Source organism: Lacinutrix sp. WUR7 (genome assembly GCF_016864015.1).
GTDB lineage: Bacteria > Bacteroidota > Bacteroidia > Flavobacteriales > Flavobacteriaceae > Oceanihabitans.
In genome coordinates this window covers 2814386-2872056 of the sequence record NZ_CP045067.1, presented here as the reverse complement: position 1 = coordinate 2872056, position 57671 = coordinate 2814386, and the positions used below count along the sequence as shown (strand labels likewise).

The 57671-nt window shown below is 32.1% G+C and carries 48 protein-coding genes, 1 tRNA gene and 1 other RNA gene (2 of these 50 running past the window's edge); 35 read left to right on the top strand and 15 right to left on the bottom strand.

Annotation, left to right across the window (positions count from 1 at the left end; all coding sequences use genetic code 11):
- Positions 1-1148, top strand: the 3' portion of a protein-coding gene (gene recG, locus FG167_RS12580) for an ATP-dependent DNA helicase RecG (protein WP_203458590.1). Its footprint begins 955 nt before the window's first position; 1148 of the gene's 2103 nt are visible here — the last part of the coding sequence; its start codon lies beyond the left edge, outside the window; it ends in the stop codon at positions 1146-1148.
- 89 nt (positions 1149-1237) lie between these two features.
- Complete coding sequence (locus FG167_RS12575) at positions 1238-1828, top strand: hypothetical protein (RefSeq protein WP_203458589.1); 591 nt, start codon at positions 1238-1240, stop codon at positions 1826-1828.
- A 108-nt stretch (positions 1829-1936) separates the two neighbouring features.
- Here the strand turns inward: FG167_RS12575 and FG167_RS12570 are convergent, their stop codons facing one another.
- Complete coding sequence (locus tag FG167_RS12570) at positions 1937-2251, bottom strand: winged helix-turn-helix transcriptional regulator (protein WP_203458588.1); 315 nt, start codon at positions 2249-2251, stop codon at positions 1937-1939.
- 162 nt (positions 2252-2413) lie between these two features.
- On the opposite strand from FG167_RS12570, the gene FG167_RS12565 reads away from it, so the two are divergent.
- Entirely contained in the window at positions 2414-4255 is a 1842-nt protein-coding gene (locus FG167_RS12565) for a PLP-dependent transferase (protein ID WP_203458587.1), read from the top strand.
- Between the two features lie 66 nt (positions 4256-4321).
- Here FG167_RS12565 and FG167_RS12560 read toward each other — a convergent pair whose 3' ends face one another.
- A complete protein-coding gene (locus FG167_RS12560; RefSeq protein ID WP_203458586.1) occupies positions 4322-5086 on the bottom strand; it encodes a hypothetical protein in 765 nt (254 codons plus the stop codon).
- Between the two features lie 222 nt (positions 5087-5308).
- Between FG167_RS12560 and pheT the strand changes: the two genes are divergently transcribed.
- Together pheT and FG167_RS12550 are read left to right on the top strand one after the other, a co-directional pair.
- Positions 5309-7735: a phenylalanine--tRNA ligase subunit beta gene (gene pheT / locus FG167_RS12555; RefSeq protein ID WP_203458585.1), complete on the top strand. Its 2427-nt coding sequence runs from the start codon at positions 5309-5311 to the stop codon at positions 7733-7735.
- A 9-nt stretch (positions 7736-7744) separates the two neighbouring features.
- Positions 7745-7933, top strand: coding sequence for a hypothetical protein (locus FG167_RS12550; RefSeq protein WP_203458584.1), 189 nt, complete (start codon positions 7745-7747; stop codon positions 7931-7933).
- A 107-nt stretch (positions 7934-8040) separates the two neighbouring features.
- Here FG167_RS12550 and FG167_RS12545 read toward each other — a convergent pair whose 3' ends face one another.
- A complete protein-coding gene (locus FG167_RS12545; RefSeq protein WP_055442230.1) occupies positions 8041-8235 on the bottom strand; it encodes a cold-shock protein in 195 nt (64 codons plus the stop codon).
- 208 nt (positions 8236-8443) lie between these two features.
- Here FG167_RS12545 and FG167_RS12540 point away from each other — a divergent pair, with 208 nt between their 5' ends.
- Positions 8444-8680, top strand: coding sequence for a DUF2007 domain-containing protein (locus FG167_RS12540; protein WP_203458583.1), 237 nt, complete (start codon positions 8444-8446; stop codon positions 8678-8680).
- A gap of 75 nt (positions 8681-8755) precedes the next feature.
- On the opposite strand, the gene FG167_RS12535 is transcribed toward FG167_RS12540, so the two are convergent.
- The gene (locus FG167_RS12535) at positions 8756-10375 is read right to left on the bottom strand and encodes an ABC-F family ATP-binding cassette domain-containing protein (protein WP_203458582.1); all 1620 of its coding nucleotides are present in this window, start codon (positions 10373-10375) and stop codon (positions 8756-8758) included.
- Positions 10376-10599: 224 nt separating this feature from the next.
- Here FG167_RS12535 and FG167_RS12530 point away from each other — a divergent pair, with 224 nt between their 5' ends.
- A complete protein-coding gene (locus tag FG167_RS12530; protein WP_203458581.1) occupies positions 10600-12033 on the top strand; it encodes a hypothetical protein in 1434 nt (477 codons plus the stop codon).
- A gap of 34 nt (positions 12034-12067) precedes the next feature.
- Here the strand turns inward: FG167_RS12530 and FG167_RS12525 are convergent, their stop codons facing one another.
- The 4 genes from FG167_RS12525 to ffs form a co-directional block, all read right to left on the bottom strand.
- Positions 12068-12499, bottom strand: coding sequence for a hypothetical protein (locus FG167_RS12525; protein ID WP_203458580.1), 432 nt, complete (start codon positions 12497-12499; stop codon positions 12068-12070).
- Between the two features lie 50 nt (positions 12500-12549).
- The gene (locus FG167_RS12520; RefSeq protein WP_203458579.1) at positions 12550-16500 is read right to left on the bottom strand and encodes a T9SS type B sorting domain-containing protein; all 3951 of its coding nucleotides are present in this window, start codon (positions 16498-16500) and stop codon (positions 12550-12552) included.
- A gap of 70 nt (positions 16501-16570) precedes the next feature.
- Positions 16571-17374: an SDR family oxidoreductase gene (locus tag FG167_RS12515; RefSeq protein WP_203458578.1), complete on the bottom strand. Its 804-nt coding sequence runs from the start codon at positions 17372-17374 to the stop codon at positions 16571-16573.
- Between the two features lie 123 nt (positions 17375-17497).
- Positions 17498-17595: signal recognition particle sRNA small type (gene ffs / locus FG167_RS12510), an RNA gene on the bottom strand.
- Positions 17596-17683: 88 nt separating this feature from the next.
- On the opposite strand from ffs, the gene FG167_RS12505 reads away from it, so the two are divergent.
- The 5 genes from FG167_RS12505 (at position 17684) to FG167_RS12485 (ending at position 22812) form a co-directional block, all read left to right on the top strand.
- Positions 17684-18718: a glutaminyl-peptide cyclotransferase gene (locus tag FG167_RS12505; protein ID WP_203458577.1), complete on the top strand. Its 1035-nt coding sequence runs from the start codon at positions 17684-17686 to the stop codon at positions 18716-18718.
- 1 nt (position 18719) lies between these two features.
- Positions 18720-19109 (top strand): thioesterase family protein, encoded by a 390-nt coding sequence (locus tag FG167_RS12500; RefSeq protein ID WP_203458576.1) that lies wholly within the window; start codon positions 18720-18722, stop codon positions 19107-19109.
- Positions 19110-19309: 200 nt separating this feature from the next.
- A complete protein-coding gene (locus FG167_RS12495) occupies positions 19310-19708 on the top strand; it encodes a thioesterase family protein (protein ID WP_203458575.1) in 399 nt (132 codons plus the stop codon).
- A gap of 97 nt (positions 19709-19805) precedes the next feature.
- Positions 19806-21377 carry a hypothetical protein gene (locus FG167_RS12490; RefSeq protein WP_203458574.1) on the top strand — a complete coding sequence of 524 codons (1572 nt, stop codon included), beginning with the start codon at positions 19806-19808 and terminating at the stop codon, positions 21375-21377.
- A gap of 808 nt (positions 21378-22185) precedes the next feature.
- Positions 22186-22812: a hypothetical protein gene (locus FG167_RS12485; RefSeq protein ID WP_203458573.1), complete on the top strand. Its 627-nt coding sequence runs from the start codon at positions 22186-22188 to the stop codon at positions 22810-22812.
- 66 nt (positions 22813-22878) lie between these two features.
- Here the strand turns inward: FG167_RS12485 and glyA are convergent, their stop codons facing one another.
- Positions 22879-24153, bottom strand: a complete 1275-nt coding sequence (gene glyA / locus FG167_RS12480; RefSeq protein WP_203458572.1) for a serine hydroxymethyltransferase — start codon at positions 24151-24153, stop codon at positions 22879-22881.
- Between the two features lie 230 nt (positions 24154-24383).
- Here glyA and fahA point away from each other — a divergent pair, with 230 nt between their 5' ends.
- On the top strand, positions 24384-25676 hold the full coding sequence (gene fahA / locus FG167_RS12475; RefSeq protein ID WP_203458571.1) for a fumarylacetoacetase: 1293 nt from the start codon (positions 24384-24386) through the stop codon (positions 25674-25676).
- A gap of 64 nt (positions 25677-25740) precedes the next feature.
- Here the strand turns inward: fahA and FG167_RS12470 are convergent, their stop codons facing one another.
- Positions 25741-26586: a DUF2911 domain-containing protein gene (locus tag FG167_RS12470; protein ID WP_203458570.1), complete on the bottom strand. Its 846-nt coding sequence runs from the start codon at positions 26584-26586 to the stop codon at positions 25741-25743.
- 311 nt (positions 26587-26897) lie between these two features.
- On the opposite strand from FG167_RS12470, the gene FG167_RS12465 reads away from it, so the two are divergent.
- The 12 genes from FG167_RS12465 (at position 26898) to FG167_RS12410 (ending at position 34942) form a co-directional block, all read left to right on the top strand.
- Positions 26898-28208: an AarF/ABC1/UbiB kinase family protein gene (locus tag FG167_RS12465; RefSeq protein ID WP_203458569.1), complete on the top strand. Its 1311-nt coding sequence runs from the start codon at positions 26898-26900 to the stop codon at positions 28206-28208.
- 3 nt (positions 28209-28211) lie between these two features.
- Positions 28212-29636, top strand: a complete 1425-nt coding sequence (locus tag FG167_RS12460) for an SDR family oxidoreductase (RefSeq protein ID WP_203458568.1) — start codon at positions 28212-28214, stop codon at positions 29634-29636.
- Complete coding sequence (locus FG167_RS12455) at positions 29633-29905, top strand: TIGR03643 family protein (RefSeq protein ID WP_203458567.1); 273 nt, start codon at positions 29633-29635, stop codon at positions 29903-29905. The genes FG167_RS12460 and FG167_RS12455 overlap by 4 nt, the downstream gene beginning before the upstream one ends.
- 53 nt (positions 29906-29958) lie before the next feature.
- The gene (gene folE, locus FG167_RS12450; RefSeq protein WP_203458566.1) at positions 29959-30645 is read left to right on the top strand and encodes a GTP cyclohydrolase I FolE; all 687 of its coding nucleotides are present in this window, start codon (positions 29959-29961) and stop codon (positions 30643-30645) included.
- Positions 30646-30648: 3 nt separating this feature from the next.
- Positions 30649-30873, top strand: a complete 225-nt coding sequence (locus FG167_RS12445; RefSeq protein ID WP_203458565.1) for a hypothetical protein — start codon at positions 30649-30651, stop codon at positions 30871-30873.
- A gap of 1 nt (position 30874) precedes the next feature.
- A complete protein-coding gene (locus FG167_RS12440) occupies positions 30875-31558 on the top strand; it encodes an SDR family NAD(P)-dependent oxidoreductase (protein WP_203458564.1) in 684 nt (227 codons plus the stop codon).
- A gap of 29 nt (positions 31559-31587) precedes the next feature.
- Positions 31588-32106, top strand: coding sequence for a glutathione peroxidase (locus FG167_RS12435; RefSeq protein ID WP_203458563.1), 519 nt, complete (start codon positions 31588-31590; stop codon positions 32104-32106).
- Between the two features lie 4 nt (positions 32107-32110).
- Positions 32111-32281, top strand: a complete 171-nt coding sequence (locus FG167_RS12430; protein WP_055442253.1) for a Lacal_2735 family protein — start codon at positions 32111-32113, stop codon at positions 32279-32281.
- A gap of 1 nt (position 32282) precedes the next feature.
- Positions 32283-32738, top strand: a complete 456-nt coding sequence (locus tag FG167_RS12425; RefSeq protein ID WP_203458562.1) for a TspO/MBR family protein — start codon at positions 32283-32285, stop codon at positions 32736-32738.
- Positions 32738-33202 carry an SRPBCC family protein gene (locus FG167_RS12420; protein WP_203458561.1) on the top strand — a complete coding sequence of 155 codons (465 nt, stop codon included), beginning with the start codon at positions 32738-32740 and terminating at the stop codon, positions 33200-33202. The genes FG167_RS12425 and FG167_RS12420 overlap by 1 nt, the downstream gene beginning before the upstream one ends.
- On the top strand, positions 33202-34512 hold the full coding sequence (locus tag FG167_RS12415) for a deoxyribodipyrimidine photo-lyase (RefSeq protein ID WP_203458560.1): 1311 nt from the start codon (positions 33202-33204) through the stop codon (positions 34510-34512). The genes FG167_RS12420 and FG167_RS12415 overlap by 1 nt, the downstream gene beginning before the upstream one ends.
- Before the next feature lie 67 nt (positions 34513-34579).
- Positions 34580-34942: a SnoaL-like domain-containing protein gene (locus FG167_RS12410; protein ID WP_203458559.1), complete on the top strand. Its 363-nt coding sequence runs from the start codon at positions 34580-34582 to the stop codon at positions 34940-34942.
- A 72-nt stretch (positions 34943-35014) separates the two neighbouring features.
- Here the strand turns inward: FG167_RS12410 and murA are convergent, their stop codons facing one another.
- The 3 genes from murA to FG167_RS12395 form a co-directional block, all read right to left on the bottom strand.
- Positions 35015-36331 (bottom strand): UDP-N-acetylglucosamine 1-carboxyvinyltransferase, encoded by a 1317-nt coding sequence (gene murA / locus FG167_RS12405; protein ID WP_203458558.1) that lies wholly within the window; start codon positions 36329-36331, stop codon positions 35015-35017.
- 6 nt (positions 36332-36337) lie between these two features.
- Positions 36338-36994 carry a DUF4290 domain-containing protein gene (locus tag FG167_RS12400; RefSeq protein WP_203458557.1) on the bottom strand — a complete coding sequence of 219 codons (657 nt, stop codon included), beginning with the start codon at positions 36992-36994 and terminating at the stop codon, positions 36338-36340.
- Positions 36995-37059: 65 nt separating this feature from the next.
- Entirely contained in the window at positions 37060-37353 is a 294-nt protein-coding gene (locus FG167_RS12395) for a DUF493 family protein (protein WP_203458556.1), read from the bottom strand.
- A gap of 91 nt (positions 37354-37444) precedes the next feature.
- Between FG167_RS12395 and FG167_RS12390 the strand changes: the two genes are divergently transcribed.
- From FG167_RS12390 to FG167_RS12370, 5 genes are all read left to right on the top strand, one after another.
- Positions 37445-37987, top strand: coding sequence for an AAA family ATPase (locus tag FG167_RS12390; RefSeq protein ID WP_203458555.1), 543 nt, complete (start codon positions 37445-37447; stop codon positions 37985-37987).
- Entirely contained in the window at positions 37987-39888 is a 1902-nt protein-coding gene (locus FG167_RS12385; RefSeq protein ID WP_203458554.1) for an ATP-dependent DNA helicase RecQ, read from the top strand. Before FG167_RS12390 ends, FG167_RS12385 begins: the two co-directional genes overlap by 1 nt.
- A complete protein-coding gene (gene fmt, locus FG167_RS12380) occupies positions 39888-40835 on the top strand; it encodes a methionyl-tRNA formyltransferase (protein WP_203458553.1) in 948 nt (315 codons plus the stop codon). The genes FG167_RS12385 and fmt overlap by 1 nt, the downstream gene beginning before the upstream one ends.
- A 190-nt stretch (positions 40836-41025) precedes the next feature.
- Positions 41026-41298, top strand: a complete 273-nt coding sequence (locus FG167_RS12375; protein ID WP_203458552.1) for an HU family DNA-binding protein — start codon at positions 41026-41028, stop codon at positions 41296-41298.
- A 123-nt stretch (positions 41299-41421) separates the two neighbouring features.
- Complete coding sequence (locus FG167_RS12370) at positions 41422-41982, top strand: YqgE/AlgH family protein (protein ID WP_203458551.1); 561 nt, start codon at positions 41422-41424, stop codon at positions 41980-41982.
- Here the strand turns inward: FG167_RS12370 and FG167_RS12365 are convergent.
- Together FG167_RS12365 and FG167_RS12360 are read right to left on the bottom strand one after the other, a co-directional pair.
- The gene (locus tag FG167_RS12365) at positions 41975-42820 is read right to left on the bottom strand and encodes an aminotransferase class IV (protein ID WP_203458550.1); all 846 of its coding nucleotides are present in this window, start codon (positions 42818-42820) and stop codon (positions 41975-41977) included. The two genes, FG167_RS12370 and FG167_RS12365, sit on opposite strands and share 8 nt — an antisense overlap.
- Before the next feature lie 58 nt (positions 42821-42878).
- Positions 42879-43265: an START-like domain-containing protein gene (locus FG167_RS12360; RefSeq protein WP_055442267.1), complete on the bottom strand. Its 387-nt coding sequence runs from the start codon at positions 43263-43265 to the stop codon at positions 42879-42881.
- Between the two features lie 126 nt (positions 43266-43391).
- Between FG167_RS12360 and FG167_RS12355 the strand changes: the two genes are divergently transcribed.
- From FG167_RS12355 to FG167_RS12335, 5 genes are all read left to right on the top strand, one after another.
- A tRNA-Met gene (locus FG167_RS12355) sits at positions 43392-43465 on the top strand.
- A 168-nt stretch (positions 43466-43633) separates the two neighbouring features.
- Positions 43634-45610, top strand: a complete 1977-nt coding sequence (locus FG167_RS12350) for a T9SS type A sorting domain-containing protein (RefSeq protein ID WP_239004387.1) — start codon at positions 43634-43636, stop codon at positions 45608-45610.
- Positions 45611-45982: 372 nt separating this feature from the next.
- Positions 45983-49351, top strand: coding sequence for a M14 family zinc carboxypeptidase (locus FG167_RS12345; RefSeq protein ID WP_203458549.1), 3369 nt, complete (start codon positions 45983-45985; stop codon positions 49349-49351).
- Positions 49352-49535: 184 nt separating this feature from the next.
- Positions 49536-56990 (top strand): choice-of-anchor D domain-containing protein, encoded by a 7455-nt coding sequence (locus FG167_RS12340; protein ID WP_203458548.1) that lies wholly within the window; start codon positions 49536-49538, stop codon positions 56988-56990.
- 357 nt (positions 56991-57347) lie between these two features.
- Positions 57348-57671, top strand: partial view of a T9SS type A sorting domain-containing protein gene (locus FG167_RS12335; protein ID WP_203458547.1) — the 5' end (the start) only. 519 nt of this gene lie beyond the right edge of the window; only the first 324 of its 843 coding nucleotides appear in the window; it begins with the start codon at positions 57348-57350; its stop codon lies off the right edge, out of view.

The window sequence follows — 57671 nt, the reverse complement described above, 5'->3', positions numbered from 1 at the left end:
TTCAAGCTTGCTTAATGGCGCCTACTGCTATTTTGTCAGTACAGCACTATAACGGATTAACTGAGTCGTGTAAAGAACTGAATATCAGCATTAAACTATTAACAGGTTCAAGTAATACTTCAGAAAGAAAGAAAATCCACGAGGAGCTAGAAAATGGCGAATTACAGATCTTAATAGGTACACATGCGCTGTTGGAAGACAAAGTAAAATTCAAGAATTTAGGACTTGCAATCATCGATGAGCAGCATCGATTTGGGGTTGCACAAAGAAGTAAATTATGGAAGAAAAACACCTCTCCTCCGCACATTTTGGTAATGACCGCAACACCAATTCCTAGAACATTAGCCATGTCTGTTTATGGTGATTTAGACATCTCTTTAATTGATGAATTACCAGCAGGAAGAAAGGCTATAAAAACGGTCCACAGATACGATGGAAATCGGCTAAAAGTTTTCCGTTTTATTCGTGATGAAATTGCAAAAGGAAGACAAGTTTATATCGTCTATCCTTTAATTCAAGAAAGCGAAAAAATGGACTATAAAGATTTAATGGATGGCTATGAAAGTATCTCTAGAGATTTCCCAATGCCAGAATATCAAATCTCTATTGTACATGGAAAAATGAAACCTGCAGACAAAGATTTTGAAATGCAACGTTTTATTAAAGGTGAAACGCAAATCATGGTTGCCACTACAGTAATTGAAGTTGGTGTTAATGTACCAAATGCATCTGTTATGATTGTAGAAAGTGCAGAACGCTTCGGTTTAGCACAATTACACCAATTACGTGGTCGTGTTGGTCGTGGTGCAGAACAAAGTTACTGTATACTTATGACCAGCCATAAACTCTCCGAAAACAGCAAAAAAAGAATACAAACCATGGTTAGAACCAGTGATGGTTTCGAGATTGCCGAAGTAGATTTACAACTACGTGGTCCTGGAGATATCATGGGAACGCAGCAAAGTGGTATTTTAAACCTTAAAATTGCCGATATTGTTAAAGATAACGACATATTACAATTGGCGCGCTTTCATGCCAAACAAGTGCTTAGTAAAGACCCTTCTTTAGCATCCACACTAAACCAAAGTATTTTAAATACCTACAGACAAATGAGTAAGTATCGAAATATTTGGAATTACATATCCTAAACTACTGTACAAACTGTTAATAAATCGTAAATTCATATTGGTTATTCTATACTGTTTGCAGACTGCCAATAAATTTGTAAATTACAACTATGAAACAATTCACTATACTTTTCGTTTTCCTAGTATGCACTGCGACAAGTTTTTCGCAAATTAGACATATTGAACCTCCTAAAAAAGTAATTAAAAGTCCTGCGACTGAATCTAGACCTGATTACAGTATAGACGAAGCGAAATTAGAAATTGGCAAATGCCCTTTGTTTTCTGATGAATCAAATTTGCGATTTATAAAAGTTTTTAAACACAAAACAAATGCTTTTAATCCAAAATTCGCAAAAGTATATTTATACAAATACGAACCATGGAAAATAGGAAATGGAGCAATAAGCGGAGTTAATTCTTTAAATAGTTTTTATGTTTACAGTTACAAAATTCAGTTTGATAATGATTTAATAAAATTAATTTTGATTGGCGAAGAAGATTATGATATAGTGCAAGCTACTTTAAATAGAGAATATTCATTGCGTTTAGAAAATCAGATACATATTGATATTAAAAGTTTAGAGCAATTAAAACTTATAGAATCTATATTAAATAAAGAAAAACAAGCGGACTTGCTTTTTAATAAAAACTATAAGCTTATTGAGTATTTTCCCGATGAGCTACCTATAATTTGGGATTAGTCTTTTGTAAAAAGGAACAATAAGAACACGACCGCATATATCTTGATTTTAATGCAAAACAATTTACTAACGCTTCACATTCTCTAAACCCAAGCAAGCACCTAAACCTCATAACACGCTTTCCAAAGATTCACCAGGAGTACTTAGCGTGTACTCTAGTTTAAGAGAAACTACGGGATATACTTTTCTAGGAATCAAACTGTCTTTCTCTAATTCTCCAACAGTTTGCGTGAACATCTTATTCGAAACACCTATAATCGCTTCAAATAAACGTGTATCGATGTTTTTGGAAACGACCGTAAAACATTTCAAATCAAATTTGTACTGACTTTCGATGGCATAGCTATGAGCTAACCTATTCTTCTGTTGTCTATGCCAAATAATTAGCGTTTTTATTATACCATTATTAAAATACAGAAGCATTTACAATCATCTTTCTGTACTTTTTTCATATAATCAAGCATCTTACCATTATTGAATTCTCAAGCTCATAAACATTAAGTTAAATATCTTAAAACTATCTTATAACGCTTCATAAAAAAAACTAATTACTGTACCTTGCAGACCTATTTAAAAGCAAACATTATGAAAGCAAATACAATGCTAAACTATATAAAGAACGTAATAGAAAACATGCCAACAGACTGGCTAAACCTAACAACGCATCGATTAGATATTTATGATGAAAAGTTAGCGAAAGTTCAGTTTACAGAACAGTTGGAAAACTTATTTAACAAGAATGATTTCACTCCTTCCGCATTAAAGGAATTACCAACTGCTTATGATTATATTCGATTAGGCCATCCTTTATCTTGCGTACTAGAATGGACACTTGCAAACTTGCAGGATCAAAAATCAGAAAATGTAATCAGTTTTTCCTCGAAGACTATGCCTGTTTTGGCTATTCTAAGAAAAAACTTATTAGAAAATAAAAACACACAAATCGCTTATACAGGAGAATTACCGGCATGTTTTGATGCAGAAACACTGAGAAACATTTATGGCTATACCTTCGAATTAAAGCAAGTTGAAAAGATAGCAGATATTCCTAAATGTAACGGAACTAGTATTTTCCTTTCTCAAGAGGATAAAATCAACGCTATAGATAGTAATCCTAATGTGGATTTTTTCATTCATTTACATGGACATTTAGGAAGTGTGCTAATAGTTAACGGCACGCAAAATGAAAATTATGTTTCCGATATTCAACATGTACGTCGTAGAGAATCCATCGCAATGACGCCTGCTAATTGTCTTACTGCTTTAAAAGCATTAATAGAGCAATCTTCTATCACAAACAAGCAAAGAGACACTGCAAGTAAAACAAGTGTCTTAGAATCTGTTACAGCAATTACAGCGACACAAACAAAACCTTTAGTGGCTTCTAGCGGATTATCTATTCAGTATGCCATTTTAATGGGATTAATTCACGATGCCTTAGAAAATCACAAAGGAAAAGCGATTAAAATTGTAGTTCCTCCAAATTGTTATGGTGGTACCAATGACCAAGCGAGACGTGTTGCTGCCTGTATGGATAATGTAGAAATAGTAGATCTTCTAGTAGACGGTGATAATGATATGGTGCAAAGTATTGATAGCGTTTTAACCGAAATTGCAAATCAAGATGCGATACCTTATATCATTGCCGAAATACCAACAAACCCAAGAGTAGAAGTTCCTGATCTTATTCAATTAAAAGAAGTTTTAAGTAGAGAACGTAAAACGGCGACTGGTGCAATTGCTATCGACCCTGTTTTTATTTTAGACCAAACATTTTGTCCGAATGTACACTTTTTAGGAAAAGAGGATATTCTATCAAGCGTTAGAACCATTTCTTTTGCTAGTGGCTCTAAATTCCCAAGTGGCGGGAAATGTACAGCTGGTTATTGCGTAGGAAATCAAAAAACCATTGCTTTAATGGAAAAAATTGAAATGCATTTAGCTCTTTGTGATAACGAAGCTACCAATCTTCAATATGAAATATTAGCAAAGCAACTGCCTTCTATGAATCAGAGAATTATAGACGCATATACCAATACTCGTGAATTTGTAAACTTTATTCAGGATACTTTACCAGGAGCAAAAATCAATTTTGTATCGGAAGAGTTAGCAGAACAAGGCTTCACCCCTTCTGTGTTCTCTTTAGACCTTCCAACAAAAGGAAATACAGATGCAGAAAGAGAAACATACAAAAGAGCACTTAATCTTAAATTAATTCATTTAATGATTACAGAAATTCCTAATGAGAGTAAGTTTTGTGTGAGTTACGGACAATTAAAAGGTTGTTACTGGACCATTCCAGCAACGTCAACACAAGGAACTACTAAAGAAGGCGATAAAGATTATATTGTTCGCGCTTCCCTTTCGCCAAATCTAGACTTAGAGCTTCACAAAAAAGTGTTTAAGCAATTTGTAGCAAGTATATAAAAAAGCCATATACCTGCTAAAAAGCAACAAGGTATTAAAATAACTTATCGGAATATTTTCGGTAAGTTATTTTATATACTTCGTAAGTATTTTTCTAAGAAGCGCGATATCACTATCTTTTTTACGACTTAAATTCTTTTTATTATCACATTCAAATAAAGAATAATCAATTTCAATCAAATTGATTTCCTTTTTTTGCAATACCAGCTTTCTTCTTTTGTTGTATTTTTTTATTTGTTCATTTCTAGTAATACCACTAACAGTCATCGCATCTAATTTTTCTAGATCCGCCTCTGTTTTGTTTTGTTTTTCTAAAAACTCAATAACTAAGTTTGCATCTTTATAAAAGGCTGCCAAAGGTAATTTTGTTCTTGTTTTTCCTTTTTTATGCATATCACCTAATAAAAAAGAAAAGGTATGTTTACGGGAAGCTTTTTCTTTAAGTAATTCGTCACAAAGATCTAAAATATAGAATTCGTCGCTATTCTCTCTTTTGCTTTTTACTTTTTCCTTTTTAGACGCAGCGGTTTCCGTTTCATCAGGAACAAACGTAGCTCCTTCTCTTACCAAGTACCAATATACAGCAGTTTCCGTACGTTGTGCATGTACAGAAGGAATTGTATTTAGTAAATCTTGCTTATCTAAATCTCGTAAAACTTTTCGAAGAGGCAATCCCTTTTTAGTATCTTTATTAAAAACACCTGCTTGTATTAAATCTTGCATGATGTCTTTTGCAGGAATCCAATCTTTATCTGTATTAGTGTTAAAGTAATTTTCTATTACTTTATTTATCTGTGTTACTTTGTCTTCCTTGTTGCGATTGTTTTCCATGATATACCTTTTTACATTACTTATATTGACTACAAATAAAGGAGCGCAAGATAAGTTAATATTATCACGAAATAATTATACAATCTGTATTAATTGCGTATTAAATATTACACTTTTATTCTTCATATTTAATTTACCAAAAACTCATGCTACAAAACTTATAACAATGCTTGAATGCTAGCTGCATTATTTTATCTTTGCATTTCAATTTAAAGAAGGGCAATGAAAATATCATACAACTGGTTAAAACAGTTTATAAAAACCGATTGGACAGCAGAACAAACCGAAGAACTACTTACAGACTTAGGTTTAGAAGTAGAAGGAATTAATGCATACGAGTCTGTTAAAGGAGGATTAAAAGGTATTGTGGTTGGTGAAGTGCTAACATGTATACAACACCCAAATGCAGACAGATTAAAAATAACCACAGTGAATATTGGCGCCGAAACTCCTGTTCAAATAGTTTGTGGCGCACCTAATGTTGCTGCAGGACAAAAAGTACCTGTTGCTACTATTGGAAGTACTTTATATACCGAAGAAGGTGAAGCTTGGACGATTAAGAAAGGAAAGATTCGTGGCGAAGAAAGCCATGGAATGATTTGCGCAGAAGATGAACTAGGTTTAGGAAAATCGCACGATGGCATTATGGTTTTAGCCGAGGATACTGTTGTTGGTACGCTTGCTTCTGCTCTATTTAATATTGAAAACGATCAGGTTTTTGAAATCGGACTTACACCAAACCGAGCAGATGCCATGAGTCATTATGGAACTGCAAGAGATTTAAAAGCTGGCTTTTTACAAAAAGATATTAATGTAGAGTTAATTACGCCATCCGTTAGTGCTTTTCACGTAGATAACAGAACGCTAAAGATTGACGTAGATGTACAAAACAAAGAATTAGCACCAAGATACTGCGGAGTTACTATTTCTGGTATAAAAGTTTCAGAATCACCAGATTGGTTAAAACACCGATTAAAATCTATTGGTTTAACTCCGAAAAACAATGTTGTAGATGTTACCAATTATGTTTTACATGAACTTGGTCAACCACTTCACGCTTTTGATGCTGCCAAAATTATAGGAAATAAAATTGAAGTAAAAACCGTTGCTGCTGGAACAAAATTTACAACGCTTGACGAGGTAGAAAGAGAATTACACGAAGACGATTTAATGATTTGTGATGCAGAAAAGCCAATGTGTATTGCTGGTGTTTTTGGCGGAATTGCTTCTGGAGTTACAGAACACACCACAAGTATCTTTTTAGAAAGTGCATATTTTAATCCGATTAGTATTAGAAAAACGGCAAAACGTCACGCATTAAACACCGATGCTTCTTTTAGATTCGAAAGAGGTATTGATCCAAACATTACAGAATACGCCTTAAAACGTGCTGCTTTATTAATTATAGAGCTTGCTGGAGGAGAAATAACTAGTGATATTATTGATGCATACCCTAATAAAATAGAAGACTTCCAAGTCCGTTTAAGTTTTGATAATGCGGAAAAACTAATTGGTCAAGAAATACCAAAAGAAACTATTAAACGTATTTTAAGTTCTTTAGATATAAAAATAAATAATGTAACCGAAACGGGATTAGGTTTAACCGTTCCTGCATACCGAAATGATGTGCAACGCGAAGCAGATATCATCGAAGAAATTTTACGTGTTTATGGTTATAATAATATTGGTTTTACAAATAAGTTAAACGCCTCTATTTCTAACTCTTCAAAATTTGAAGATCATAAATTGCAAAATATTATTGGTAACCAATTAGCGTCCCAAGGTTTTTATGAAATGCTTGCTAACTCGCTAACTACTCCTGAATATATTAAATTAGACGAGCAGCTAAAAGAAGAACATAATATTGTAATGCTAAATCCTTTAAGTAACGATTTGTCGGTAATGAGACAATCGCTTTTATTTTCTGGCTTAGAAGCACTTTCTTATAATATTAATAGAAAACGTAGTAATGTTAAGTTTTTTGAATTCGGAAAGACCTACCATAACTTTGGCGAAAATCGTGAAGAACATAAGCATCTTACACTTTTAGTAACTGGAAATAGAACTGCTGAAGCCTGGAATGGTTTAAACAAACCTAGTGACTTCTTTTACTTTAAAGGAACAATCACAAGTATATTAGAACGTTTAGGTATTTCTAGATTTAAAGAAACACCAACTAAAGATGCTATTTTTAGCGAAGGATTAACTTTAGGTTTAGGAAAAAACAAACTAGTGAGCTTTGGTTTAGTAAAGAAAAATATTTTAAAGCATTTTGGAATTAACCAAGAAGTATTATTCGCAGATTTTAATTGGGATAATATTATTGAAGTTGCAAAACACAATAAAATTAAATTTAAAGAAATTCCGAAATACCCAGAAGTACGTAGAGATTTTGCTTTATTATTAGATGATGCTGTTTCTTTTGAGTCTATTCATACTATTGCGAAACAAACTGAAAAGCAGCTTTTAAAAGCCGTGAATTTGTTTGATGTCTATCAAGGTAAAAACTTACCAAAAGGTAAAAAGAGTTATGCGGTTAGTTTTACAATACAAGATGAAAACAAAACACTTACCGACAAGCAGATTGATAAGATTATGAATAAGCTACAAGCAAATTTTGAAAAACAGCTTGGCGCAGAGTTAAGATAAACACTAAAGATGGAAAATAAAACACCACAAAAAAGCATATTTAGCTTAATATCTGGACTAATCTTTTTAGGTCTTGGTAGTTATATTGTTTACCGATATTTTTTCGGAAATGAAGTAATCTCCACCTTAAGACTAGCATTATCAATAGTAATTATTGGCTTTGGAGCATATCGATTATACAATTACTTTAGTGCCTAATAAAATGACAACGAATACCGTGTGATTTTAAAAAATTAAATAAAATACCAACAAAAAAGCCTTTTCAGAAATGAAAAGGCTTTTGTCTTTTTAAAGAATTGTAATACTTAGTCTATTACTTTAACGTTTATTGCGTTTAATCCTTTTTTTCCTTCTGTAAGTTCAAATTCTACAGCGTCTCCTTCTCTAATCTCATCGATTAAACCAGAAATGTGTACAAAATGCTCTTTGTTGTTGTCGTCTTCTACAATAAATCCAAATCCTTTAGAATCATTGAAAAATTTTACTGTTCCTTTACTCATCGTAATATATATTGATTAATTTATAATGACAAAGATAGTTTTTAAAACGTTATATAACCATTTCGCTGCAACTTTAGTATTATTTTTTTTTATTAAACGTAAGATAATGCAATAAACAACGACCATTAAAGCACTTTTGAAAACAAAAAAAACCGTTTAAATATGGTATTTTTTTTGTAACTTTAAGAGAACACAAAATCTAAAAACTATGGAAGAGTCTAATTATATTAAAATCTACACAGGAAATTTTATTGTAACACAATTAATGGTTGATAAATTAGAAGCCGTTGGTATTACTGCTATTATTAAAGACGAATCGGAATCTGGTAGATTAGGTGGTTTTGGTACGTTTAACCAGGGCACACAAGAGCTATATGTTAATAAAGACGAACTAGGTACTGCTTTACCAATTGTAGAAAGCGTTACAGCAGAGATGCAGGAATAAATAAGGCTATAACAAACAAGCAAAAAAAATCCTGAAGCAAAACTTCAGGATTTTTTTTTATTTATCTTTTTACAATTAAACGGTATACATTTTATCACGTAATTCTTTAATTTTAGAATCTTGCATGTACTCATCAAAAGTAGTATGTCTATCTATTACACCATTTGGTGTAAGCTCTATAACTCTATTTGCTAATGATTGCGCAAACTCATGATCATGTGTAGAAAACAAGACCGTACCTTTAAAGTTTTTAAGCGAATTGTTAAACGCTGTAATACTTTCTAAATCCAAGTGATTTGTTGGTTCGTCTAATTGTAAAACATTAGCTCTTACCATCATCATTCTAGATAACATACAACGTACTTTTTCTCCTCCAGAAAGTACATTCGATTTTTTTAGTGCTTCTTCACCACTAAAGATCATTTTTCCTAAAAAGCCTCTAATATAAACTTCTTCTCTTTCTTCTTCTGTAGTTGCCCATTGACGTAACCAATCTACTAGAGATAAATCATTTTTGAAAAATTCACTATTATCTAATGGTAAATAAGATTGCGTAGTTGTAACTCCCCAAGCAAATTTTCCTGCATCTGGTTGTTCTTTGTTATTTAAAATTTCGTAGAATGCTGTTGTTGCTCTAGAATCTCTAGAGAAAATAACCACTTTATCTCCTTTATTTAAATTTAAATCTATGTCTTTAAAAAGTGTTTCTCCTTCAATAGAAGCTGCTAATCCTTCAATATTTAGTATTTGATCTCCTGCTTCTCTTTCTCTTTCAAAAATAAGTGCTGGATAACGACGACTAGAACGTCTAATATCTTCAATGTTTAACTTATCAATCATTTTCTTTCTACTTGTTGCTTGTTTAGATTTTGCAACGTTTGCAGAGAAACGACGAATAAATTCTTCTAATTCTTTCTTTTTATCTTCCGCTTTCTTGTTTTGTTGTGCATGTTGTCTCGCTGCTAATTGCGAAGATTCATACCAAAAGGTATAGTTACCAGAGAAGTGATTAATTTTTCCGAAATCAATATCTGAAATATGTGTACAAACCGAATCTAAAAAGTGTCTATCATGCGATACTACAATGACACAACTATCATAATTTGCAAGAAAATTTTCTAACCAAGAAATAGTTTCGTAATCCAAATCATTGGTAGGCTCATCCATAATTAACACATCTGGATTACCAAACAAAGCTTGTGCTAATAAAACACGTACTTTTTGTTTACCATCCAAATCTTTCATTAAGGTATAATGCGCATCTTCTTTAATACCTAAATTAGAAAGCATGGTAGCGGCATCGCTTTCTGCATTCCAACCATTCATTTCTTCAAACTTTACTTGAAGCTCTCCAATTTTTTCGGCATTAGCATCGGTATAGTCTGCATAAAGAGCATCTATTTCTGCTTTAATTTTATATAAAGGTTTATTTCCTTTTAAAACTGTTTCTAAAACAGTGTCTTCATCATGCAAGTTGTGATCCTGTTCTAAAACAGACATACGCTTCCCTGCTTCTAAATGAACATGTCCAGAAGTTGGATCTTGCTTTCCAGCAATAATTTTTAAGAAAGTAGATTTTCCTGCTCCATTGGCACCAATAATACCATAGCAATTCCCGTTATTAAAGGTTGTATTTACTTCATCAAAAAGAATTCGTTTTCCAAATTGAACGGAAAGATTAGAAACTGATAACATAATTGTATTTAATTTTTTTAACACCTTCACCTTAGATTTGGTGAATGAGGATGCAAAAGTAGAAAATTCAAACCATAAGAAGAAACTTCTAAAGCTAAAATAATGTTTATAAAAAAGTTTAAATTCTGTGATATCGTTATAACTTTTAACAGCGAATTAACAAGAGGTATAACTTGCAAGGCATACTTTTGTTAAAGAGACTTAACAACGTTTTTTACTTAAATATGAGATTACTTTATTCCATACTATTATTAACACTTACCTTTTTTTCATGCAAAAAAGATGTTGCTACAAACGAAGGTGAAACGGCTTATATTGGTGGTGAAATAATAAACCCTATTGATAAACAGTTAATTATACGTAAATCTAACACCATAATTGATACTATTTTATTAGATAAAAAAAATAGATTTTTATATAAATTAAATTATTTAGAAAGTGGTTTATATACGTTTAAACTTCAGTCTCAAAATGGGGAAGAATTTCAACTGGCTTTACTTGAGCCAAAGGATAGTATTATGATTCGATTAAATACTATAGATTTTGATGAATCTTTGGTATTTACAGGAAATGGCGCAAAAAAGAATAATTATTTAATCAATATGTTTCTTGAAAATGAAGAAATAAACGAAAAAATATTAAGCTACTATCAATTAGAACCTATTGCTTTTGAAAGAAAAATAGATTCTATTAGAAGACTTAGAATCGCCAATTTAAACCTGTTTCTTGAAAAAAATAATACTTCTAAATTGTTTCAGCAAATTGCAAAAGGCAATATCGATTACAACTACTATTTAAGTAAAGAAATTTATCCGTTTGCTTATTATGGTGATAATGAAATAAAGAATTTACAATCGTTACCTGTAAATTTTTATAAATACAGAAAAGATATCGATTATAATAGTATTGCTTTAAAAGACTATTTTACCTACAAGACATTTTTAAGATATCATTTTAAAAATCTAGCATTATCTGAACATTTAAAAAAATCGAAAGACAGTATATTAAAAAGAAATTCTTACTGTTATAATTTAGATAAACTGAAACTAATTGATAGCTTGATCACAGATAAAGACATTAAAAACCCTTTGCTAAGTATCTCATCAATTGACTACATTAATAAAACTAAAAACATAAAAGAGCTAGATGCTTTTCTGGATTTTTATTATGAAAAAAGCACGGATACAAAAGACAAAAATTATATTGAAAAATTAGTTAAATCCTTAAAGCAATTACAGACTGGTAATAAAATACCAAATGTAACTTTGGTAACGTATAAAAATCAAGAAGTAGATTTACATAAATTAATTAAAAAGCCTACTGCTTTATATTTTTGGTCTAAAGATTACAAATCTCATTTACAAGAAAGTCATGCTAAAGTAAAAGACTTGATGTTAAAATACCCAGAAGTAAACTTTATTTCTATAAATATAGATGATTCTCATTTAAGAGATAAAAGTCGGGTTTTACAGCAATATGATTTAACCTATCGAAATGAATACCAATTAAAGGATCCGAAACTAGCAAAAGAAATATTGGCTATAAACCCAATAATAAAAGTAATGTTAGTAGACAGAAAAGGAAAAATTATAGATCCTCATACCAACTTATTTTCTATTCAATTTGAAGAAGAGTTATTAGGATTGTTGAATCAATAGTACCAAAATATCGTTTCCAACTTCTTCCTATCTCCTACCCGTCTATAGAAACTCCTATTTGTTTGTTGTTTTTAAAATGAACAGAAAAGAAATAGTTCTTACCTTCTTTTTCTTGAAATATCATTTCAAATCCTTCGGTATTAACGGAAATTCCTTTTAATTGAAAATGTGTATCCAAAGATATAAATGCTAATTCTGCGTTTTCATATTGTTCTTTTAGTGCATTTCCTGCTTCTAACTTAACAGCCGACTCATTATTTAAGGTTTGAAGTAAAATTTCTTTTTGCTCTTTAAATAGACCTTCAATATTACCATCAATTAATATTTCAACATCGGTATCAAGATACCTTCTATTAACCAGCCAACCTATTCTATTTCCGTTGGTGCTAAAACTTTCTATTTCTCCAAAATCAGTATCCGTAATTTTTAGCTTATCCCTACCAAATAGTTTCCCTAATATTTCCATTTACTTTGTTATAACTCTATTTAATCCAACTACACCAAACAGACAATTACTTATCTTTTAAGTGTAAAATGCGATTTAAACTCTTTCTTGGTTTTATTTATAGGATCTATATACTCTACGGTAAACCAATAATCAGAAGTCGGCAAATCTTGACCATTAAAGGTACCATCCCAATCTGGACCAGAAGGACTTAACTCTTTCATTAATTCTCCATACCTATTAAAAATATAAATCTTTGCGCCTAATTGGTTATTAACTCCTAGAATATTCCAGGTATCATTATATCCATCATTATTAGGTGTAAATACTTTAGGGTAATCTACAATTATTACTTCGTGCTGTAATTCTTCGCAATTATAAATATCTCTAACTTTTACAATTTGAGTTCCTCCTAATACGTTCTCAAAAATTGGTGAGCTTTGCCAATTGCCTTCGTATAAACTGTACTCATAAACACCACTACCAGCTACAATAACTTCAAAGGTGCTGTTATCAGAAAAAGCATTAGTTAATACATCAACTGTGATGCTTTCTGGAGGATAAGATGCTACAACTTCTGTTGTTCCAGGAATAGTACAACCTGTGATTCTATTTGTAGCATTTACAGTATAAAAACCTACACTTGTAGCATTAAAAGTAGGCTGTGTTTCGCCTGGAAGAGCATTTGCTGCAATAACATCTACTCCTGTATACCATTGAAACGTAAACTCTGTGCTGCTTAATTTTGAGTCTATTGGTGGATTTTCAATAAAAGTTTCGTTCACTGCATTCAAAACACTACCATCTGATGCCAAACAAATAACATATTGATCTTCTATATCTATTTCTGGAACTGGATTAACTACGATAATTAAAGGAACAACTTGAAAACAATCATTAGAAATTGGTTGCACTCTTACGTAAATAGTTTGTGAGAGTAATGTCGAATTTGTAAAGTTTGTAAAATCGGTTATGTTCATAGTATTTCCTACAATAGCATCTGCTTCAACTTCGTAATAAGTAAATGTAAAATCTGCTGCATTTAAACCATTTAGTATCTCTGTTTCCGATCTTGTTAAATCAAAACTATCAAATCCATCATTATCAATTTCACATTCTGTTAGAGGCTGCGGATTAGTATTTAGATTATCATATAATATAGTGTTTAATGTTAGTGTGGTTTGAGAAGCACAACCATTAGCTCCTGTTGCTAGTATCTCAATATTATTGATTAAAATAGTACTTAAATATTCTGTTGGATCTGGAATTGGGTTGTTAATATTTAAATCATTTTGTGTTTCAAAATAAGTTAATATAATAGTATTATCTCCTGCAGTTACTTCATTATTTATAATGGTAAGATCATATTTTGTATTTACCACATCATTACACTTATTAATTGTTGTAGGTGTTACAACTATAGGGTTTTGATTTATTATTAAGTCAAAACTCATATCTGTTGTAAAGCACTCCTCAGGATCTGCTAATCCATTTCCATTATCATCAAACTGTGCTCTAACAAAAATAGTTCTTGGAGAAACATTATTAAGATAAGGACTTACAATTGGGCTTGCATTATTTTGTGCATCTACTAAATTTTCATGGTAACTAATTAATATTGGTCTTACCTGTGCTCCAATAACTTCTATGTTTTTGGTGGAAAGATCATAAGTTGCAGAATTCGTATCACTACAAAGGGGATAGTTTGTAATTGTATTTTGTTCTGGCAAAGCATCTACCGTTAAGGTAATATGATTTCCTAAACCTAAACAAGCGTTAACATCATCGCTATCTATTCTAACAAAAATATTTTGAACATTTGGCGATGCATCGTTTCTATGATTACTTATGTCTAGAATCTCGTTATTTTCGGCTAAAGCATCTGCTAAACTTGTATAATACGTAATACTTATACTCTGTCCTGTTGGAAATAACGCTTCAAATTGCGCTGTTGCATCACTAAAATCAAAAGTTGCAATGCCATTTGTATTATCATTATCTATTTGTTTATCATCACAAACCGCATAATCTAAATAGAATGCCACTGGAATTTGAGTAACTCCTACTATTAAATCTATTCTAGCTACTCTATAACAATTATTTACAGTTTCTATTCTAGAATAAACAAAACTATTCAATGGTGTTGGATTTGAATAGTTCGTGAAATTTGTAATTTGATCTGCTACTAAACCAGTTTCTGCTTCTACCTGTGTAGGATAATAAGTAAAAACTTCATTTATAGAATTGTTTGAAATTAAAACATTAGCTTCTGTTAAATTAAATGCCGTAATACCATCTGTATCATCATCACATTGTTTTAATACATACGTTGGCCCCACTGGAGTATTAAGCACTGGTAAGGCAAAAACTTCTATATTAAAACTTGTTTGAGCTGCACAGGTTACATTTAAATTATTGGTCATCTCTACATAAATAGTTTGACCATCGGCAACCGTGTTTGTAAAATTAGTAACATCGGCAAAAGGAATTTGATTGGTATAAGCCGCATCCAAAAAGTAAGTCAATGTGAAATCAGAGGCTGATTGCGACATTAAAATTTCTGAGGCACGATCTTCTAAATTAAATTTTATGAATCCATCACTATCTGTACCTACGCTATTATTGTCACAAAACGCTAAATCTGTAATTACTTGATTTGGAAATGGAGTATCAAATAATTCAATATCAAAATTTGTATCTGCTACGCAATTAGTACTATTTATATTACGAACTCTTGCATAAATTGTTTGACCTGTAGTTACAAAATTTTCGGTTGCTGGTGGAACAATTTGAGTAGTGTAAGCGGAATCGGTAAAATATAAGACTTCAAAAACAGCAGGATTTTGACCATTTAAAATGGAAGTATTATTGTCTTCTAAGTTTACAGTTATACTACCATCATTATTTGGATCACATTCTGGGTCCGTTATAATATTCATAGCAGTAGGTTGCTCTACAAACTGAACAAGAATTTCATCATCTGCAACACACCCTATAGCAAGAGTTGCTTCTACTTTATAAATCCCTTCCCCTAAATTAGCATTGTAAGTTTGACTAGTTTCTCCTGGAATACTTATAAATCCAGTTCCATTGTCAAAAAACCATTCGTAAGATGCAGCAACGATGTTAGCATCTAATAAAACAGATGTTCCGCATGCAGCGTTATTAGTTGCAGAAAGTTGTGGCAATCCTAAAGATGCTTCTAATACAAAACTACCAGCTTCTAGAAAAACTGCGGAATCAAATTGAGAATCTCCTTGATCTGCTATAACTAATTTTATTTCATAAGTTGCGTTTGGTATTACAGTTGCCGAAGCTGTTAAAACAACAGTTCTTCCTCCATAGTTTGTATCCCCAAGATTATAACCTTCAAAAAATCCTGGATTATTTGCACTACATCTACCAGGCACGTTCGGTCTTACATTAATTGTACTAACAGGAACGGTAGTTCCTGGAATAAGAGCTAAATTTATATAGTTTGTACTTCCTACTTCTCTTAATAAAAAAGCAAAAGAATCTGCATAAGTACATTCATCGTTCATATTATACTCTTCAGAAGCCATCAAATACCTAAAGCTAATATTACTTGAAGTTGGGCTAAAATTAAACTTAATAAAAGTGGCATCTGCAGTACCCGCTATGCCAAGAGCATTTTCTAAATCAGCATCGCCACTGGTATTTAATTGATTATCATTATTTACATTTGAAGCTGTATTTCCTGCAGGAAATGCTCTTCCAGTGGATAAAATAATACCTTCTGAAAATGGAAAACTTGTATTACCAGGAGGTCTTGTAAAATAACCATAACTTTTTGTTGTATTATTACTTGGACCTCCAAAAACTTGTTCCGAAAAATCACCAACAACGGCACAATCACCACTAATAAGTACGCTACGCACTAAATATTCTAAATCTCGATTTGATTCAGGGTCTGACGCATCATTTATACTTATTATTTGTGCATAATTAACACCTGCTAAAAGCATAAAAAATAACACCAACCCGTTTTTTATTTTTCTCATATCTATTTTCTGTATAAACAGAAATCTAATTAATTATTATTTAGCCCGAAAATCACTTTCAAAATACCGTTTACAATTTGTAATGGTTTAACAACATTTTTTCATAGACTTTATCTGGCAATATACGTTTTAAAACAATGGAGAATTTTTGAAGAAACTCCCCTACTTTATAATGCACATTAGGTTTATTCGTATTTATTACTTTATAAACTGCTTTTGCCATAAGCAAAGGATCTTTACCTTCATCTACATGCGCATCCATTAACTTTAGCGTATTACCATACGGTTTTTTGTATGGCGAATTTTCTTGTATTGGCGCATGAAAACGTCCAGAAGCAATATTAGTAGCAAAATCACCAGGAGCAATATTGGTCATCTCAATATTAAAGTCTTTTATTTCCATTCTAAAAGCTTCGGTAATAATTTCTAAAGCGCCTTTGCTTGCAGAGTAAATCCCTCTATATGGAAGTCCCATATATCCAGCAATAGAAGTAATATTTATTATTAAACCAGATTGTTGGTTTCGCATTTGTGGTAAAACAGCCTTAATTACATTTATTGGTCCAAAAAAATTGGTTTCAAAATTGGCTTTTATTTCTGCTTCAGGTATTTCTTCAATGGGTCCTGTTATACCAACTCCTGCATTATTTATAAGTATATCTAACCTACCTTCTGCCGCTACAACTTCCTTAATTGCTGCGGTAATGGTTTCGGTTTTGGTGACATCTAAAGCGATAATTTTAAAAATACTAGAAGTATAATTATTCGGACTTCTACTAGTACCATAAACGGTGTATCCTTTTTCGGATAAAAATTCACCAACAGATTTACCTATCCCTGAAGAACCTCCAGTAATTAAAACAACTTTAGACATACATGTATATTTAAGGTTTCAAAAATACAATTTTAATGAGAGATTCCCATTATTATAGGAATTCTATAAACCAAAAAAATCTTGATTCGCTATTGCTTTCAAGATTTGAGTTTATTGTATAAAAAAAGGCAAGCTACCTACATCACACTGCTCAACCATTTACCTTTGCTTCGTTCCCGACCTGGAGGATTCAACAGGAGCTAGTTGTGTAGGACTTGCCGACTGCAAAGGTACAAACTTTTTATTTTTTTACAATGTTTTTTTTAATCGAATTTTAATAAATATCTTGCATAAAACTTTTAATCCAACATGAGAACATTCAAATTACTCACAATCATATTTTTAGCTACTTTTATTTTATCCTGCGGAAGTAGTACTACACAGAAAAAAAACGACTTTACCCTTGTTACTAATGCAAAAAATAATGCTTTAGCTCTAGGTGAAGCCTTAAATCTGTCTATAAAAAATCCTAAAAAGCATACTATTACATCGGTGAGCTATACTTTAAACGGAGAAACTATTTCAGAAAAAACGACATTAGAAAACACAAAACTTGGAGAACAAACATTAGAAGCGACTATTACCTTTGATGGTGAAACGCAAACTATTTCGCAAAAGCTAACCGTTTTAAACAATACGCCTCCTAAAGTATATACCTATAAAATTATAAACGAATATCCGCATGACATTACATCCTACACACAAGGATTAGAATTTCATAATGGAGACTTATACGAAAGTACAGGACAACATGGCGAATCTAAACTTAGAAAAGTAAACTATAAAACCGGAGAAGTTTTAAAGAATATAGATTTAGAAGATGCTTATTTTGGTGAAGGTTTAACCGTATTAAATAATAAAGTATACCAACTTACTTGGCAAAGCGGAACTGGTTTTGTGTACAATGCGGATACTTTTGAAAAAACAGGTAGTTTTAAATACAATAAAAGTAAAGAAGGTTGGGGAATTTGTAATGACACCAAAACCTTATATAAAAGTGATGGAACAGAAAAAATATGGACTATCAACCCAGAAACACTTTCTGAAGAAGGTTATATTCAAGCATACCACAGCCAAGGAAAAGTGGTTGGACTAAATGAACTAGAATGGGTGAACGGAAAAATATACGCAAATCGTTATCAAAAAAATGGTGTTGCCATTATTAATCCTACCAACGGAGCAATTGAAGGTGTTATAGATTTTTCGCCATTAAAAAAGCAAGTGACCCAACATCAAGGTTTAGACGTATTAAATGGTATTGCATACAATCCGGAAACAAAAACGCTTTTTATTACAGGAAAACGTTGGGATAAATTATTTGAAGTTGAAATAATTAAAGAATAATTTGAAACCTTTTGAAACCACAATAGTAGTTACAGAACATGATTTAGACGATCTAAATCATGTTAATAATGTACGTTATGTACAATGGGTAAATGATATTGCAAAACAAAACTGGGAACAAATTGCTCCTCCTACTATTAAAGAGGAATATTTCTGGGTCATGCTATCTAATCATATAGACTATAAACAAGCTGCATATTTAAACGATACTATTTTAATTAAGACCTACGTCTCTAAATCGGAAGGAGTAAAATCTACCAGAATTGTTGAGATTTACAACAAAGACACCTCAAAATTATTAGCTAAATCGGAAACCAACTGGTGTTTAATCCGTAAGAAAACACAAAAACCTACTCGTATTACTTCAGAAATTAGAGATCTTTTTTTATAGCAAGCAGTCAATTTACTGAACTAATTGATAATGAGATTATTAACCAATACTGCATAACAACTAAAAAAATGGTTTTATAACCAATTTAATTTCCAGAGAACCTCTTCTTTACTATATTTAAATAATCATCTTTCTCCAGAAAGTCAGGGATTAATAGCCAATTTTTATTAAACACTATTTTTAATTAAATACGCTATTAAATGAACTTTAAAAAAACTTTCGAATTTTCAGTTACTGTTACTAAAGATGATTTAGACGAATTCAACCACGTTAACAACATTCGTTATATACAATGGATTCAAGATATTGCTAAAGCACATTGGCAACAAATTGCCACAGAAGACATCTATAATTCTTATTTTTGGGTAGTTAGAAAACACATAGTAGACTATAAAGCCTCTGCACACTTATATGACGAAGTAAAAATAACCACCAAATTTATGGATGCACAAGGAGCGACAGCAAAAAGCATCATAGAAATGCACAATAATAGCACACAAAAAATAATACTAAAAGCAGAAACTACTTGGTGTTTAATGGCTACACATACAAAACGTCCTACTCGAGTAACCAAAGAAATTGATGCTATTTTAAATTAAAAAAATGGAATAGATACTAAAATCTAGTTTCAAAAGTTATATTTTTAACGCTTAAATCGCATTTTACTATTTTTGCCTTTCAATCTGTTTATTATATATGAAAAAGACACTATACTTTTTAATCTGTTTCAGCTTTCTTTTACTTTGGAGTTCTTGTAGAAAAGACTTTAACTTTTCTTCTAGCAATGGTAATCTTGGTTTTTCTAAAGACACTATTTATTTAGATACCGTATTTACCAATATTGGTTCTAGTACGTATAACTTAAAAGTATATAACAGAAGTGATGAAGATATTAGTATACCAAACGTCAAACTGGCTTTAGGTGAAAGCTCTGAATACCGATTAAATGTAGATGGTATTGCTGGAAAATCTTTTGATAATGTAGAAATTCTTGCAAAAGACAGCATGTATATTTTTGTCGAAACCACAATAGATATTAACGACTTACCAGCTCTTAGTAACGATTTTTTATACACCGATAAAATAGAATTCGATGCTGGAGGAAACCTACAAACCGTAGAATTAGTAACGCTTGTTCAAGACGCTGTCTTTATTTATCCAGATAAAGATAATACCACAGGAGTTATTGAAACGCTTACCATAGACATTGGAGGTGAATCTATTGAAACCGAAATTCAAGGGAGATATTTAGAACCCGATGAATTAACTTTTACCAACCAGAAACCCTATGTAGTTTATGGCTATGCAGCAGTACCAAACAACCAAACCTTAAATATTGAAGCTGGAGCAAGAATTCATTTTCATGCCAATTCTGGACTTTTAGTTGCAGAAGGCGCTTCCTTACAAGTAAATGGAGATGTAAGTACAGACCAAGAATTATTAGAAAACGAAGTGATTTTTGAAGGTGATAGATTAGAACCTGCTTTTGCAAATGTACCAGGACAATGGGGAACGATTTGGTTATTAGAAGGAAGTATTAATAACACTATAAATCATGCAACTATAAAAAATGCATCTGTTGGTATTTTAAGTGAAAGAAACCCTAATGAGACCACAAATACAAATAAACTAACCATAACAAACTCGCAAATTTACAACTCTAGTAATTTTGGCGTTTTAGGAAGAAACACCTCTATTGAAGCAAATAACTTAGTAGTAAATAATGCCGGACAAACTAGTTTTGCTGCTACTTTAGGCGGAAAATATAATCTTACACATTGTACTATTGCTAACTATTGGTCAAATAGTTTTAGACAGTTCCCAGCCTTATTAATCAATAATTTTCAAGAAACAGCAGACGCTACTTTTTTAGCAAATCTAACAGAAGCTAATTTTAATAACTGTATTATCTACGGAAATGATAATCCGGAATTTATACTCGACGAAATTGAAGATCTTGCTAATCCAACATTATTCAATTTTAAATTCACAAATTGTTTAGTTCGTTTTCCTATAGATAATCCAAACTTTAGTGGCGAAAATTATATTTTTGCTGGACCAAATTACGAAAACATTATCTTTAATCAAGATCCAGACTTTAGAGATACTAGTGCAAATGATTTCATTATTGGAGATGATTCTGCTGCTAATAATCTAGGAAATGATTTTTACGACTTTTTTGCATCTCAAGTACCTTTAGATATATTAGAAGAAAATAGAACAGTTTCACCAGATTTAGGTGCATATCAGCATATTACTTTTGAGTAGATTAATATTATAGTTAGAACCTGCTCCTTTCTTTAGCTAAAGAGAGGTGCAGGTTCCGGTTTACGGAATCGTAGAGTTTGACCTAAAATGCGAAGCTATTTTAAAATTCACATTCCTAATTATCTTAACTCCTCTTTCTTCAAATGCCAAAAGCATTTAAATTCATTCTCCTCTTTACAAAAAGAGGAGAGCCTTTTATGATACCATTTTTATGTAATTAGAAAACAATGCTGTATGTTATGAAAACACCTCGTTCCTATAACCAAAATCTCAAATAACACCTGCACCTCTCTTTAGCTAAAGAGAGGTGGATTTTCTGAAAAGAAAATATGGAGAGTTTGACCCAAAATACGAAGCTATTTTAAAATTCACATTCCTAATTATCTTAACTCCTCTTTCTTCAAATGCCAAAAAGCATTTAAATTCATTCTCCTCTTTACAAAAAGAAGAGAGCCTTTTATGATACCTTTTTTATGTAATTAGAAAACAATACTATACATATAAAACACCTCATGCCTATAACCAAAATCATAACTAGAACCAGCTCCTCTCTTTAGCTAAAGAGAGGTGGATTTTCTATAAAGAAAATGCGGAGAGTTTGACCAAAAATGCGAAGCTATTTTAATATACACAACTTAACTCTTCTTTCCTCCTGTTCAAAAAAAGAAATTCATTCTCCTCTTAAAATAACAGGAGAGCTACATACATTAACGAAACTCAACAAGATTGATTTTTAATCTTTTAACTATTTTTTTGGTATAATTATTGATAATTTTTAATTTATATAAACCTTTAAAACGCAATTATTATGAAATTTAAAACAGTTACTCCAGTACTCTTAGTTTTATTATTCTTGTCTTTTTCGACACCAACAATTGGACAGAATAAATCTAAATCCAATGCAGAGTCTATAGAAGCATTGAGTCTTGTTTTATTGTTTAACAATCTAAATAATGACTTGAATAATAGGCGAAACAAACCCTATCTAGGTGAGATGACCTTAAAAAATGGTGATTTCATTGAAGGGTATTTAAGTTTAAATAATCCTGTAGGAGATAATTACGTTGTAATATATTATACTGAAAATGATAGCAAAATTTACCCTGTAGATACTATTGATGAGGTAAAACTATATAAAACAGACAACACAAATGCGGATACTGTTTTTAAAACTATTGAAAATGAAAAAGCCTTATTAAGAGAGGTTTATAATAACAACGGCGATGTAGCTGTTTATGATACTGCTATTAGTCCATTTAACAATAAACTATCTGGATCTGTTTATGTCAAAGAAAATGATGCGCTAATTAACACATGGTTTTTCTGGACATCTGGTCCAAAACACGACTTATTACGATACATTAGAAATAAAGATGGTGTTCGATATAAAAGAAAAGATTTTGAATCCCTAGATGATTTACTTCAGAAAGTATAAAAACTAAAAAAGCCTACTAAACAGTAGGCTTTTTTTTTCCGCGAAAGCATAATAATACTTATAAAGTTAATCCACAAAAAGTGGTAAATCATGCATCATAGCATTTACTTTACCGGCTATTGTTTCTAGCATATCTTCATCTTGATAATTGCTAATTACTTGATCCACTAAATCAACAATACCTTCCATATCTTCTTCTTTTAAACCTCTAGTGGTAATTGCTGGAGTACCAATACGAATTCCAGAAGTTACAAATGGCGATTTATCATCAAAAGGAACCATATTTTTATTCACAGTAATATCTGCTTTTACTAAAGCATTTTCTGCATCTTTTCCTGTAATGTCTTTGTTACGTAAATCGATTAGCATCATGTGGTTATCTGTACCACCAGAAATAATATTATAATCTCTTTTTACAAAAGCTGCTGCCATTGCTGCTGCGTTTTTCTTTACTTGTAACATATAATGCATATACTCTTCGGTAAGTGCTTCACCAAAAGCAATTGCTTTAGCTGCAATAATATGTTCTAATGGTCCTCCTTGATTTCCTGGGAAAACAGCAGAGTTTAAAAGCGAAGACATTTTTTTCAAGTTTCCGTTTTTCAATTTTTGACCAAATGGGTTATCAAAATCTTGTCCCATCATAATCATTCCACCCCTTGGTCCGCGTAATGTTTTATGTGTAGTTGTGGTTACAATATGACAATGAGGTAACGGATCGTTTAAAATTCCTTTTGCAATTAATCCTGCAGGATGTGAGATATCAGCAACTAATATAGCTCCTACTGAATCTGCTATAGCACGAAAACGTTTAAAATCCATATCACGAGAATATGCCGAAGCTCCTGCAATAATTAATTTTGGTTTTTCACGTTCTGCTACTTCTGCAACATGATCATAATCTATTAAACCTGTTTCCTTTTTTACACCGTAAAATACAGGATTGTATAATTTACCAGAAAAATTCACAGAAGATCCATGGGTTAAATGTCCACCATGCGATAAATCGAAACCTAAAATAGTATCCCCAGGATTTAAACAAGCAAAAAATACTGCTGTATTTGCCTGACTTCCAGAATGCGGTTGTACGTTTACATACGCTGCACCAAATAAAGCCTTTGCTCTATCTATTGCTAGTTGTTCTACTTCATCTACTACTTCACAACCTCCATAATACCTTTTTCCAGGATATCCTTCTGCATATTTATTAGTTAATACAGAACCTGCAGCTTCCATTACTTGGTCACTTACAAAGTTTTCTGAAGCTATTAATTCAATACCTTCAAGCTGTCTTTCTTTTTCAGCTTGAATAAGTTCAAAGATTTGTTCGTCGCGTTGCATATAGTTTAATTTTAATTTCCTTCAAGTAGGAAATCTAGTTATAGTTAAATATTTATCAAAAATAACAATTACATTATTTAAATACGTCAAAAAACATATATTTACTTCTAGAATATGTTATTTTTTTAAATAGCATAATACGAACCTACTTTTATTATATAAAATTAGCATTAATTTAAAAAGTTATGTAGGTTTGAATAGATTTAATAATTTTTAATTTAAAATATACTATGCCAATTTCAGCTAACAATCCAGATAGAATTTCCTGGTTGCATGTAGATAAAAACTCAGATTTCCCTGTTCAAAATATACCTTTTGGTGTTTTTCTTACAAGAGATGACATTATAACTATTGGAACAAGAATTGGAGATACAGCAATAGACTTAGGTGCATTACACCAATTAGGCTACTTTGAAGGTATCCCATTAACAGATGATATTTTTCTTCAAGATACCTTAAATGATTTTATTGCAGATGGAAGAAAAACCTGGAGAGCAGTTAGAAATAGAATTGCAGAAATTTTTGATGCAGAAAACGATACGCTTAAAAACAATGTAAAACATAAAGAGATTGTATTATTTCGTTTAGACGAAATTGAAATGCAACTACCTGTTCAAATTGGTGATTATACCGATTTTTACTCTAGTATAGAACATGCAACAAATGTAGGAACTATGTTTAGAGATCCTGAAAATGCATTAATGCCAAACTGGTTGCATATTCCTGTTGGGTATCATGGTAGAAGTAGCTCTATCATTCCTTCTGGAATTCCTATTCATAGACCACAAGGACAAACATTACCTGCAGGCGCAACAGAACCTGTTTTTGGACCTAGCAAGCTGATAGATTTTGAGCTAGAAATGGCTTTTATTACTACTGATGCTAATGATTTAGGAGAACCAATTCCTATTGAAGAAGCGGAAGAATATATTTTCGGATTGGTTTTATTTAATGATTGGTCTGCAAGAGATATACAAAAATGGGAATATGTACCACTAGGACCATTTTTAGCAAAAAGTTTTGCTTCGTCTATTTCTCCTTGGATTGTAACTTTAGATGCTTTAGAGCCTTATAGAGTGGAAAGTCCGAAACCATTAAAAAAACAATTAGACTATCTACAATATAAAGGAAAGAAGAGTTTTGATATTAATTTAGAAGTAGCGATACAACCACAAAAGGCGAAAGAAACTGTGGTAAGTAAATCGAACTTTAAATATATGTATTGGAACATGGCACAACAGCTTACACATCACACGGTGAATGGTTGCCCGATTAACTCTGGAGACATGATGGGAAGTGGTACTATTTCTGGACCAACACCTGATAGTTACGGATCGATGTTAGAAATTACATGGAGAGGTGAAAAACCAATTAAAATGGCAGATGGTACAGAACGTAAATTTATAAATGATAACGATACTGTTATTATGCGTGGATATTGTGATAAAGACGGAACTAGAATTGGTTTTGGTGAAGTAAGCAATAAATTACTTCCTGTATTTAACCCGAAGAAAATAAAATAACAACTTATATAAAATTAAAAAAGCGACCAATTGGTCGCTTTTTTTATGTATAAATGATTCTAAATTATTTAGACCATTCTGCAATAGATTCTGTATTCATTTTAACATAATCTGCATTACCAGCTTCTTCTGCCAACTTTAAAGAAGCTTTAGCTGCTTTGATAGCACCTTTTTTATCTCCAGCTTTCGCATAGATTAAAGCTTGTCTTCTTAATTGCCAAAATTTAGGATCTTGCTTATTCATTTCGATTGCTTTATCAATCCAAACTTTTGCTTTATTAATGTCCTTACCTTCTTCTAAGTAATACGCAGCAGCAGCATAATAATCTCCAGCTCCTGGTCCTGCCATTACCTTATCAATACTTTTAGATACGGTAGCATCCGTTGGCACTGTAAAAGGTACACCAACATATGTTTTTTCCCAAAGAAACTCTAAAGTTCCACCATTATTAGATAAGTTATTAATATCCATAGTAAAAGACTCTACATTAAAAGGAATTTCTTGAACATCAGCAGAAACTCTTGCCGCAACTTTAGTTTCGTCTAATGTTGCTGGAGCTCCTCCTCCTGCATACTCTGTGTAAAATATAACCTCCCAAGAAGTCGCCTGAGGAATAGTAAAGATAGCGTACGTACCAGCTTTAAGTTCTTTTCCTCCTACAGTAATAGGGTTGTTAAAAGTTATTTTAGTTCTTGAGTTCGCCCCTGTTCTCCATACTTTTCCGTAAGGTACAAGATCTCCAAAAATGGTTCTTCCTTTTACTCCAGGACGTGAATATTCAAAAGTAAAATCTGTTAATCCTACCTTCTGTTCTACCTTACTAGTTGGACTAGGTTGCGGTGTTTCAATTTGTGCATTTACGTGAAACGAATACGTAAACACTAAAGCGATTAATAATAGTTTTTTCATAGTTATTGTATTAATTAGTTGATAATATTTAGCCATAAAATTACACATTAACTAAATCTTATCTGTTAACAAAACCTTAAATTAAAAGGAGGTATTGGTTTATAAACTTAGGGTTCCTTTTATTTACTTATCCAAATAAATACATTTGAAACACCTACAAATAATAGTAAAACGAGTATTCTTTTCTATACACATAGACTTTCCTTATACCTTTATAATAATTTTGTCTAATTATTAACGATAAAAGTTAGACAATTTTGTATATTTACATATAATTTGAAATTAAAAGTAAAAAAAGCATCTATAAGCGAATGAAAACCATTGATAAAATACCAATTACAAAAATACAACGTGCATCAAAATTAGTTAGTACAGGTGCAAAAGTTGGTGTAAATTATATCAAGTATTACGGAGACAAAATGGTGCATTCTAAAGAAGATGCCAAAGAACGTCTTAATAAAAATAATGCGGAAGATATTTACGATAGTTTAAAGCAACTTAAAGGAAGTGCTTTAAAAGTAGCACAAATGTTAAGCATGGAAAAGAGCTTGTTACCACAAGCTTATGTTGAAAAGTTTTCACTATCTCAGTTTTCGGTTCCGCCATTATCTCCTGCTCTAGTAATAAAGACTTTTAAAAAATATTTTGGAAAATCGCCAAACGAACTATTTGATACTTTTAATGCAACTTCTGTAAATGCTGCTAGTATTGGCCAAGTCCATATAGCAGAAAGAAACGGGAAAAAACTTGCTGTGAAAATCCAATATCCAGGAGTTGCAGAAAGTATCTCATCCGATTTAGCCATGGTAAAACCAATAGCCATGCGTATGTTTAATATTAAAGGAAAAGATTCGGATAAATACTTTCACGAAGTAGAATCAAAACTGATTGAAGAAACCAATTACATTCTAGAAATTGCCCAAAGTAAAGAGGTTGCAAAGGCATGCGCACACATACCAAATTTATTATTTCCAGAATATTATGAAGAACTATCTTCTGAAAGAATCATTACTATGGACTATATGCATGGTATACATCTTTCCGAATTTACTGCAATAAATAAATCAGAAGAAAAGGCTAATCAAGTTGGTCAAGCTCTTTGGGATTTTTACATGTATCAAATTCATGTATTAAAAAAGGTGCATGCAGATCCGCATCCTGGAAACTTTTTAGTCTCAGATACCGCAAACTTAATCGCATTAGATTTTGGTTGTATGAAAAGCATTCCGGATCCATTTTACACACCCTATTTTGAATTAGCGCAGAAAGAGAATATAGAAGACGAAGCTGTGTTCCTTTCTAAATTATACGAATTAGAAATTTTAAAAGAGGAAGATACTGCCGAGGAAATTGAATTTTTTACAGAAATGTTTCATAAAATGCTAAGTTTATTTGCTAGACCATTACAAGACGAAACTTTCGATTTTTCGAATCCGTATTTTTTCCAAGAAATTGCAGCACTAGGCGAGCATTATTCTAAAAGCACACAATTAAGAAAAATGAATGGAAACAGAGGTTCTAAACATTTCATTTATATCAATAGAACTTTTTTCGGACTTTATAATTTAATGTTCGACTTAAAAGCTAAAAACATAAAAATCAACAATTTTCATACGCTATAAAAAATGAATATTCTCGTAACAGGAGCTACAGGTTATATAGGCAAACGCCTAATCCCTTTATTATTGCATGAAGGGCATCACGTTACTTGTGCTGTAAGAGATAAATTGCGAGCAGACAAAAGCTACTTACAAGAAGAGCAAATAGATATTATTGAGGTAGATTTTTTAAAGCCGGAAACATTAAAAAACATTCCTACTGACATCGATATTGCATATTATCTCATTCATTCCATGTCGAATACTTCTAACGATTTTGAAAAGTTAGAACAAGAATGTGCGGCAAATTTTAGAACGAGTATAGAAAAAACAAATACAAAGCAAGTAATTTACCTTAGTGGTATTACAAACGACGCAAACCTTTCTAAACATCTTCAATCACGTAAAAATGTGGAGCACGAATTAGAATCTAAAAGCTATGCGTTAACCATCTTTAAAGCGGGTATTATAGTGGGTTCTGGTAGTTCTTCCTTTGAGATAATAAGAGATTTAGTCGAGAAACTTCCTTTTATGATTGCTCCTAAATGGCTAAATACAAAAACACAACCTTTAGCGGTTCGCGATGTACTTTCGTTTCTATTAAAAAGTGTAGGAAACGAAAAAACCTTCAACCGTTCTTTCGATATTTTTGGACCAGAAGTTTTAACATACAAACAAATGCTTTTGCAATTTGCAGAAGTGCGGGAACTTAAAAGATACATTCTTACGGTTCCTGTAATGACACCAAAACTATCTTCGTATTGGTTATATTTTGTAACATCTACATCTTACAAACTGGCCTCTAACCTTGTAGATAGTATGGGTGTGGAAATTATTGGTAAACCCAGTGAAATCAATGCCATACTACATGTAAATCCTTTAAGTTATAAAGATGCTGTAGCATTAGCTTTTGAAAAAATTGAGCAAAACAGTATTATTTCTAGCTGGAAAGATTCCTTTATTAGTAGCGGAAGATTAAAAGACAACTTTCATAAATATATAAATGTTCCCAAATATGGTTGCTTTCAAGATTATAAAGAACTCGAAGTAACTAACAGCGCACAAACCATAGATAAAATATGGGCTATTGGCGGACAAACAGGTTGGTACTACGGAAATTTTTTATGGAGAGTAAGAGGCTATATTGATAAAGTATTTGGCGGAATTGGATTAAGAAGAGGAAGAACAAATCCGACGCAATTAGATGCTGGAGACGCATTAGATTTTTGGAGAGTTATTTATGCCGATAAAGAAAAACAAAAGCTCCTACTCTATGCCGAAATGAAACTTCCAGGAGAAGCTTGGCTAGAATTTAAAATTGAAGACAACCTTTTAAAACAAACAGCAACATTTAGACCAAGAGGAATACTTGGCAGATTATATTGGTATAGTGTTTTACCATTTCATGGATTTATTTTTAACGGAATGATAAAAAAATTAGCACTTAAATGAAATTAAATACCATACAAGTAGACAGAGTTATAGAAATGGCTTGGGAAGACAGAACCACTTTTGAAGCGATATACTTTCAGTTTAAACTAAAAGAACAAGACGTTATTTGTTTAATGCGACAAGAAATGAAACCTAGCAGTTTTAAGATGTGGCGAAAACGGGTGCAAGGAAGAAAAACAAAACATGAAAAACTACGCTCTTTTAACGAAGGTAGATTTAAATGTAGCAGACAAAAACAAATAACGCAAAACAGTATTTCTAAAAGATAAACTTGCTTTGTTTTAGTAGCAATTACTAAAAACAGCAAATTAAAAAGACAATTATGAAAACAGAAATCATTAAAAACAACAATAGTTTAAATGGCTTTAGTCATCAAGATATTGGTGATGAACATTTATATACCGGTTTAAAAACACCTATGAAAGCAGATGCTTTTAAATGGAGTGATGATGAAAAAAAAGAACGCATAGCCATACTTTTTGAAGAAATTATGGATGTCATCGGATTAGATCTTACAGACGATTCTTTAAAAGGAACACCAAATCGTGTTGCTAAAATGTATATAGATGAAATATTTTCGGGTTTAAACCCGAAAAACAAGCCGATAATAGCATTATTTGATAATAAATATCAATACAACCAAATGCTTATCGAAAAAAATATTACCTTATATTCCAATTGCGAACATCACTTTGTGCCAATTTTAGGAAAAGCACATGTTGCATATATATCTTCTGGTACAGTTATTGGTTTATCTAAACTTAACAGAATCGTTCAATATTATGCAAAAAGACCGCAGGTACAAGAACGTTTAACAAATCAAATAGCAGAAGAATTAAAAAAAATTTTAAAAACAGAAGATGTAGCTGTTATAATAGATGCCAAACATTTATGTGTTTCTTCTAGAGGTATTAAAGACGATACTTCCACAACAATTACAACATACTATGGAGGAAAATTTAATACTCCTAATAAAATTACAGAATTACAAAACTATTTAAAAAATTAAGTTATGGATATAATAGACAAAGCATTAGAATTTGAAAAACAAAAATTAAACTCTTTATCGACAAGTGATAGAGTCATCATTGTTAGAGAAGCAAAATCTTTAATTTTAGGTTTAAACGAAATCTATAAAGAGAAAAAAGACAAAGAAATCATGGATATCATGAAGAGACTTACTGCTATTAAAGTAAAAGTAGAAAAAAGGTTAAAAGGAAGACCTTTAACGGCTTAACATGAAAACATACATAGTAATTGGAGGCAGCAAAGGTATAGGTAAGGCTATTATTGAAACTTTAATAGTAGATAATAAAATTATTAATATTAGTAGAACTGCTCCTCGTTTCAACCCTGATAATTTAACACATTATGGTTGCGACGTGTTGGTGGATGATTTACCAGAAATAGAAAATGCCGATGGCTTGGTGTATTGTCCTGGTAGCATAAACCTTAAACCAATTTCTAGATTAAGTATAGACGATTTTAAAGAAGATTTTGAAATTAATGTTCTTGGTGCTGTAAAAGCAATTCAAAAGTATTTACCTATTTTAAAAAATGGTAAGCAATCTGCTATATTATTATTTAGTACGGTAGCTGCTAAGCTAGGAATGCCGTACCATGCCAGTATTGCAACTGCAAAATCTGGAGTCGAGGGATTAGTTAAATCACTTGGAGCAGAATTAGCGCCTACTATAAGAATTAATGCGATTGCTCCCACTGTTACTGACACCGAATTAGCATCCAAACTTTTAAGGAACGACAAAATGGCAGAAAACATTACGGAACGTCATCCTTTAAAAAAATATTTAAAACCTAACGAAGTTGCAGAAATGGCTTCTTTTTTATTATCTGAAAAAGCGGCATCCATGTCTGGACAAATATTTGAAATGGATTGTGGAATCGTTTCTTTTAAAATATAAATCGTGAAAACTTCCTAATTTCTTTTATCATGTTAAACTTTTTAAATAAAAATACAGCGCAAAAGCCACCATCTACATCCATTTACGATATAGAAATAAATAGTTTAGATGGCAAAGCTATTGATCTATCTAATTATAAAGGTAAAATGCTACTCATCGTTAACGTAGCTTCCCAATGTGGTTTTACGAAACAATACGCCGACCTTCAAAAATTATACGATACTTATAAAAATAATCTAATGATTATAGGTGTTCCTTGTAATCAATTTGGCGGTCAGGAATCTGGGTCTGCTAGTGAGATTCAATCTTTTTGTCAGAAAAATTTCGGAGTTACTTTCTTAATGACCGAAAAATTAGATGTAAAAGGAAGTAACCAACACCCACTTTTCCAATGGTTAACCAGCAAAGAATTAAACGGAAAATCTAATTCTACCGTAAAATGGAATTTTCAGAAATACTTAATAAATAAAGAAGGCCAATTAGTAGATTATTATTTTTCTACAACCAATCCTGCAAGCAATAAGATTGTAAAACATTTAAATTCATAAAATTATGTTTGGATTATTTAAAAAGAAAACAAAAGCCGAAAAGCTTCAGGAGAAATACAACAAGTTAATGAAAGAATGGCATCAACTTTCTAGTATTAATAGATCAGAAAGCGATAAAAAATACCAAGAAGCCAATGCCGTATTAGATGAAATAGAAAGTCTTAAAACAGTTTAATATGCAATTTTTTAAAGTATTTGTTTCGTTCTTAATATTAAATTTTGGAGCTCTAGGTATTGGAAGTTGGCTCATGAATAATGGACCGCGAACCGAATGGTATATGAATTTAAACCAAGCCCCTTGGACTCCTCCAGGTCGGGTTTTTGGTGTTGCTTGGACAAGCATAATGATCTGTTTTTCGATATACATGGCACAGTTATATCTAAAAATGCCAACCAAAGAAGTCCTTACCCTTTTCGCATTACAGTTTATTCTAAATGTCATGTGGAACTATGTTTTTTTCAACCAACACCTTATTTTAATAGGCTTTTTAGTAATCATACTATTAACCATTTTAGTATGCTATTTCTTTTTTAAATTTGATGCAATACAAACTAGATACCTCCTATTACCATATATCCTTTGGCTATGTATTGCAACTTCTCTAAATGGGTACATACTTATAAATAACTAATGAAAATTTATACATTTCATAAAAAACAAAAACTACCAATTTCTGTGGATGAAGCTTGGAAGTTTTTGTCGGATCCAAAAAACCTTAAAGTAATTACTCCTGATTATATGAGTTTTAATATACTTTCTGGTGCGGATAGACCCATGTATGCAGGACAGATTATTCAATATATCGTTACTCCTGTATTAGGAATAAAAACAAAATGGGTTACAGAAATTACACATATAGTCGATAAACATTATTTTGTAGACGAACAGCGCTTTGGTCCGTATGCATTATGGCATCATAAACATTTTATTAAAGAAATTGAAGGTGGCGTTGAAATGGAAGATATTATAGATTATAAAGTTCCTTTCGGAATTATTGGTCAGTTAGTGCATCCTTTTCTTGTGAAGCCTAAATTGAATGAAATTTTTGCATACCGCAAAGAAAAACTAGAATCCCTTTTTGGAACCTACATATAATGAAAGACACCATAAACATTTTTTGGTTTAGAAGAGATTTAAGATTAGAAGATAACGTAGGATTATTTCATGCTTTAAATGCTAAAAAACCGGTTTTACCTATATTTATTTTAGATACAGAAATACTAGAACAACTACCAAAAGAAGACGCTCGTGTTAGTTTTATTCACAACACGCTACAAAACATCAATAAGGAATTACAAAGCAAATACAATAGTAGTATTGCTATGTACTTTGGCAAACCTCTAGAGGTATACAAAAAATTAGCAGCGTCTTACACCATAGATACTGTCTATACCAATCGCGATTATGAACCTTACGCTAAAGATCGGGATACAGAAATTGAAACCTTTTTAGAGAGCAAAAACATCTCCTTTAAAACCTTTAAAGATCATGTTATTTTTGAAAAAGATGAAATTGTAAAGAAAGATGGTAAACCGTATTTAGTGTACACACCATACATGAAATTATGGAAAGCAACTTTTAGAACAAAAAGTTTAGAAACTTATGATTCAGTTGGTTTACTGAACCACTTAATTCAAGAAAAACACCTTCCTAATTTAAGTTTACAGGATATTGGTTTTGTACCATCTAATCAAGAAATAAAAGCATATAAAGTCACTTCTAATTTAATTCAAAATTACGAAGCAACAAGAAATTTCCCAGCACAAGATAGCACTTCAAAGTTAGGACCACATTTACGTTTTGGTACCGTAAGTATTCGTGAAATGGTACAAAAAGCGATTTCAGAAACCAATGAAATCTTCTGGCAAGAACTAATTTGGAGAGAGTTTTTCATTCAAATTCTTTGGCATTTTCCGCAAACGCTTACGTATAGCTTTAAACCGAAATACGACAACATTGTATGGCGAAATAACGACCAAGAATTTAAACTTTGGTGTCAAGGAAAAACCGGATATCCTTTAGTGGATGCAGGCATGCGAGAATTAAATGAAACAGGTTTTATGCACAATCGTGTACGCATGCTTGTTGGTAGTTTTTTATGCAAACATTTACTAATCGATTGGCGATTAGGAGAAGCTTATTTTGCTGAAAAATTACACGATTATGAAATGGCTAGTAATATTGGCAACTGGCAATGGGTTGCTGGTTGTGGTGTAGATGCTGCTCCGTATTTTCGCATATTTAATCCAACGACACAAATAGAAAAATTTGACAAGAAATTAGAATACATAAAAAAATGGGTTCCCGATTTTCAAGAGCTTACTTATCCTAGGCCTATGGTCGATCATAAAGAAGCAAGAGAACGATGCTTGAATACATATAAAGAAGCTTTAAACGCTTCCTAGCCGAACATAATTATATCATACTACAAGAGATTCAGTATCTTTATAAAAACAACTTAAACTAAATAAAATGAATACGAAAGAGGTTGCCAATACATGGTGGAAGATGTGCAAAGAAGATAAGCATATAGAATGTGTTAATGAACTATATGCTGAAAATGTGGTATGTCGAGAAATGCCTGGAATGCCTGGAGAAATAACCACAGGAAAACAAAACATTTTGAACAAGAGTAAAGAATGGTTAGAAAGTGTAGAAGACTTTCATGCTAGCGAAATTAGCGAACCTATTGTTGCTGGTAACTTTTTTACTGCTAAAATGACTTTCGATTGTACTTTTAAAGAAGGAGGAAGACAAAAAATGGAAGAAGTTTGTGTCTACGAAGTAAAAGATGGTAAAATTGCAAGTGAGCAATATTTTTATAACATCGATTAATATTAGAATTAAGTATATAAAAAAAGCTTCGAAATAATTTCGAAGCTTTTTTGTTTTGTATAATTTAAGTTTTTAGTTTCCTTCTACACGTTCAATCTTTGCACCGATAGCACGAAGACGTTCGTCTATATTTTCATAACCTCTATCAATTTGTTCAATATTATGAATAGTAGAGGTTCCTTTTGCAGATAATGCTGCAATTAATAAAGAAACTCCTGCTCTAATATCTGGAGAAGTCATTGTGGTAGCTTTTAATGTAGAATTAAAATCATGACCAATAACGGTTGCTCTATGCGGATCACATAAAATAATTTTCGCACCCATATCTATCAATTTATCCACAAAGAATAAACGAGATTCAAACATTTTTTGGTGTACTAAAGCACTTCCTCTTGCTTGTGTAAGTACGGTTAAAACAATACTCAACAAATCTGGCGTAAATCCTGGCCAAGGCGCATCTGCAATAGTTAAAATAGAACCATCAATATAGCTTTGTATTTCGTAACCATCTTTATGTGCAGGAATATATATATCATCCCCTTGTCTTTCTAGAGTAATACCTATTTTTCTAAATACATCTGGTATTTGTCCTAAATCATCCCAACTTACATTGGTAATGGTAAGTTCACTCTTTGTCATAGCAGCTAGACCAATCCAACTACCTATTTCAATCATATCTGGAAGCATTCTATGTTCTGTACCTCCTAGTGCATCTACACCTTCTATAGTCAACATATTAGAACCAACACCAGTAATTTTTGCTCCCATTCGGTTAAGCATTTTACATAGTTGCTGTAAATAGGGCTCGCAAGCTGCATTATATATAGTAGTAGTTCCTTCTGCTAAAACTGCAGCCATCACAATATTTGCTGTTCCTGTAACAGACGCCTCATCCAGTAGCATGTATGCTCCTTTTAATTTATCTGCTTCAACTCCATAAAAATGATCTTCACGATTGTATCTAAACTTTGCTCCTAGTTTTATAAAACCTTCAAAGTGTGTATCTAATCTACGTCTACCAATTTTATCACCTCCTGGTTTAGGAATATATCCTTTACCAAAACGAGCTAAAAGTGGCCCAACAATCATAATCGATCCTCGTAAACCACGACCATCAATTTTAAATTGTGCCGACTCTAAATATTTTAAATCTACTTGGTCTGCTTGAAAAGTATAAGAACCTTTTCCTATTTTATTAACCTGTACTCCTAGTTTCTTAAGTAATTCTATAAGCTTATTAACATCTACAATATCTGGAATGTTATTTATTGTTACCAACTCTGGAGTTAATAATACAGCACATAAAATTTGTAAGGCTTCGTTTTTTGCTCCTTGAGGTTGTATTTTCCCTTTTAATTGGTGACCTCCTTCAATTTTAAATGTTCCCATGAAATACTAGTAGCGTTTTCTGTTTCTGTTTTGATTATTATTAGTCTTTTTATAATTCGTTTTCTTCGAATTAGTATTCGCATATTTCTTTTTAGTTCGCATTAAACTTGTAGAATCTGATAAATCTTCATTAGATTCTTTTAAGTTAATTTTCCCATCAGATAATTCGAATAAATGATTAAAAATAATATAATCTTCTACGGTATCTTTATTCCAATTTAGAAAACACTTTTTCATGTGATTAGCAATAGTATATACTAAAGCTTCTTTCAATTCCCCTTCTTCCCAAGTGTTTGCTACATCAATCATGGTTTTTATATTATTACCATAAAACCTATATTTTGGAAAATTTTGAGGATACTCTAAAGTTTCAGGCCTTGCGTATAATTCTTCACGAGAAGGTTTTGGGTATGGAGAATCTACATCAATGTCAAAATCTGCCATAATAAAAAGCTGATCCCAAAGTTTATGTTGAAAATCTGGTACATCACGCAAATGTGGTTGCATGTTACCCATTACAGATATAATGGCTTTTACTATCTTATTGCGTTCTTCTTTAGTTTCTCGTGTTTTAGCATGCGTAATCATTTTCTGCATATGTCTTCCATATTCAGGTATAATCAAATGTTCACGCTCGGTATTGTATTCTAAAATATCTATCAAAATTTAAGTGTAGAGTTATATTATTTGCACGTAGTTATTATGCTTGTGCAAAGTACAAAAAATATTTAAAGGCTAATAACTCCTTCTACATTTTCTGCAACTTCTTTATATTTAATTATTACGGCATCTGGATCTTGCATTAATACGTGAACAGAAATACTAGTGTATTTTCCGTTTTTGGATTCTATAGTATTAATAACTGCACCAATATTGTTAAATAACGCCTCTATTTCGGCTATTTTATGCAAGTCGGACTTCACAATAAATTTATATAAATATTTGGAAGGCCAGGTTTCCGTATCAAGTAATTGTGCCTTTAATTTTATATAAAATTCTTCTGGATTTTGTTTTTCGCTCATGATTAAAAAGTAAGTTGTAAAGATACAGTTTCCTTTACATTTTTTATTTAAAATTTAAATTACGATTTTTACACCCAAAACCTTGCCAAATTTGAACACGAAAAAAATTATTATAACTGGAGGACCAGGAACAGGAAAGACTTCTATAATTAATGAGCTTACTAAAAGAGGCTATAATTGTATTGAAGAAATATCTAGACAAATCACCTTAAAAGCCCGTGAAGATGGAATTGAACAACTATTTTTAACAGAACCGCTTTTATTTAGTGAATTACTTTTAAAAGGAAGAAAACAACAGTTTCTGGAAGCTGATGCCCTTAATGAGGACTTTATATTTCTAGATAGAGGTATTCCTGACGTTTTGGCTTATATGGACTTTATAGGCGATGACTATCCAGAAGATTTTACTAACGCATGTAAAGAAAACCTGTACGACCATGTATTTATTTTAGCGCCATGGCAAGAAATATTTAGTAGTGATAGTGAACGTTACGAAAATTTTGAACAAGCTATCGAAATACACAAACACTTATTAAACACCTATAAAACATATAATTATAGTTTACTTGATGTACCTTTTGGTTCTGTAGAAAGTAGAGCTGATTTTATATTAGACGTGGTAAAAGCATTATAATGCAAAATGCAATAAACATATTAGAACGTTATTGGAACTTTACAAGTTTTAGACCTTTTCAAGAAGACATCATAAATGCGGTAATAGCAGGAGAAGATGTTATGGCATTAATGCCAACTGGAGGAGGTAAATCTTTATGTTTTCAAATTCCTGCACTTGCTAAAGACGGTATTTGTATTGTAGTTTCCCCTTTGGTTGCCTTAATGAAAGACCAAGTACAAACGCTTACCGAAAAAGGTATTAAAGCTATTGCGCTTACTAGCGGAATACATTATAAAGAACTAGACGCCCTTTTAGACAATTGTATTTATGGTAATTATAAGTTTCTATATCTATCGCCAGAACGTTTACAACAAGAACTAGTTCAAGACCGAATAAAACAAATGAATGTAAACCTTATTGCTGTAGATGAAGCACATTGCATTTCACAATGGGGAAATGATTTTAGACCATCTTACAAAAACATAGAATTACTAAGGCAAATAAAACCAAGCGCTAATTGTATTGCACTTACCGCATCTGCAACTCCTTTAGTAGTAGATGATATTATAAAAGAACTCGATTTTATTAGTCCTAAAATATTTAAACAATCTTTTGCTAGACCAAATGTAGCTTATATGGTTTTTCATGAAGATGATAAATATTATAAAATGGAAAGCATTTTAAAAAAACAAAATGCACCTTCCATTATTTATGTTAGAAATAGAAAATCTACTGTAGAGATTTGTAATATGTTGGCCAAACAAAACATAAGCGCAACGTATTATCATGGCGGACTTAGTAATGCCGAAAAAGACAAGCACCTCAACAACTGGTTACAAAACAAAAAACAAGTAATGGTTGCTACCAATGCATTTGGAATGGGAATTGATAAACCAGATGTAAAAACTGTTATTCATCTAAACCTACCCGAAAGTATAGAAAGCTATTTTCAAGAAGCCGGTCGTGCAGGAAGAAATGGTGAAAAAGCTTTTGCTGTAATTTTAAAAAATAATAGCGATGAAGCTTTAGTTAAAAAACAGTTTCTAGATGGATTACCTACCGTAGACTTTGTAAAAGTGGTATACAGAAAGCTCTGTAATTACTTTCAAATATCTTATGGAGAAGGTGTGGATACCACACATCAATTTAATTTTAATCAATTTTGTAAAACCTATAAATTCAACACCATTTTATGCTATAATGCTATTCAGTTTTTAGATAGAACAAGTGTCATTAGTTTATCGAAACAGTTTAATAGGCAAACGCAGGTGCAATTTATAATTAGTAACAATAGTTTGTTTGGCTATTTAAAAAACAACAACCATTTAAGTCTTGTGGTAAAATCCATTTTAAGAACTTATGGTGGCATTTTTGATCAAGAAATAAAATTAAACACCACATTAGTAGCAGATAAAGCTGCGGTGAATGAAAACATTGTATTAAAGGTTTTAGCGCAATTAGAAAAAGATGAAATAATTACACTAAATACTTCTAAAACCGATGCTGAAATTACTTTTCTTGAACCTAGAGAAGACGATAAAACCATTAATGTAATTGCAAATATTTTAAAACAACAAAATGCATTAAAGCAAAAACAAGTAGCTGCTATTTTAAGCTATGTTAAAAAGGAAGATCTTTGTAAAAGCATACAACTACTCTCCTATTTTGGGGAGAAAGATTTAAAACCTTGTGGTATTTGCTCGGTCTGTATTACACAGAAAAAACCAGAAGTAACAGACACAAAGAAAATTAAAAACGCTATTATTAGCTTATTGGAAAACGGCGATTTATCCTCAAGAGCGATTTTACAAGAATTGCCCTTTTCTGAAAAAGAAATGAATAATATGATTCAATTATTATTAGAGCATCATATTATTATGATTACAAAAACAAACACCTACAAATTAGCACATTTATAATGAGAAATTTAAGAATAGTATTTATGGGAACTCCAGACTTTGCAGTTGCCACATTACAAACATTAGTAGAAAACAAGTACAATATTGTTGGTGTTATTACTGCTCCTGACAAACCTGCTGGTCGAGGTAGAAAACTAAACGAATCTGCAGTAAAAGAATATGCCAAATCTCAAGGCTTGCATATTATGCAACCAACCAACCTAAAAGCAGAAAGCTTTACAGAAGAACTTGCAGCATTAAAAGCCAATTTACAAATTGTAGTTGCTTTTAGAATGTTACCAAAAGTAGTTTGGCAAATGCCAGAATATGGTACTTTTAATTTACATGCTTCTTTATTACCAAACTATCGTGGTGCGGCACCAATAAACTGGGCGGTTATTAATGGGGAACCAAAAACAGGTGTATCGACTTTCTTTATAGACGAAAAAATTGACACTGGCGCAATGATTTTACAAGAAGAAGTTACTATTGAAGAAAATGAAAACGCTGGAAGTCTACATGACAAATTAATGTGCTTAGGAAGCGATTTAGTTTTAAAAACTGTTTCCCTTATTGCTGAAGGAGATGTAAAAACAACACCGCAGCCAGAAAATGCTGTTATGAAAACAGCTTACAAACTAAACAAAGACAACTGTAAGATTGATTTTAACGACACTTTAGACAATATATATAATAAGGTAAGAGGATTAAGTCCGTATCCTGCTGCTTGGTGTATTTTACAAAACAATGAAGAAGCATTAGATATTAAGATTTATGCTGCCGAAAAAGAAATAGAAGCACACGATTTTGAAATAGGAAAAGTAATAACAACCAAAAAAGAGATAAAGGTTTCTGTTAAAGAAGGTTACTTAATTGTAAAAGAAATTAAGCTTCCTGGAAAACGAAAAATGGATGCAAAGTCACTTTTAAACGGTTATAATTTTGATGAAAACGCAAAAATGCTGTAAAGCCTTATGCTTGTTGACTTGTTAAAAAATCGATAAAATACGCTAGCTTTATTAACAAAACACCTAAGTTATTAACAAAAAAGCGTATTTCCCTTGCTATTACTTGCGTGGTTTGAATTTCCGTATAATTTTGTAGAGGATATAACAATAATGTTTAACCAACAATTTATTAATAATTAAAATTAAAATTATGAACAAAACAGATTTAATCGATGCAATGGCAGAACACGCAGGAATTACTAAAGCAGCTTCAAAGAAAGCTTTAGAATGTGCGTTAATAGAAATTGAAGGTGCTTTACAAAAAGGAAACAGAGTTTCTTTAGTAGGATTTGGATCTTGGTCAGTATCTAAAAGAGCTGCAAGAGATGGAAGAAATCCTCAAACAGGAGAAACTATAAAAATTAAAGCTAAAAACGTTGTTAAGTTTAAAGCAGGTTCAGATTTATCTAGCGCTGTAAACTAATTCTTTTTTAGAATATTTTAAAAAAGCCTTCTTACTTAAGAAGGCTTTTTTTTATGTTAAGAGCAATAAATATTGGTTAATTAATAAAATTTTATTAGATTTAATTAGCCAAAATAAATCTTTATGATTTCAATCAAACCAAAAAAAGGCAATTTACTCATTGCTGAACCTTCTATTATTGGAGATATGTCCTTTAATAGATCTATTGTTTTACTAGCAGATCACAATACAGATGGTTCTATTGGTTTTATTTTAAATAAACCATTAGACTATACCATAAAAGATCTTATCCCAGAAATTGAAGCAGATTTTAAAGTGTATAATGGTGGACCTGTGGAGCAGGACAACCTGTATTTTATTCATAAAGTACCAGAACTAATACCAGATAGTATAGAAATATCTTTAGGTATTTTTTGGGGCGGAGACTTTAACAAAGTTGCAGAACTTATTGCGGAAAACAAATTAAATGAAAAGCATATAAGATTCTTTTTAGGCTATTCTGGCTGGCAAGCTAACCAACTAGATGAAGAACTTAAATCAAACTCTTGGGTAGTTACAGAAAACATATACAAAAATGAAATTATAGCAAAAAACTGTGAAGCCTTCTGGAGAGAAAAAATGTTAGAGTTTGGTGGTGAATACAGTATCTGGTCTAATTCACCAGAAAACCCAAGCCTTAATTAGATAATCTTATTTTTACATTTAGTTTCTTTACTAAATCTTCTGCTATTGTATTATTAAATGCTTTCTTTCTGTATTTGGTTATAGACTGTATTCCTGTGATCACATTTGTTATAAATAATTCGTCTGCTTTTTGTAATTCAAAAGGAGAAATAGAAACTTCCTCTAAAGTTAATTCTGGCATTAGCGCAATAATTTCTATAATTTGTTTACGCATAATTCCTTTTAAGCAACCATCTGTTAAAGGAGGTGTTTTAATTGTCTTTCCTTTTACTAAAAATAGGTTTCCATTTAAACCTTCTACAACGCTCTTATTGGTATTTAAAAGTAAACAGTTGTCTAATTTATTTTCGTTAGCATAAATACTTCCTACAACGTGCAATGCTTTATTATTTGTTTTTAGTGTAGATAATAAACTTGGTGATACATAGTAATCTTTAAATAAGTCTACTTCATATTTTTCAGAATGTATCAAATAAAAATCGGCATCTAATTTTGCAGCACTAATTACATAATCTACTTCATTATGCTTTGGTAAATATAAACCACCTGCTACTCTATTTACTATAAACTTAACTCTGGCTGAAACATTAGATAAATCATTCGCCTTTAAGGTATCTAAAATTTGTTCTTCTAAAAACTCCATAGTAAAATTCATGGGTATTTCCATACGCATGATACGCATAGAAGCCATTAGTCTAAAGTAGTGATCTTCAAAAAACAATAGTTTTCCATGCGAGCATTTTATGGTTTCAAATATAGCATCACCATAATTAAAGCCTCTATTGTTAAACGAAATTATATTTGTTTCGCTAGTAATATTTCCATTAAAATTTATCATAAAAAAAATCCCGAAAATTAATTCGGGACAAATATAAGTTTAATAATCGTATTCTTTTTTAAGCAGAACCTAATACTTGCTTTAAATCTGAAATTTGATTTTCCCAAAGCATTTTAGATTCTTCCACCTCATCTTCATCAGCAAAATCTGTAATCATGATAGAGACATCTTTAGTTATTTCGTCTACTTGAATTCTAATTTCAAAATAAGTAGAGCTATCTTCATCATCTAACCATTTAAATTTAATGCGTTCTCCACTCTTTTTACTTAATAATTTAGCTTCTTCTTCTGAACCATCCCAAATAAATTTAAAAAACTCTCCACGAGAATTTACATTTTCAGCATACCATTCTGATAAACCTGAAGGCGTAGAAATATATTGATATAGTAATTGCGGTGAAGCATGTATAGGGAATTCTAATTCGTATTTAACTTTGTCGTCCATAGAAATAATAATATTTTGTTCAATATATACATTTAATTATAAAGTTCTAAAATAAATTTTTAAAAAATTTTATTTTGTTTGTTTGCGTGCTTCGAAATTGTTTATATATTTGCAAACTCAAATTATGGCGAGGTAGCTCAGTTGGTTAGAGCGTTGGATTCATAACCCAGAGGTCACGAGTTCAAATCTCGTTCTCGCTACTAAAAAAGCTCTTATTAACTTAAGAGCTTTTTTTATACCTAAACATCCCTGTTTTTACACTTTATCGGCTTTAATTGCACTTTATAGATATTTCAATAAAAAATGTCCTATATTAGTGAGCGAGATAAATTATAATAATTTTACTCCAAATTTTAAAACTCCAAATCATGAAAAGAAAATTACTGTTTTTCAGCATATTCTTGTACACCTTAACATCTATAAAAGCACAGACATCTAATGTTATTATAACAGTAGATTGGCCACAATGGTCTACAGAAAACAAAGTAGAATTATATAACGCAAATGGCACATTAGCTACTGGAGATGACACGCTTATAACTCCAATTATTGATAATGGCTATGATGGATCCGGAGCTGCTGCAAATCCATATAATACTTCAGAAACATATTCTGACCTAACTAATAATGCAAATTCCCCAGAAGGAACTGGTTATTATGTAATAGTATATGACACTTATGGAGATGGTTGGAATGGTAATGGAAGCATGTCTATTACTGTAGATGGTGTATCCGTTTTAAACTTTGATGGTAGTTTTAGTACTAGTGGCACTAATGTAGAAATAACAGAAACATTAAATTTTGCTGTTGAAGATCCTATTCCTCTTGCTCCTGGAGTTTCAGAATTTGATGGTAGCGGAAACAATTATATAGAATACATTCATGGTAACTTACCAATAATAATTTCGGCTCCTCATGGCGGAACCATTACTTCTGGATCCTTACCAAACAGAACTTGTGGTACAGATGAACCAGATGACAATACCGGAATTTTAATTAGAGCGATACAAGATGAGATTTTTGCTCAAACAGGAGGTTATGCACATGTTATAATAAATAACTTGAATAGAATTAAATTAGACCCAAATAGAGAAGTTGATGAATCGACCTGCTATGGTACAAATACTAATAATACGGATGAAACAGATACTACAGAAGCTTTATACTATTGGAATGCATGGCACAAATTTATTGATGATGCAAGTACAGTAGTTGAAGCTAATTACGAAAAAGGACTTTATATAGATTTACATGGTCAGAGTCATACTACACCAAGAATTGAAATTGGTTATCGCGTTTCAAGAAATGATTTACTGAATAACAACTTAACGTCTGCAAATTCAAATTACAACAATATTGTATCTGGATCTTCTATTAATAATTTGGTTAGTAATAACCTAGGCGGATTAGATCTTGAAGAGTTAGTTAGAGGTCCTAATAGCTTAGGTGCTTTATTTCACAATGCACCAGGTACTTATTATGCAAGTCAGAACTACCCAAATTGCAGCAGAAATGGAACCAATGGGTATAGAGCTACTCCTAGTAATTTTAACGGCGGAGCTGGAGAATGTAACGACACAGCTCCTAATAATAGTAATTATTTTAGTGGTTTCTATTACAATAACGAAAGACATGGCTCTGCAAATATCACAGTAGATGATGGTAGTAATCCTGGAGGAACCGGTAGTAATATCACATCATCTGGAAATATTGATGGTATTATGACCGAAGTAAATAGACGTGTTAGAGATGTTGGAAGCACCCTTGAACCATTTGCCATTGATTATGCAAATGTAGTATTAAACTATATAGACATTCATTATAACGATTTTACCATTTTTAATTATGGAGCTGCCACATATGATATAACAGATACAGACCCGTCACCAACAATAGATGGAGTTTCTAATGGAATATTTACTAGCACAATAGGATTAACTATAGATACAAATACAGGAGAAATAGATGCATCCAATTCATTAGTTGGCGCATATACCATTACCTATTCTTTTGGTCCAACATCTACCACCTACCCAAATGGATATTATAGTACAACAAGAAACGTTGAAATTACAGACAATACATTAAGTACAGAAACAATAGAAAGGGAATACCTATTATTTGTGTACCCAAATCCAACAGAAGATTATATATACTTTAAAGCTTCTAAAAAAATATCAGAAGTACTAATTTATAATACTATCGGGCAAATCATTGGAAAGCACATTTTTAATAAAACCATAGGAAAAATAGATGTTTCTAGTTTACATACTGGATTATATATCGTTCAGTTTTTAGATGACAATAAAAGTAAAGTGTTAACCAAACAAATAGTGAAGAAGTAAATTGCTGATCTTATCCGTTGCAATATTCGTTAAAAATAGGTTTAGAAAATATGCATATACTAAAGTTTATTTCTACCATGCATTTTCAGATTATGTGAATTTTCGCTAAACAGCTTATTACAACACTACGACAAAAGACACAAACCAATTAAAAAAAAACATATAAAATATTGTAAATCAGTATTTTATTTTCATATTTATTTCAAACAAAAGCCAGTATAAACATACTGGCTTTTCTATTTAAAAAAATGTAATAAATGTTAAATATTACATTTTGTCGGATTTTTTTGCATTTCAAGGATGTTTTATTAAAAAATTATATATATTAGCGCCATATTAATTAAACAATCAATTTTTCAAACCCAAATTCTGATGAAAAAAATTACGTTTGTAGCTTTATTGCTACTATTGGTTACACAGCTAACCTACTCTCAAGAAACTTATAAAAAAGTTAGTATTACTGCTACACCAAATGCAATACAACAATTAGATAATGAAGGTATTGATCTTACTTGTGGTGTTATTATAAGAAACAACACTATAGATATTGAGTTAACGCAATATCAATTAGATAAATTAACAGATAGAGGTATTCCATATACGGTATTGATAGAAGATATGGTTGCTTTTTACAGCCAAAGAGCTATAGAAGATTTACCAAGAGCTAGTCAAGAATTACAACAAATGAAAGCTACTGCAGCTTCTTATCGCTCTTACAGTGTCGATGAAGTTTTAAATAATGTAGGACAATACAACGAATGTGAAGAAATTGACTGGGCTGTTCCTGCTAATTGGAATTTAAATGATGCTGCTAATTATCCAGCTGAAACCAATCACTTTGGTGGTTGTTTAACGTATCAAATGGTTTTGGATGAATTAGATGCTATGCGAACTCAATATCCTGGGCTTATTTCGGTAAAATCGGATGCATCTTTAGTTTCTGGTGAATCCAACATAGCCGCTAATAAACAAACTACTTTTGAAGGAAGAACCGTTTATTATGTTAGAATATCTAATGACCCAAATGTGGATAATCCTAACAGACCGGAGACTTTATACCAATCGCTTATTCACTCTAGAGAGGCAGCGACAGTAATGAATCAGTTATATTTTATGTGGTATCTTTTAGAAAACTACAATACAGATCCTGCAATTCAGAATTTATTAAACAACCAAGAGTTATATTTTATACCAGTATTAAATCCAGATGGCTTTGTATACAACCAAACAAATGCTCCAAATGGTGGTGGTGGTCAACGTAAAAATAGAAATACAACGGGATCTAATTCTTGTAGTACCTATTTAGATGGTATTGATTTAAATAGAAACTCTGCTTATTATTGGGGTAATGGCGGTTCTTCCGCGTCAGCGTGTAATGATACCTATATGGGAACTGGTCCATTTTCTGAAAACGAAACACAAATTATGCGTGATTTCTTTTTAGATCATGATTTTAAACTAGCTTTAAACCATCATTCGTATAAAAATGCAATGCTTCACGCCTATGCTGGTGTGAACCAAACAAACCCAAGACCAGACGAATACGCTAAGTATAACCATGACATGTCTTATTATAATAGATATATGCATGGACCAAGTACCAATGTGACTTCTCTTAATAGTGGTAACATGAATGACTGGATGCTTGGTGGTCCTGCCGGAACAAGTGCAAATGGTACAGCTACAGGAACAGGTTCTGGAAAAAACACCATGTCTTGGACTCCAGAAAACGGATTATCTTCTGAAGGTACAGGTGGTTCATATGGAGGCTTTTGGCCACAACCATCCAACTTTGTGCACATAGCAAAACGTGCTATGCGAATGAACTTTATAGCCGCTTACTATAGTGGTAAATATGCAAAATTACATGACTTTAATCAAAGTGATATTCTTTCTTTAAATGGGGATTTAAAATTTGCTGTTGAAAATTTAGGCCAAACGGCTAGTGATTTTACAGTAACAGTAACACCTATTTCTGCAAATATATTAACGGTTGGTGCACCAAGCACGCAAACAGGAATGCCTGTATTACAACAAAACAATGTGAATATAAACTATACATTAGATCCTGCAATTCAATTAAATGACAAAATTGAATTCAAAGTAACGCTTACTAATGATTATGCTTCCGATAATGTTTTATATGAAGCAAACATTGTAAAACACTATTCTCCTACTGTTTTATTTGATGGAAATGCTTTATCTAATTGGTCACAAACTACAGGTACTTGGTATACTACATCCGATGCATATTCTAGCACAGCTATTACCTCAACAAATGGCGGTACTTATGCAAGTAATGATACAAAACGTATTCAAATGAATGGTTCTCTAGATGTATCTGGAAATGCTAAAACAGTTATTCAGTTCTATGCTAAATGGGATTTAGAACGTAGTTTTGATTATGTACAATTAGAAGGTTCTACAAACGGGACTACATGGACACCACTTTGTGGAAAGCTAACAAAACCAGGAGCTCCAGATGATAACAATAACTATTCTAATAAATCTAGTGCAAATAATGATTTTCAACCAGACTATGAACCGCTTTATGATGGAGACACGCAAGAAAGATGGAACATGGAAGAAATTGTAATCGATGCAACAGATAATTCCTTTTTAAACAATCAAAGTACAGTCTATCTAAGATTTGAATTTAAAACAGATAGCAATAATAGAAATGATACCTATTATAATATGGATTTTGAAGGTTTTACCTTTGATGACTTTAAAGTAATTGGTATTCAAATTCCTTGTGAAACGACCGTACCAACAAATTTAAGCGTATCTAATGTAGATGCAAACAGTGCAACTGTTAATTGGGATTTAATTCCTTCGGCAACTTATGACTTAAGATATAAAGAAAATACTGCATCCACTTGGATTGACGTTTTAGATGTAACATCTAATACATATGACATTACTGGATTAACTACTTCTACTCCATATGATGTTGAAGTAAGAACTAAATGTACTACTTCTACATCTGCGTATACTAGTATTGATTTTACAACCACAGCCATTAATTATTGTGCGTCTGAAGGAAATAACGCTAATGACGATGATGAATGGATTGGCAATGTAACACTTGGAGATATTAATAACACAACAGGAGATGATCATTATTCAAACTTTACTGCAATATCAACAGATTTAGACAAAACCGCGACACATAGTATCTCGGTAACCAAATCTTGGAAAGGAACAGAATATAATGAAGGCATTATAGTTTGGATAGATTTTAATCAAGATGGCGATTTTGACGATGCCGATGAAGAAGTTGTTTCAATTGCAGCAAATAATACATCAACAGTATCTGGAAACATTGCTATTCCTATATCTGCTTTACTAGGTAATACAAGAATGAGAGTCTCTCTAAAGTACAACGGTTTGGCAACTAGTTGTGCATCTTTCCAATATGGAGAGGTTGAAGATTATACGGTAAATATCACTGATGGAACACTTAGTAATTCAGATTTTGATATAAATGAAATCTCTGTATACCCGAATCCGTTCAATAACAATATTAACATTAAACTACCTAATAGCCTAAGTAACAATTCAATTAGTGTAGAATTATATGACATAAGCGGTAGGTTAATTACTAAATTAGAAAACAAGCATGCCATAAATAACACGATTAACGTATCTAGTTTAGATAATTTATCTAGTGGTGCTTATTTCTTAAAAATTATGGATAACACCTCTAACAATACGGTAATCCGAAAAATCATCAAGTAAAAAATACCGATGAAATGCAAATAAAAAAGGCTGAAATGCTAAAATTTCAGCTTTTTTATTGCTTATAAAAACCATTAACCGACATCCCAAAAGTGCATTTCATCGAATAAATTTGCGTTTTAAAGATGTTCTATCTATATTTGTAACCTTAATTATTTAGTCCCAAACTAAAATTAATCTACTTATGAAAAATATTACTATTCTTGTACAGAAGTACTTGTTACTTTTAACTGTACTTATATTTTCAAGTTACTCTTTTTCGCAAGATTTCAACGTGCAACATCTTCAAGATGATGTATCAAGAAGTGGAGATACTAACACCTCATTCACCGCAGTTTCTTCTTTAAACAATGCGGTAGCGCTTGCCAATAACAATAGAAAAACTAATGCAGGTCAAAATGGGAATGGCGGTAATCTTTCTAGTGATGATGTAGCTGGAGCAAGAGTTTTAACAGGAACGAACACCCTTAGCTATTATAGAGAATCCAGTTCTTCAACCTCAAATATGCGTTTCAATACTTCTATTTGGGATTATATTGGTACTGCTGGTGGAGATAACGAAATGATTGTTAGAGGGCGATATACTGTTAACCTTAATGGTGGAACTAATAGTGCTACACAAGCTATATCTGGTATTACAAATGCTGAAAAATGTATTCCGTTTATTACAGGGATCCTAAATAATGCAACATCTGAAGATGCAGACTCTGGTACCGCAATAGCTTATTTACAAAACAGCAACACATTAAACGTACTTAAAGGTTCTAATAATAATAACGTAACGGTTTATATTACACTAGTAGAATTTACAGGAGTTAATTGGACGGTTTTACATGGAGATTCTGGAAATAAATCTGCAGACACAGGGACGATAACTTTAAGAGACAACGCCAATGGAACCGGAACAGCAACTAATGTAAGTGATTGGGATGAAGCTATTATTTTTAGTCATCATATAGGAGATACTGGAGCAAGCGGCTCCAATGATGCCATTTCCGATAACTGGCCAATAATGGATCCAGGAAATAACAGACAAAGAGTAGATTGGGAATTTGACGCAAATCATGATTCGGCAGGTACCAATAGACAATTTGTACATGTTTTATCGAATGCCGATTTAAATGTTACTAGATATCAAAATACTGCAAACACAGCTGGAGAAACTACTATAAATATCACTTCAGCGGGTTTAACAAACACGAACCAAGCTCTTATTGTAGGCTCTTCAAGGTCAAGCGGTGGTGGTGCAGCTTATGCCAGAGGTTGGAGAAATTACTATCTAAAATCTACAACGCAAGCAGCACATTGGTCACATCGAAGTGGAAACACCATGGCGCATGAAATTCAAATTATTGACTTAGCAGGATTAACTAGTACTCCTCCTACACCTACTTATTGTGCTTCTAATGGAACTAACTCCTTTAGAACGGGAACTCGCTTAGTTGATTTTAATACCATTAACAATGCTACGCCAAGGGAATATAATGACTATTCAGATTTTACTTCTATTTCAACAACTGTAAATCAAGGAAATTCTTATGATTTAACAGTAAACGCAAATACAGATGGAAATTATACAACATATACTAATGTTTGGATAGATTGGAATCAAGATTATGATTTTGACGATGCTGGAGAATCTTATTATTTAGGAACTGCATCGAATACAAATAATGGAGCAACTTCATTATCGCCTTTATCTATTACTATCCCATTATCTGCTGCTTTAGGAAATATAAGAATGCGTGTTTCTACTAAATTTGGATCATCAGCAAATAGTTGCGATACTGGATTTGATGGAGAAGTAGAAGATTATACCATTAATGTAATAGCCAATACTCCACAACCGGAAATCAATATTACAGGTCTAGGTAATACCATAAACGACGGAGATACTACGCCAGTAATAGCAGACGACACAGAATTTGGCACTGTAGAAACAGGCTCTACTTCAGATCATACATTTACTATACATAATACAGGAACATTGCCTTTAAACTTAACAGGTGGTTCTGCTTTAGTAGACATAACAGGTAATGCAGCATTTACCATACTTACACAACCTGGAGGAAATACGATAGCTGCTGGTAGCAGTAGAACTTTTGTAGTACGCTTTGCTCCTACTGTTGGTGGTATAGTTACAGCTAACATTTCTATAGATAATGATGATAGTAATGAAAACCCATACAATTTTAGAGTGCAAGGTACTGGACATGTTCCAGCACCAGAAATCAATATTACAGGTAACGGAAACACGATAAATGATGGAGATACTACACCAGTAGCTTCAGATGATACAGAATTTGGTTCTATAGGAACAGGTTTAACTTTAGATCATACATTTACTATCCATAACACAGGAACATTACCTTTAAACTTAACAGGTGGTTCTCCTTTAATAGATATTACGGGTAATGCAGCGTTTACCATTCTTACACCACCTAGTGGAAATACGATAGCTGTTGGTAGCAGTAGTACTTTTGTAGTACGCTTTGCTCCTACTGTTGGAGGAACTGTTACCGCAGACATTTCTATAGATAATGATGATAGTAACGAAAACCCATACAACTTTAGAATACAAGGTACCGGAAATGCTCCTGAACCAGAAATCAATATTGTAGGTAACGGTAACAATATAAATGACGGAGATAGCACACCTTCAACATCAGATTTTACAGAATTTGGAGATACTTTTACCGAAAACACAATAGTACGTACATTTACTATTGAAAATTCAGGAACAGCTACTTTAAACATTACATCCGTAACAAGTAGTAATGGTATATTTTCCATTCTAACACCTCCAGCAACTACAGTAGCACCTGGATCATCTACTACATTTACGGTACAATTTGCTCCAACATCTGCTGGAACAATTACTTCTATAATAACCGTAAATAATAACGACAGTAATGAAAACACATACACATTTACGGTAGAAGGAGTAGCAAACAGTGTTCCTCCATTATATACTGCCTATTATGAGAATTTTGATGCTAATAATGGGGCTTGGACAAATGTAACCACAACCAATGATTCTTGGGTTTGGACAGATAGTTTTACCACTACAGATGAAATGGCTGAAGGTTCTTTCTGGAGAAATTCAAGCTATGCGAATTATAACAACAATACCGATATAGAAATACAAAGTCCGATTATTAATTTATCCGGATTAAAAGATTTAAAATTTAGTATAGATCTTAAATACAACACCCAGAACAATACCGATGGTATGCGTATTTTATATTCTATTAATAATGGTGCTTTTACAACGCTAGGTTCTAGTGGTGATGGTACAAAATGGTACCAAGATAATGTTACCGCATTAGGTTCTGATGGCTGGAATGATGATGGACATACAGCTAATCCGGCGTTTAATCCTCATAGTCAATTTGAAAGAGCATCTATAGAGTTATCTAATGCTACTTTTTCAAACATAGCTAATGTTAGATTTAAAGTACAATTTAAATCAAACGGTAGTAGTACCAGAGAAGGTGTCGCATTTGACAATGTTTTAATTGAAGCAAATCCTATTACTGCATTATCTGATGCTTCTATTGCTCCTGCCAATATTACGAATAACTTAAGGTTATGGTTAAAATCTAATGTTGGTATTACAGCAACCGATGGAAACAAATTAACAAACTGGGAAGATCAAGCTTATGACACCAATCTAGATAAAGAGGATGCCTATGCTTCTACTGCTTTAGCTCCTACTTTTAGAGATAATGGGAGTCGTAATATGAATTACAACCCTGTTGCCGATTTTAATCATAACAACTTAGAATACATGCAAGGGAAAGGTGGTTATTTTGCTCAAGATTACTATGCTGTTTTTAGAAGTGATGATGAGATAGCTACAGATACTGGTGATTTATCTCCAGGAAGAGAGTTTGTTATTGGAGGTCGTTTCTCTGACGAAGCATATCACGAAGATGCTACAGGTTTAGGAATGGGAAGTACTTCTGCTAGATATGACAATGAAATCCTATCCCATACCATTAGTTCCTTTCCACAATCAGGTTCACCAAATGAAACCTCTTACGGACGATCGTATTCTACGACTTCTGACACGTATAGCAATCATCCGTTAATTGTAAATGTGAAAACAAATGCAGCTGGTACTTCTACCGAAATTTATAAAAACGGAAAACGTATTGATAATACTACAGGAAAAGCTGGTAGTGGCGATGATTTAAATTTTAATGAATTCAATAACTTACAATATTTATTAGGAATAGGAAGAAGTAGTATTGCCGGAAGAACATCCTCACAAATGAATGGAATGATTACCGAAATCATATCCTATACCTCTCCAAATTCAGCGATTAGTCAACAAAAAATACAAAGTTATTTAGCTGTAAAATACGGAGTAACCTTACAAGACGATGCAAGTACCTTATCAGATCATCGCTTAAACGATGCCAATTACATAGATTCTCAAGGCAATGTGATATGGAATACAAGCACTAATTCTGGTCATAATTATGATATTGCAGGAATTGGTCGTGATGATGCTTCGCTATTAGATCAAAGACAATCTAGAAGTCAAAATGATGAAGCAGATGGTATTGGTCCAACAAGTGGTTTCCTTACTATGGCACTTACAAGTACCCATGAAACAAATAATGAAAACATTGCGAATACTACTGCTTTAGCAAATAGACAATTTTTAATGTGGGGAAATAATAATGCAGATATTAATGGAGCAGCAATGAATATAACGGTAGACATGAGTGCAAATATTGCAGATGCTTCTTTAACAACAGAAGTTAGCTTTACTGCTATTCCTCGTATCTGGAAAGTAGTTGAAGTTAATGGAGATATTCCTAGAGTGGAAGTTTCTATACCTGTAAACAGTGTTCGAACTGCTACGCCACCAGACGGAAATTATTTAATGTTTATATCTCAAACCGGTGTTTTTGATCCTACTGCAGATTATAGAGTAATGAAAGAAGTAGGTGGTAAATTATATGCCGATTATGATTTTGATGGTACAGAATATATCACCTTTGGATGGGCTCCAGAACGTACTTTTAAACGTTCTATATATTTCAATCCATCCGATCAAAACTATGTGGATATAGAAGATAATTTAGATTTAGATCCTACTGGGTTTACAGTATCTGCTTGGATAAATAAAAAAGCTGGATCGAATAACAAATCAATACTTTCTAAACGAAATGAAAAAATTATTGTTCTTGGATATACGGAAGGTTATGATTTCAAAATAAATAGTATTGGACGATTTGAAATGTCCTGGTATAATGCTTCTGGAATAAAACAAAGCTTAACATCTTCTGTTGCAATTCCGAATAACGAATGGCATCAACTAGCCGTTATTTACGATGGCACAAAAGCAACGTTGTATATTGATGGTGTTGCAGATACTTCAGCAAATAAAAGTGCCCCTATAGATACAAATCATTCGTTCTTTATAGGTGCTGCAGCAAAAAATACTCCTGAAGATTTCTTTAATGGTAATATTGATGAAGTTCGTGTTTGGAATACTGCTTTAACAGAAAATCAATTACGATTTATTATGAATCAAGAAATTGATGATAATGCTAGTTTTTCTGCTGGGAAATACTTTGTAGATAATAGCATCCATCCTACTAAAAATGATATTGCTGTAATTCCTTGGAATGATTTAGAAGGATACTACCCAATGTCTACATATACATATACAAACACAAAAGATAATTCTGGAAAAGGACATCAAGGTGCTCTTAAAAATTTAAGAACTGTAGATCACCAAACGGCTCCACTTCCATATATGTCAAATGCAAATGGCGATTGGAATACGAATGCTACTTGGTTAAATGGTAATGTGCAAACTATTCCAGGAACTGCTTCTTTAGTAGATAACACCAAAACGGTAGATTGGAATATTGTAGTAACAAATCATAACGTTACTATGGATAATGCAAGTTTACCTAGTGCTAATAATGAAAATAGATCAGTATTAGGTTTATTTGTAGATGCAAACAAACTTACTGTTAACGGAGATAATACTTCTAGTACAGGTAACGGTTTAACCGTTTCGCATTTCTTAAATCTAGACGGAAAAATAGATTTACAAGGAGAATCACAACTTATCCAAACAGAAGATAGTGATCTAAATGTTACTAGTGCTGGTACTCTTGAAAAAGACCAACAAGGTACCGAGGATTATTTCACGTATAACTATTGGTCTTCTCCTGTTGGAGTTAGTAACACCACATCGAATAATAACAGCTATACCTTAAATGATAACATATTTAAAGATGGTTCTAATCCCCTTGCTCCCGTTAATATGAATTTTGTATCTGGTTATAATGGTTCTAATGGTACTCCTATTGGTATTGCTCATTACTGGATTTGGAAGTTTAGCAATAGAACTTCTCAAGATTATGCTTCATGGCAACATATTAGAAATACAGGAAGCCTACTTCCTGGAGAAGGATTTACAATGAAAGGTGTTGCAAATACCGGTGAAAACGTAAGTTTACAACAAAACTATACCATAGAAGGGAAACCAAACAATGGGGATATCACGCTTAATATAAATGCTGGAAATGATTATTTAATTGGTAATCCTTATGCTTCTGCTATGGACGCAGACACATTTATATTAGCAAATACAAATACTACCGGTTCTATATACTACTGGGAGCATTTTGGAGGTGGTACACATAACACCATAGAGTATCAAGGTGGATATGCCGTTTATAATCTAGCTGGTGGTGTGGCTGCTTTACAATACGATTATACTACTGGTGGTTCAGATCTGTCTGGAGGAACTGGTTTAAAAGAACCTGGAAGATATATTCCAGTGGCACAAGGTTTCTTTGTTATAGGTGAAAGCAATGGAACTATCGATTTTAAAAACAACCAAAGAGCTTTTCAAAAAGAAGGTGCATCTTCTGTGTTTATTAGAACAAGTCAAGATACTGCTAATAGAACCACCAATAATGAAGTAGATGACAGATTAAAAATGAGAATAAGCTTTAATACTTCAAACACCTATAAGAGACAACTATTGGTTACAAGAGATGATCGTGCAACAAATCTAATTGACTTTGGTTTTGATGCCATTAATAAAGATGATCAATCTGCAGATATGTTCTGGATGATAGAAGATGAAAAATTTGTAATTCAAGGAACGAATACGGTTAACGAATCTACTATTCTTCCATTAGGAATAAAAACTAACGTAAGCGGAATCAATACTTTTAAAATTGATGCACTTATTAACTTTCCAGAAGATTTACAAATATACGTACATGATAAAACATTAGATACGTATAGCAATTTAAGAAATGGTGATTTTGAAATAGACTTACCAGCTGGTGCATACTTAGATCGTTTTGAAATTACGTTCACAGATCAAGCTTTAAGCATAGAGGAATCAGAAATATATAATCTGGAAGCATACTTTGCTAATGATATAGATAGTATGATTATTAATAACCCTAAAAATATTCAGATTGATCAAGCTAAAATTATTAATATGCTTGGACAAGAAGTTTACAGTTATGATGAAGCTACTAACGAAAGCTACATCGCACTTAAAACCAAAAACCTAAGTTCTGGTGCATATATCATTACCCTTAAAACAGAGATTGGTAAAATCTCTAAAAAAGTCTTAGTTAAATAAATATAGGCCCCAAATCTACTATTCACTTTAACTAAACTTTGTTAAAACCCAAAACGTCATGTTTTGGGTTTTTTTATGTTTAATAAAGAGTGCCTTTTAGATATATTATTATATTCGGCAGAGTCTTCTATCTTCCCCTTTCTAGGCAGTTATACCAATATTAATATATTTAGTAATTAAAATTCAGGTACTTATCAGTAAAAATCATACGGTTAATCCTTAAAAATGACACCTTTAATCGGTATGTCGAGTTTTTAAGTTAGTTATAGCATATTTTTTTTTAAACCCTTCATTAGGTCATAGATTTGTTACAAGACTAATACTTAAGTTCTTTCACGAGTTAAAACAACCTTTTGCATGAAGACCTATTCGAATAAAGTATCTCTACTCCTATTTTTATTTCTTCTATTATCTAATGCTGTATTCTGTCAGAATAATTCGGATGAAGACGATAGAATGAAAATCCGTTTAGGCTTTACCTCTCCCAATAACTTACACCGACAAATATTAGTAACTGTAGATAGTAATAGCACACCAGGAGTTGATTTTGGTTATGATGCTGAAAATTTTGAAACGAATGCAGATGATATGTATTGGATGATTGAAAATAGACAATTTTTAATTCAAGGTACAAATGTAATTGATGCTACCACTACTCTACCTCTTGGTTTACACACAAGC

Bases quoted from the DNA above. Each gene is read 5' to 3' on its own strand.
- FG167_RS12575 (WP_203458589.1), top strand. From the start codon at position 1,238: ATGAAACAATTCACTATACTTTTCGTTTTCCTAGTATGCACTGCGACA.
- FG167_RS12570 (WP_203458588.1), bottom strand. From the start codon at position 2,251: ATGCTTCTGTATTTTAATAATGGTATAATAAAAACGCTAATTATTTGG.
- FG167_RS12565 (WP_203458587.1), top strand. From the start codon at position 2,414: ATGAAAGCAAATACAATGCTAAACTATATAAAGAACGTAATAGAAAAC.
- FG167_RS12560 (WP_203458586.1), bottom strand. From the start codon at position 5,086: ATGGAAAACAATCGCAACAAGGAAGACAAAGTAACACAGATAAATAAA.
- pheT (WP_203458585.1), top strand. From the start codon at position 5,309: ATGAAAATATCATACAACTGGTTAAAACAGTTTATAAAAACCGATTGG.
- FG167_RS12550 (WP_203458584.1), top strand. From the start codon at position 7,745: ATGGAAAATAAAACACCACAAAAAAGCATATTTAGCTTAATATCTGGA.
- FG167_RS12545 (WP_055442230.1), bottom strand. From the start codon at position 8,235: ATGAGTAAAGGAACAGTAAAATTTTTCAATGATTCTAAAGGATTTGGA.
- FG167_RS12540 (WP_203458583.1), top strand. From the start codon at position 8,444: ATGGAAGAGTCTAATTATATTAAAATCTACACAGGAAATTTTATTGTA.
- FG167_RS12535 (WP_203458582.1), bottom strand. From the start codon at position 10,375: ATGTTATCAGTTTCTAATCTTTCCGTTCAATTTGGAAAACGAATTCTT.
- FG167_RS12530 (WP_203458581.1), top strand. From the start codon at position 10,600: ATGAGATTACTTTATTCCATACTATTATTAACACTTACCTTTTTTTCA.
- FG167_RS12525 (WP_203458580.1), bottom strand. From the start codon at position 12,499: ATGGAAATATTAGGGAAACTATTTGGTAGGGATAAGCTAAAAATTACG.
- FG167_RS12520 (WP_203458579.1), bottom strand. From the start codon at position 16,500: ATGAGAAAAATAAAAAACGGGTTGGTGTTATTTTTTATGCTTTTAGCA.
- FG167_RS12515 (WP_203458578.1), bottom strand. From the start codon at position 17,374: ATGTCTAAAGTTGTTTTAATTACTGGAGGTTCTTCAGGGATAGGTAAA.
- FG167_RS12505 (WP_203458577.1), top strand. From the start codon at position 17,684: ATGAGAACATTCAAATTACTCACAATCATATTTTTAGCTACTTTTATT.
- FG167_RS12495 (WP_203458575.1), top strand. From the start codon at position 19,310: ATGAACTTTAAAAAAACTTTCGAATTTTCAGTTACTGTTACTAAAGAT.
- FG167_RS12490 (WP_203458574.1), top strand. From the start codon at position 19,806: ATGAAAAAGACACTATACTTTTTAATCTGTTTCAGCTTTCTTTTACTT.
- FG167_RS12485 (WP_203458573.1), top strand. From the start codon at position 22,186: ATGAAATTTAAAACAGTTACTCCAGTACTCTTAGTTTTATTATTCTTG.
- glyA (WP_203458572.1), bottom strand. From the start codon at position 24,153: ATGCAACGCGACGAACAAATCTTTGAACTTATTCAAGCTGAAAAAGAA.
- fahA (WP_203458571.1), top strand. From the start codon at position 24,384: ATGCCAATTTCAGCTAACAATCCAGATAGAATTTCCTGGTTGCATGTA.
- FG167_RS12470 (WP_203458570.1), bottom strand. From the start codon at position 26,586: ATGAAAAAACTATTATTAATCGCTTTAGTGTTTACGTATTCGTTTCAC.
- FG167_RS12465 (WP_203458569.1), top strand. From the start codon at position 26,898: ATGAAAACCATTGATAAAATACCAATTACAAAAATACAACGTGCATCA.
- FG167_RS12460 (WP_203458568.1), top strand. From the start codon at position 28,212: ATGAATATTCTCGTAACAGGAGCTACAGGTTATATAGGCAAACGCCTA.
- FG167_RS12455 (WP_203458567.1), top strand. From the start codon at position 29,633: ATGAAATTAAATACCATACAAGTAGACAGAGTTATAGAAATGGCTTGG.
- folE (WP_203458566.1), top strand. From the start codon at position 29,959: ATGAAAACAGAAATCATTAAAAACAACAATAGTTTAAATGGCTTTAGT.
- FG167_RS12445 (WP_203458565.1), top strand. From the start codon at position 30,649: ATGGATATAATAGACAAAGCATTAGAATTTGAAAAACAAAAATTAAAC.
- FG167_RS12440 (WP_203458564.1), top strand. From the start codon at position 30,875: ATGAAAACATACATAGTAATTGGAGGCAGCAAAGGTATAGGTAAGGCT.
- FG167_RS12435 (WP_203458563.1), top strand. From the start codon at position 31,588: ATGTTAAACTTTTTAAATAAAAATACAGCGCAAAAGCCACCATCTACA.
- FG167_RS12430 (WP_055442253.1), top strand. From the start codon at position 32,111: ATGTTTGGATTATTTAAAAAGAAAACAAAAGCCGAAAAGCTTCAGGAG.
- FG167_RS12425 (WP_203458562.1), top strand. From the start codon at position 32,283: ATGCAATTTTTTAAAGTATTTGTTTCGTTCTTAATATTAAATTTTGGA.
- FG167_RS12420 (WP_203458561.1), top strand. From the start codon at position 32,738: ATGAAAATTTATACATTTCATAAAAAACAAAAACTACCAATTTCTGTG.
- FG167_RS12415 (WP_203458560.1), top strand. From the start codon at position 33,202: ATGAAAGACACCATAAACATTTTTTGGTTTAGAAGAGATTTAAGATTA.
- FG167_RS12410 (WP_203458559.1), top strand. From the start codon at position 34,580: ATGAATACGAAAGAGGTTGCCAATACATGGTGGAAGATGTGCAAAGAA.
- murA (WP_203458558.1), bottom strand. From the start codon at position 36,331: ATGGGAACATTTAAAATTGAAGGAGGTCACCAATTAAAAGGGAAAATA.
- FG167_RS12395 (WP_203458556.1), bottom strand. From the start codon at position 37,353: ATGAGCGAAAAACAAAATCCAGAAGAATTTTATATAAAATTAAAGGCA.
- FG167_RS12385 (WP_203458554.1), top strand. From the start codon at position 37,987: ATGCAAAATGCAATAAACATATTAGAACGTTATTGGAACTTTACAAGT.
- fmt (WP_203458553.1), top strand. From the start codon at position 39,888: ATGAGAAATTTAAGAATAGTATTTATGGGAACTCCAGACTTTGCAGTT.
- FG167_RS12375 (WP_203458552.1), top strand. From the start codon at position 41,026: ATGAACAAAACAGATTTAATCGATGCAATGGCAGAACACGCAGGAATT.
- FG167_RS12370 (WP_203458551.1), top strand. From the start codon at position 41,422: ATGATTTCAATCAAACCAAAAAAAGGCAATTTACTCATTGCTGAACCT.
- FG167_RS12365 (WP_203458550.1), bottom strand. From the start codon at position 42,820: ATGATAAATTTTAATGGAAATATTACTAGCGAAACAAATATAATTTCG.
- FG167_RS12360 (WP_055442267.1), bottom strand. From the start codon at position 43,265: ATGGACGACAAAGTTAAATACGAATTAGAATTCCCTATACATGCTTCA.
- FG167_RS12350 (WP_239004387.1), top strand. From the start codon at position 43,634: ATGAAAAGAAAATTACTGTTTTTCAGCATATTCTTGTACACCTTAACA.
- FG167_RS12345 (WP_203458549.1), top strand. From the start codon at position 45,983: ATGAAAAAAATTACGTTTGTAGCTTTATTGCTACTATTGGTTACACAG.
- FG167_RS12340 (WP_203458548.1), top strand. From the start codon at position 49,536: ATGAAAAATATTACTATTCTTGTACAGAAGTACTTGTTACTTTTAACT.